Below are 57671 nucleotides of genomic sequence, written 5' to 3'. Positions count from 1 at the left end.
CGCATGGCCCCAGGGATCCAGCAACTGCGACGGCTTGACGTACGGACGCTGCCAGTTCGGCGCGTTGGCAGGCTTGGTCACCAGATCCTGCAGTTGGCGCGGCGGTGAACCGTTGTCCAGCGCATAGCTGTCGATGGCCTGGCCCAGCACCTGCAACTGCACCTTGCCCGCACCGTACTTGCCCTTGTCCACGCTGTTGCCCACCTGCCGCACCACGATGGTGCCCACGATGCCGATCAACACGATCACGGCCAGCATTTCAAGGAGGGTGAAGCCTTTGGCGCGCGAAGCGCGCCCGGGAATGGGGAATCGGGAATGGGGAATGGGGAAAGCTGGCAAGCACCGGCCTTTCGCTCTCTCCATTCCCCATTCCCGATTCCCGATTCCCTGCCCCACCGACGCCAGAAACTTCGCCATTGCCGTACTCCTCCTCATTGAATATTGCTGGTCAAACTCAACAGCGGCAGCAGGATCGCGGCCATGATGATCGCCACCAGTACCGTCATCACGATGGTCAGCGCGGGCACCAGCGCGGCCAGCAGGCGGTCGATGGCGCGGCGCGATTCGATCTCGAAAGTGTCGGCCACTTTCAGCAGCATGGTGTCGAGCTGGCCGGCCTCCTCGCCCACCTGCACCATCTGCAGCGCCAGCCTTGGAAACAGGGCCGGTTGCGCCAGCGCCAGGCTCAGGCCGGAGCCACCCTTGACCTCCTCGTGGGCGCTGGCCAGCGCCGCATCCAGTGCGCGGTTGCCGGTGACTTGGCGCGCGATGGCCAGCGCGCTCAGCAGGGGCACGCCGTTTTTCAGCAGTGTGCCCAGGGTGCGGGCGATGCGCGCGGTTTCCACTTTCAGCAGCAGCGGGCCGATCCAGCGCAGGTGCAGCAGGCGGGCATGCCACGCCAGCCGTGCCTGCGGATCGCGCAGCCGCGCGCGCCACGCCACCGCGCCAGCGATCAGCAACAGTGCGATCAGCCACCACCACGCCTGCAAGGTATTGCCCAACAGCAGCACCGCGCGGGTAATCCAGGGAATCGGCACCTGCATGTCCTGGAAGATCGGCACGAATTGCGGCACCACGTAGGCCAGCAGCAGCACCAGCGAACCGAGCACACCCACCAGCAGGAACGCCGGGTAGATCAGCGCGTTGATGACGCTGCCACGCAGTTGCTGGGCGCGCTCCAGGTAATCGGCCAGCCGGCGCAGGGTTTCCTCCAGCGAACCGCCGGCCTCGCCCGCGCGCACCAGGCTCACGTACAGGCGGGGAAACACGCCGTGCTCCTCGTCCAGCGCCGAAGACAACGTATTGCCGCCCCGCACCCGCTCGCGCACGCGCTCAATCAGTTTCCTGGCCCGCTCGCTTTCGGGCAGATCCAGCAGGATGCCCAACGCCCGGTCCAGCGGCTGGCCGGCGCCCAGCAAGGTCGCCAGCTGATGAGTGAACTGGGCCAGCTGGTCACCGCTGAACGGGCCGCGCGTGAACAGTGCCGCGACGCCAGCGCCACCGTCGGCCGCGTCGGCCGGCTGCGCTTCCAGCGGGGTGTGGCCCTGGTCCTGCAGGTGGGCGATCACCTCCTCTGCGCTGGACGCTTCCATCTGGCCGCGCAGGGATTCCCCCGCGCCAGTGATGGCGCGGTATCGAAAAAGGGTCATGGAACCCACTCCCCGCACAGCTCCGCGAGCTCACCCAGAAGCGAAACTGCACGGCACGTTTGCCCCCTCTCCCCGTGGGGGAGAGGGTTGGGGAGAGGGGCCGGGGCTTGCGGGGAAGACAGATAGGAAACCCTCCCGCAGCGTGCGTCGCTTCGTTGAGCTTTGCCGCGACGTGTTTTGCTTCGATGAGCTTCCCCGCGGCGTGTTTCGCTTCGATCAGCTTCCCCGCGGCATGTCCCCCTCTCCCTACCCTCCTCCACCCACAAGGGGACTCCCTTCGGTCGCCGCAGGGGAGAGGGGATTACGGCAGCTTCCAGCGGCGCGGCGGCGTGCTTTTTAGCCCTCCTGCGTAACACGCAGCACCTCCTCCAGCGTGGTCACGCCGGCGACGGCCTTGGCGATGCCGTCTTCGTACATGGTGCGCATGCCTTCGGCGCGGGCCTGTTTTTCGATGGCGCCGGCGTCGGCCTTTTGCATCACCAGGCGGCGCAGCGGGTCGGTCATGGGCAGGAATTCCATGATCGCCTGGCGGCCGCGGTAGCCGCTGGGGTTGGCGGTGCTGCTGCCCGGTTTCCACAGGCGGATGGGGCGCTGATCGGTGTATTTCTCCAGCTCGAACTGGGCGATGACTTCGGGCGCGGGCTCGTACGCCACGGCGGTTTCCGGGTCGAGCGTGCGTACCAGCCGCTGCGCCAGGATGCCGTTGACGGTGGAACCCAGGAGGTAATCCTCCACGCCCATGTCCAGCAACCGGGTGATGCCGCCGGCGGCCGAGTTGGTGTGCAGGGTGGACAGCACCAGGTGACCGGTGAGCGCGGACTGGATCGCGATGCGGCAGGTTTCCAGGTCGCGCATTTCGCCGATCATGATCACGTCCGGGTCCTGCCGCACGATCGAGCGCAGCGCGCCGGCGAAATCCAGCCCGATCTGCGGTTTCACCTGGATCTGGTTGATGCCTTCGATCTGGTATTCGACCGGGTCCTCGACGGTGATGATTTTCACGTCGGGCGTGTTGATCCGCGACAGCGCGGTGTACAGCGTGGTGGTCTTGCCCGAGCCGGTGGGGCCGGTGACCAGCAGGATGCCGTGCGGGCGCTGCAGCACGTCGACGAAACGCTGCTGGAAGCTGTCGGTGAAGCCCAGCGCGGCGAAATCGAACACCACCGATTCGCGATCCAGGATACGCATTACCACCGACTCGCCGAAGCTGGTCGGCATGGTGGACACGCGCAGGTCCAGCTCCTTGCCCTGCACCCGCAACTGGATGCGGCCATCCTGTGGCAGGCGGCGCTCGGCGATGTTCATGCGCGCCATGATCTTGACCCGCGAGATCACCGCGGCGGTGGACGACGCGGGCGGCGCCTCCACGTCATGCAGCACGCCGTCGATGCGATAGCGCACCTTCAGCTGGTTTTCGAACGGCTCGACATGGACGTCCGAAGCGCGCTGCTCCACCGCGCGCTGCAGGATCAGGTTGACCAGCCGAATGACGGGAGCCTCGGAGGCCAGGTCGCGCAGATGCTCGACGTCGTCTTCCTCGGCCGCGCCGCCGTCAAGGTTTTCCACGATGGTGCCCATCGCCGAACGACCGCTGCCGTAATAGCGCTCGATCAGCCCGTCGATGTCCGAGCGCAGGCCGATGCGCAACGCCACCGGTCGCCCCGCGGCCAGCTCGACCGCCTGGCGCGGATAGGGATCGGCGGGATCGGCCACCACCAAGGCCAGGCCCGACGCGTCGTGCACCGGCACCACGTGCTGCTGCTTGAGGAAGCGCAGCGACACTTCCAGCTCCGCCGGCGGCAGCTCCGGCGCATCGCGCGCGGCCAGTAGCGGCACCTGCAGCAGCTCGGCCCAGGCTTCGGCCAGGTCGCGCTCGGACACCAGCCCCAGCCGCGCCAGCAAGGACGTCAGCGTGCCCTCGGGCGACTCCTCGTGCAGCCGCCGGGCGCGGCCCAGGTCGGACTCCTTCAAGCGCCCCCGCGCCACCAGCAACGCGCACGCCTGCACGTCGTCGACGGCCGTATCGCGTGGTTGCGCAGGGCTGGACAAGGCCGACATGGGTTCCTCCGGTGGGGCAACGCTCCAACGCGCCGCGAACCCGCATTGGTAGCACAACGCGGCGGCGGCGGCGATGGCATGGGTGTTGGCGTTGCAGCCTGATGGAGGCGACCCGACCCAGCCGCTGGCTGACGGCTGGGGAATCGAAAGAAGCGGCGGGCTCGCCGGGTGCGAGCCCGCCTGGTTCAACGGTGAATCAACGCGGCGCCCGGAAGCTGCCCACCACGTTCATCCCGGTAAACGCCGTCTCACCCACCACGGTCACGTACCAGCTGCCTGCCGCGGGGCGCGGCACCACCACCGACTCGCGATTGCCCGGCCGCGCGGACTTGTAGTCATAGTCCGAGGCCCCGCCGGCGGCGCCGGCCTTGACGTACATCGACACGTTGCCGCGCCCGCCATCGGCGCGCAGGCTCAGCGTATGCACGCCGGCCGGCACCGACAGCATGTAGACGGTGCTGCTGCCGGTGCTGCCGGACTGGCCCATCAGCGGCACGCCGTTGGTCAGCACGGTGGCGTCGCCGTCGCCGACGGCGGCTCGCACCGCCGCGTCGGCATCGACGATGCCGGCACCGATGCGGCGGTTGGCCGGCGGCTTCACGCTGGGCGCGTGTGCCGTTTGCTGCAAGGTGGCCAGCACCTCGGCCGGCGTCATCAAGGCCATGCCGGCGGCCAGCCGCGCGCTCTGCATCAAGGCCACGACGCCGGCCACGTGCGGGGTGGCCTGGGAGGTACCGGCATAGCCGCCGTAGAGTGTGTCGTTGGGCACCGGCGTGGTGGCACCGCTGTTCAGCGCCTGCCAGATGAAGCCGTCGTTGACAGGGGTGCCGCTGTCGGCATCGTTTTCGTACACGCCACCGCCGGGTGCGGCGATCTCAACCGCCTTGCCGTAGTTGGAATAGAAGGCGCGCCTGCTGGTGATGCCGGTGGAGGCCACGGTGATCACGCCGGGGCAGCTGGCGGGCGAGGTTTTCGAGGCATCGATATCCTCGTTGCCCGCCGCCACCACCACCACCGCGCCCAGCGCGTTGGCCGCGGCCACCGCCTGCGCCGCCGGATCCTTGGCCTTGCATGTGCCGGGGCCGCCGAGGCTGAGGTTGATCACTTTCGCCGGGTGCGTGTTGTCCGGCACGCCGTCCACGTGGCCGCCCGCCGCCCACACGATGGCGTCGTTGATGTCGCTGTCATAGCCGCCGCAATGGCCGAGCACGCGCACCGGCAGGATCTTCGCGCCGTGGGCGATGCCGGCCATGCCCCGCGCGTTGTTGGTGAGCTCCGCACCGGCGGTGCTGGCCACGTGGGTGCCGTGCCAGGAGCTGTCTTCCGGCGGGTGGGTGGCGTCGGTGCACTCGGTGAGCCAGGGCTCCTCGGTGGTCCAGTCGCCGGTGTCCCAGCCGCCCGGCACGCGGCCGTCGGTGGCGCGGCCGGAGACGAAACTGTCCACGATGAAGTCATAGCCGGCGTCGCCCAGCGAGGTGTCCACGTCCACGTGCGTGGTGATACCGGTATCCAGCACGGCGATCACCACGCCGGTGCCGTCGGCCAGATCCCACGCGTTGTTGACGTTGGTGCCGCCCAGGTTGGCGTGGCCCTCGGTGGTGACGGTGCCGTCGGGCGCTTTCAGGTTCCACTGGTATTTGGCGTAGTAGGTGTCGTTCGGCGTCACGGTTTGCGGTTGCAGCAGCGTCGAGGCCGCCACGTCGCGCACGCGATGGCGCATCACGTCGGGCACCACGTAGGCCACCGCCGGGTCGGTCGACAACTGACGGATCAGCGCCTCAGCCTCGGTGCGGTCGAGCGACCGCGACGTGCGCAACAGGTCGCCGCCCACTGCCAGCTTGCGCTGGAAACGCATGCTGACCGAGGCCGGTGCGCCGGCGACGCTACGCCCGGCGCGCACCAGCCCGGCCCGGTTCAGCGCCGCGGTGGCGGTCTGCACGGCAGCCGCGTGGTTGGCGCGCTCGCTGCTGCCCTGGCGGTAAGTGACGATGAAGCGGTTGAATGTTGGCTGGCCCTGCAGCGAGGTGAGGTCCATCCGCGCCGGATCGCCGGTCGGCGAAACCGCGGCGGCAAAGCTGACCGTGCTGGCCATGGCGGCGGCCAGCGCAGCGGCGAGTACGCCCCTGCGAAAAACGTTGTTGTTCATGTGAACTCCCAGACGGTGGTGATCGCTGTATCAAGCGGATGGCCGCTGCGTTGCCGCATGCGGAGGGCTGCTGTTGGCGAGCGGCGGCGGCCCGCGGATGACGCCTTCTCCCGGCACCGCGCGGCTCGTCGTACCTGGCGACAAGGGATACGGGTGGGCTGCGTGCCGCGCGCCCGGTCGATACGCCGCCAACGGCAAACGACGCCACCGCGAAGGCCGCGGAACGATGCGCAACGACAGGCATGGCCGGGCCATGAGCAGGAAAGCCGACGACAACCGGGGACGACAACGCGCCGCGATGACCACGGCCGCCACCGCCCGGACTGTCAGTCAGCTCTCAGCGCAGCAGCACCATGGATCGGCGGCGAAGGGTTTGCGATGCGGCGGAAACGGAAACCTGGCTACGCATGATGTCTCTCTCCCAGACAACGGTATGCGGCTCGACACGAAAGCCGTCGGACGACGCCTCGTGCACTCTGTTGCAACCCCGAATGTCGCTTGCGATGCACGACCGCGCGAACGCTGTCGCCCCCTTCACCGCTTGCGGCACCGGGTTTTTATACGCAGCCCACCGTGATGAATCTGCATGCAGGTTTTCACGTCTTCCTGCACTTGCGCCGCCGCACCGGCACGCCACAATGGGCGTTTTGCCAGGACGCGGATCACATGGATCTTGTCGACATCGGCGCCAACCTCGGCCACGAATCGTTTCAGCACGACATGGACGCGGTGCTGCAACGCGCCGCCGCCCAGGGCGTGAATCGACTGGTCGTCACCGGCGCCTCGCGCGAAGGCAGCGAGCACGCGCTGGCATTGGCCACCACCCATCCCGGTCGCCTGTACGCCACCGCCGGCGTGCATCCGCACCACGCCATCGACTACGACGACGCCACTGACGCGCGACTGCGCGAGTTGTCACTCGGCCCGATCGTGCGCGCCATCGGCGAAACCGGGCTGGACTACAACCGCAACTATTCGCCGCGCGATGTGCAACTGCGCGTATTCGAACGCCAGCTGCAGATCGCCGTCGACCGCGGCATGCCGCTGTTCCTGCACCAGCGCGACGCCCACGCCGATTTCCTGGCCCTGCTGCGTCGCTACCGCGACCGCGTGCCGGCCGCCGTGGTGCATTGCTTCACCGACACCGCCGAGGCGCTGCGCGATTACCTGGCGTTGGATTGCCACATCGGCATCACCGGCTGGATCTGCGACGAACGCCGCGGCCTGCACCTGCGCGAGCTGGTGCGCGAAATTCCCGCCAACCGGCTGATGATCGAAACCGACGCACCGTATCTGCTCCCGCGCACCGTGCGACCGCCGCCCGCGCACCGGCGCAACGAACCGATGTACTTGCGGCATATCTGCGAGGAGATCGCCCGCGATCGCGGCGAGAGCGCCGAGGTGACGGCGGCGAACAGCACGGCCACCGCGGAAGCGTTCTTCGGGCTGGCGGGCCTGTAAGGCGGCTCCGATGTGGGAGCGACTTCAGTCGCGATGCTTCTTCTTTGGAGCTCCAGAACAAGAGCATCGCGACTGAAGTCGCTCCCACAAAAAAGTCGCGCCTACAGAAGTCGGTTCTACCGTTGCAGCACGCGGGTCTGGCCAGGCGCCAAACCCTCCAGCGCATAGCCGCCGATGCGCACGCGGATCAGCCGCAGGGTGGGAAAACCCACCGCCGCCGTCATGCGCCGCACCTGGCGGTTGCGGCCTTCGCGCAGGGTGAGGCTGAGCCAGCTGGTGGGGATGCTTTTGCGGAAGCGCACGGGCGGATCGCGCGGCCACAGCCAGTCGGGTTCGGCCACGTGCTCGGCCAGCGCCGGCAACGTGGGGCCATCTTTCAGCGTGACACCACGGCGCAAGGCCGCCAGCGCGGCGTCGTCGATCTCGCCATCGACCTGGGCCAGGTAGGTCTTGGGCTGCTTGTGGCGCGGGTCGGTGAGGCGGTGGGCCAGCTTTCCATCGTCGGTGAGCAGCAGCAATCCCTCGCTGTCGTGATCCAGCCGTCCAGCCGCATAGACGTCCGTTTGGCGAACGAAGCCGGCCAGCGTGGGCCGGCCGCGGTCGTCGGTGAACTGGCACAGCACGCCGAACGGCTTGTTGAGGGCGATCAGCATGCGGTGCGACGACTCAATGCGTGGCGGCGGCCGGCTTGACGAAACGCAGGGTCATGCGATCGGACTCGCCGATGGCCTGGTATTTCGCCCGGTCGGTATCGCCCAGCGCCAGGGTGGGCGGCAGCGTCCACACGCCCTTGGGATGGTCGTGGTTGTCGGCCGGGTTGGCGTTGATCTCGCTGCGCGCATCGAGCTTGAAACCGGCGTCGGTGGCCAGCTTGATGACCGCGGCGGTGGGCAGGTAGCCGCTGCTCTTCACCGCCGCCAGGGTGGCGCCGTCAGCGGCGCGGTGATCGACCACGCCCAGCACGCCGCCCGGCCGCAGCACCGCGTAGAACGCCTTGAACATCGCCGGCGCGGTGTCGGCCATGACCCAGTTGTGCACGTTGCGGAAGGTCAGCACCAGGTCGGTCGAGGCGGGCGCGCCGAACACCGGCTTTTTCGGATCGAAGCTGACGATGGTGGCGTTGCCGAAGTGCGCCGGATCGGCCGCGAATTTGCGCCGCAGCTTGCTGTCGTCGGTGCGTGCCTCGCTGTTGCTCGACGGCGCCTGCTCGGCGGCAATGTAGTGGCCGTTGTCGTGCAGCAGCGGCGCCAGCAGCTCGGCGTACCAGCCGCCGCCGGGGGTGATCTCGATCACCGTCTGGTCGGGCTGGATGCCGAAGAACTGCAAGGTGGCCTTGGGGTGGCGCCAGCTATCGCGGGCGCGATTGGCCTCGCTGCGCCAGCTGCCCGCCAGCACGTCGTCGAGCTGGCTGGCGGTGAAGTCGCTGGCGCTGGTGGGTGGCACCAGCGCATCGGTGGGCTGGTCGGGCTCGGCCGTGCCCGCCGCAACCACCTGCGCGCCGGCTCCCAGCCAGCTGCCCGCCAGCAACAGGGCGAGAAGCAGGCCGAACTTCTTCAAGTACGTCATCGACATAATCCTGATCCCGCAGCGGTGGCGTCATGCACCGCCGGTGGGTGATGGGTGGAGATTTCGTGCGTGCAGGCCGGGTATCAGGAGCGTGGGTGGTAGAAATCTTCCGGGCTGCGAAAGTTCCTACCACCCACACTCCAAACCCGTGGGGAAGATGAATCCGCCCCGCCAGCGATAAGGATAATCGGTTCACCATTTTCTTGTACGCGGGCGTGACGATGCCGTTTACATGCATGGCGGGCGCCTGCCGCTTACCATGACCGTATCGCGCTGCCACCACCGCAAGCGCATTGAAGGAAACCTTTCCCCCATGTCCACCCAGCGAATGTTTCGCCGCGGCCTGCTGTTGCCCACATGGGCACTGGCCACCACCGTCGCCGCCACACCACAAACCACGCCGCAGGCCGAGCTGGCACCGATCACCGTTACCGCCACGCGGACGGCGCAATCGCCGTTCGACGTGGCCGCCTCGGTCGACGTGGTGGCCGCGCCGGCCAGCGGTTCGCTGGATGTGAACGCGTCCGAGTTGCTGCAGGGCGTGCCCGGCATCCTGGCGCGCGACCGCCAGAACTATGCGCAGGACACGCAGATCTCGATCCGCGGCTTCGGCGCGCGTGCCACCTTCGGCATCCGCGGCGTGCGCCTGTACAGCGACGGCATTCCCGCCACCATGCCTGACGGCCAGGGCCAGGTGTCGCATTTCAATCTCGATGCCGCCGACCGCATCGAGGTGCTGCGCGGGCCGTTCTCGGCGCTGTACGGCAACGCGTCCGGCGGCGTGGTGCAGTTGTTCAGCGCCGAGGGCACCGACCCGCCGCAGGTGCGGCTGGGTCTGGCCGGCGGCAGCGACGGCTTGCTGCGCGCCACGCTCAACGCCCGCGGCGTGCAGGGGGCGCTGGATTACAACCTCGACTTCAGCCATTTCCGCACCGACGGTTACCGCGACCACAGCCGCGCGCAACGCGAATCGGGCAACGCGGTGCTGGGCTGGAAGCTGGATGAGCACCGCAAGCTGACCGTGGTGCTGAACACGATGAACCTGCCAGGCGCACAGGACCCGCTGGGGCTCACGCCCCGGCAATTCCAGGACAACCCGCGCCAGGCCGACGATGCCGCCACCACGTTCAACACGCGCAAAAGCGTGTCGCAGCAGCAGGCCGGCCTGATCTACGACGACCAGCTCAGCGACGCCAGCCACCTGCGCCTGATGGGCTATTACGGCCAGCGCAGCGTGCTGCAATACCTGTCGATTCCCGCCGTGGCGCAGATCAGCCCGCTGAGCGCCGGCGGCGTGGTCGACCTGGGCAACGAATACGGCGGCGGCGACGCGCGCTGGACCTGGGCCAGCACGCTGGCCGGGCGGCCGTTCGAGCTGACCGTGGGCGCCAGCTACGACAACCAGCACCAGCACCGGCGCGGTTACGAGAACTTCGTCGACGACACCGTGGGCGTGCGCGGCGCACTGCGCCGCGACGAGCAGGACCGCGTCCACGATTTCGACCAGTACGCCCAGGCCAGCTGGCGCGTGGCCGACGCGTGGACGGTGATGGCCGGCCTGCGCCACAGCGAGGTGAAGTTCGCCACCGACGACCGCTACCTCACCGCCCGCAACCCCGACGACAGCGGCCGCGTAGATTATTCGGCCACCACGCCGGTGGCCGGCGTGCTGTATCGCGTTTCGCCCACCGCGCACCTGTATGCGTCGTACGGCAAGGGTTTCGAGACGCCCACGTTTTCCGAACTGGGCTACCGCAACGACGGCGACAGCGGGCTCAATTTCGGCCTGCAACCCTCGCGCACGCGCAGCGCCGAAGTGGGCCTGAAGCTGCGGCCGCGGCCGGGCACGCAGGCCGATATCGCGCTGTTCCGCGCCGACAGCCGTGACGAAGTCGCCGTGGCCACCAGCCTGGGCGGTCGCACCACCTACCAGAACATCCCGCGCGCCCGCCGGCAGGGTGCGGAAGCGTCGCTGACCACGACACTCGCCCCGCGCTGGAAACTGCAACTCGCCTACACCTACCTGGACGCCCGCTTCCGCTCGCCGTTCCTGGCCTGCGCCGGCCGCTGCTCCGCGCCGAATACGCCCGTCGACGCGGGTGCGCGGATCGCCGGCGTGCCACGCTCCAACAGTTACGCCGCGCTGCATTTCGGCGGCGAAACCGGCTGGCAGGCGGATCTCGACAGCCGTTACATGGCCACCGTACCCACCGGCGACCTGGGCACCGTAGAAGCACCGCCCTACGCCGTGTTCGGCGCCGGCATGGGCTACGTCGTCGAAGGCGGCCACTGGCGCACGCACGCCTTCGCCCGCATCGACAACCTGGCCGACCGCCGCTACGTGGGCTCGGTGATCGTCAACGACGGCAATGGCCGTTATTTCGAGCCCGGTTCAGGCCGCACCTTCCTGCTGGGGGTGGATCTGCGCTGGCAGCCGTAACCCGCCACATTCAAGGCCGGTCAACCGGCGCCGTTAACCACAAGGAGCTTCTGCCGTCCGTCCAACCATCGTGCCGTCGCTGTCTCCTCAATCTACACGGCTCAACCTTTGGCCATGCACAACACACTGAACACGCGGGGCCATGGCCTTACGCTGGTCGAACTCATGATCGTGCTTGCCGTGGTGGCGCTGCTCACGGTCATCGCGTTGCCCACCTATTCGCGCTACATCGATCGCGTGAGGACCAGCCAGGCCGTGCAGTTCATGACAACGACGTCGCTGGGCCTCGAGGCTTATTACGCCCAGCACCTGAGCTACCCCGCCAGCTTGTCCGAGATCGGCATCAAGGACGCCGTCGATCCCTGGGGAAATCCCTACCAGTACCTGCCCATCGACATCGATCCCCCGCCGAACACGGGGAAGGTGCGCCGGGACAAGAACATGAATCCGATCAACACCGACTACGACTTGTACAGCGCCGGTCCGGATGGTCGCAGCCAGACCCAGCTGACGGCGCGTTTCGCCCGCGACGACATCGTGCGCGCCGGCAATGGCAGCTACGTCGGCAAGGCCCGGGATTTCTAGGTACGCGATGCGTACTTACCTGCGAGGAAAGGTCAGCCGGCGGCTCATCCTTCAATTCGTGCTGGCCGCGCTGATCCCCATGAGCGGCGTGGCCTGGTATGCCTACCACCAGGTCAGCACGCTGCTGTTGAACTCGGCTTACGAGCACCTGCGCGCCGACAGCAAGTCGTTCGGCATGGCCGTGATCGAAAGCCTGAACACTCATGCCAGCGCGCTGAAGCAGCTTGCGCAAGCGGGCGTCGGCAACGCGCAGGCGGTGACCCGATCCGGTTTCACCGGCACCTCCCTGCAGCCGCTGGCAGCGCTGACGGTGGAGCAACGGACCCGGCTCGGCCATGGCGGCGTGGTGCTGCGACTGGCCTCCGGAAGTCCCGTCGAACTGGTCGCTCCCTCCGCCTCACCGGGCACGGCCCTGGTCGGGGAAATCGAAACCGCCTCGTTGTGGACCAACGATTTCTCCCCCGAGCGTTACTGCGTTCTCGATGCCGATCTTGCGGTGCTCTTCTGCACCCCCGGGCTGGTGCCGCCGGACAGGCAGATGCTGTATTCGGTCTTGGGCACGGGCACGGGTGGCACCGTGCGCTGGAGCCATGCCGGGGAGGATCTGCTGGTGGGCCTGTGGCGCCCCAAGTTCCTGCCCGCGTTTGAAAGCCCGGGTTTCGTCATCATGCAGGTTGCGTCCCGCGCCGACGCCCTGCGCACGCTGAACAACTTCCGGCATTTTTTCCCGATCACCTTCCTGCTGGCGTTGATCCTGGCCGCCGCCCTCGCGATCAGGCAGGTGCAGCGCCAGATGAAGCCGCTCAACCTGCTCACCGACGCCAGCCAGCGACTGGCGGCAGGCGACCTGGGCGCCCGCATCGAGCTGGCCGGCAACGACGAGTTCACCGAACTGGGCGAGACGTTCAACGACATGGCGGGCAACCTGGAATACAGGTTCCACATGCTCGCCATGCTGAGCGAGCTCGACCGCGCCATCATCAGCGCCTCCGGCATGGAGCAGCTCGCCAGCGAGGTGCTGCGGCATGTTCGCAAGGCCATTCCCTGCGACGGCGCCGGCCTGCTGGTACCCAGCGGCGAGCAGGGCCATTACCTGCTGACCTGCGACCCCGGACACGCTGCTGGCTGCGTGCGCACGTCGACTCGAAAAATCGATCTGACCCGGCTCAGCCCCACGCAACCGGCCACCATCCTCCCACCCGACAGCCTGCCGCACGAATTCCTGGATCGGCTTTGCCCCGCCCCGCCGGCGCAGTTGATGGCCTTCCCGATCCGCCACGGTGATCGCCTCGGGCACGTGCTGCTGCTGGCCCACGCGAAGCGGCCCGCACCCACCGACGACATCGTGCAGGGCGGCCGGGCGTTGGCCGACCGGCTGGGTATCGCGCTGTCCAGCCTGGCGCAGGAGGAAAAGCTTCACCACCAGGCCCACCACGATTCACTGACCGACCTGCCGAACCGCGTGCTGCTGCGCCAGCGCTGCGAGCAGGCCATCGACCGCGCGCAACGCGAGCAGACCTCGGTCGCGCTGATCCTGATCGATCTGGACAACTTCAAGCAGGTCAACGACACCCTCGGCCACGCCGCCGGTGACGAGCTGCTGCTGCAATGCGCGACCAACCTCAGGAAGCGCCTGCACCAGGACGACACGCTCGCCCGGCTGGGCGGCGATGAATTCGTTCTCCTGCTGCAAGGCCTCGCGAACGGCGAGGAGCGCACCGTTCTCGACGAACGGTTGCGGGCATTGATGAGCGACCTGTCCGTACCGATCACCGTGCACGAGTACCGGATCAACACCCCGGCCAGCATGGGCGTGGCGCTTTATCCCGCGCATGCCGGCCATTTCAATGAGCTGCTGCAGATGGCCGACGCCGCCATGTACAAGGCCAAGCGCGAGCAGCGGGGCGGGTTCCAGTTCTACTCGAACGAACTCAACACGCAGTCGAAAGCCCGCTTCGACCTGACCCAGGAACTGCGCCGGGCGGTCCAGAACGACGAGCTCGTGCTGCATTTCCAGCCAAAGGTCGATGCCCGCACGCGGGAAATCGTGGGTGCGGAAGCGCTGGTGCGCTGGCTCTCGCCCACGCGCGGGCTGGTGTCACCCGGCGTTTTCGTGCACCTGCTCGATGAAATGGGGTTGGGCGTGTGGCTTGGCGAGTGGGTGCTCGACCGCGCCTGCGCGCAGATGCGGGAGTGGCAGGACAGCGGCCAAGTCTCGATTTCCGTCTCGGTCAACATGTCGCCCGCCCAGTTCGAACGGACGTCCATCCTGGAAGTGGTGCGGGCGAGCCTGGAGCGCTATCAACTGGACGCCAGCTGCCTGGAAATCGAGATACTGGAAGCCACCGCGGTCAATGACTCCGACAAGGCAAGGCAGACCCTGGTCGCGCTTCGGGCGGAAGGCATTCGGGTCGCGCTCGACGATTTCGGCACGGGCTACTCGTCGCTCGTCTACCTGACCCGCATACCGGCCGACGTGCTGAAGCTCGACCAGGCCTTCATCCGAAGCCTTCCCGACGACCCGCGGCAGCAGGAAATCGTCCGGCACATCATCGCCCTGGCCAAGACCTTGTCGTACACCGTGGTCGGCGAAGGCGTCGAGGACGAGGCCCAGCTGTCGGTTCTCGTCGCGATGGGTTGCGACCTTGTGCAGGGTTACCTGATCGGCCGCCCCGTCCCCGCGGATGAATTCGCCGGGCGCTGGCTGCGCTGAGCAGCCAGCCGCCCTTTCGTCAGTAGCGGATCACCGACCGGATCACCTTGCCTTCGTGCATCAGGTCGAATGCGCGGTTGATGTCGTCCAGCGGCAACACTTCGGTGATCATCTCGTCGATCTTGATGTCGCCCGCCATGTAGCGGTCGACGTAGCCGGGCAACTGCGAGCGGCCCTTCACCCCGCCGAACGCCGAGCCGCGCCACACGCGTCCGGTCACCAGCTGGAACGGCCGCGTGCTGATTTCCTGCCCCGCGCCGGCCACGCCGATGATGATCGACTCGCCCCAGCCCTTGTGGCAGCACTCCAGCGCGGAGCGCATCACGTTGACGTTGCCGATGCATTCGAACGAATAATCCACGCCGCCGTCGGTGAGCTCCACGATCACCTGCTGGATCGGCGTATCGGGGTAGTCCTTCGGGTTGATGAAGTCGGTGGCGCCCAGCAGTTTGGCCATCTCGAACTTGGCCGGGTTGGTGTCGACCACCACGATGCGGCCGGCTTTCGCCATCACCGCACCTTGCACCACCGACAGGCCGATGCCGCCCATGCCGAACACCGCCACGCTGGCGCCCGGCTCCACTTTCGCCGTGTTCAGCACTGCGCCGATGCCGGTGGTGATGCCGCAACCGAGCAGGCACACCTTGTCCAGCGGCGCGGCCTTGTTGATCCTGGCCAGCGAGATCTCCGGCAGCACGGTGTATTCGCTGAACGTGCTGGTGCCCATGTAATGCAGCAGCGGCTTGCCGTTCAACGAGAAGCGCGAGGTGCCGTCGGGCATCAGGCCCTGTCCCTGGGTGACGCGGATTTTCTGGCACAGGTTGGTCTTGCCCGAGCGGCAGAATTTGCACTCGCCGCACTCGGGCGTGTACAGCGGAATCACGTGGTCACCGACTTTCAGCGAGGTGACGCCTTCGCCCACTTCCTCGACGATGCCGCCGCCCTCATGGCCCAGGATCACCGGGAACATGCCCTCCGGATCGGCGCCGGACAGGGTGAACGCATCGGTGTGGCAGACGCCGGTGGCGACGATGCGTACCAGCACCTCGCCGGCTTTCGGACCGGCAACGTCGACCTGCTCGATCGACAGCGGCTTGCCTGCTTCCCAGGCGACGGCGGCGCGTGATTTCATGATGCGGCTCCTCGATGCGGTGCGGATGCGTTGAACGCTCCATGGTACCCGCTCGCCGCTTCAATCCTCGACCGCGCCGCAGCGGCTCGTGGCCGGCAGTTGCCGGCAGTAATCGTCCGCCTCGGCCAGCAGCCACTCGCGGAAAGCCTGCAGGCCGCGATGCTCCAGCGAACGCGGCGGATACACCAGCCAGTACGCCTCGGACACCGGCAGGTAGTTGTCGCCCAGCACCTGCAGGCGGCCCGCGTCGATCAGCGACTTCGACGTCACCATCCGCCCCAGCGCCACGCCGAGACCTTCCAGCGCCGCGTGGCGCAGCGCATCGAGGCTGTCGAATTGCGCCACGTAGCGCTTCGGCGGCGTGCCGCCGCGATGCTCGAACCAGTCGAGCCAGCGCCGGGACGAGGCCGGCTCACCCAGCAGCGGCCAGCACGACAGGTCGCCGGGATCGGCATCACCCATCTGCGCGATCAGCTCAGGCGCCGCCACCGGTGCGATCCACTCACCGAACAAGCGCTCGCTATGCAAACCGGGCCACTCGCCACGGCCATAACGCAAACCGGCATCGACCGGCTCGCGTGCGAAATTGACCAGGGTCGAACCCGACTGCAAGGTCAGCTCCAGCTCCGGATGCACGGCCACCAGGCGCGGCAACCGCGGCACCAGCCAGCTCGACATGATGCCGGGGCTGGCGCTGAGCGTGAGCGCGTCGTGGTGGCGCGTGCGATATGCCGCCAGCGCCTGTTCAATGCCATCGACATGCCCGCCTACCGCTTCCAGCAGGGCGCAACCCTCCACCGTCAACGTGACGCCGCGCGGGCCGCGCTCGAACAGACGCCGATCCAGCCGCTCCTCCAGCTGTTTCATCTGGTGGCTGAGCGCGCTCACGGTGAGGTTCGCCTGCGTCGCCGCGCGCGACAGGTTGCCCAATCGCGCCACCAGCACAAACTGTTGCAACAAGCCCAGCGGAAGCTTCGCCATATTGAATTTCCCTCAAGCCTGTCTTGCGAATATATCGCTTTTTGGCGGCCCTTACCGCGCGTACCTTGAACGCCTCCCAAGTCGTTGCGCCCCCGCGAAGGAGCTTCTCATGAGTTCGCTATGGAAGGATTTGCTGTTTCTGCATGGCCACCTGACCCACGCCCAGCTGATCTGGTCCGACGTCGAAGAGACCACGAATCAGGACGCCGCCACCACGAACAAGCCGAGGCCCGACGCACTGAAGTGCGGCGTGGCGTGCTGCGCGGTGACGACCGCATTGCCGCGCATTGCAGCGCCGCGCTGAGCGGCCACCATTCCGGGCCTGAGCGTCGGCCGCACCGCGACCAGAGTCGAAGCGCCCCGCTGAGTGTGAACACCCGCCAGAACACCGGCGATTTCGCAGCAAATGACCGCAAACGTCCAGCCCGATCATGGGCACGATTTGAAACTGGGTGCCGCAATGGCCACACTTGGGCCTCCCCACGTTTCGTTCGGACGTCTCCATGTCATTACGCCCGCTAGGCAACTCGCCGCTTTCCATCGCCCCGCTCGCCTTCGGCGGCAATGTGTTCGGCTGGAGCGCCGATGAAGCGCGTTCATTCGAATTGCTGGATGCCTTCGTCGACGCCGGCTGCAACCTGATCGATACCGCCGACGTGTACCCCGCCTGGGTGCCGGGCAACCAGGGTGGCGAGTCCGAGGCCATCATCGGCCGCTGGCTCAAGCGCAGCGGCAAGCGCGACAAGGTGGTGATCGCCACCAAGGTCGGCAAATGGGCCGAGCAGCCGGGCCTGTCGCCGGTGAACCTGCAACAGGCGGTGGACCGCTCGCTGCAGCGCCTGCAGACGGATTACATCGACCTGTACCTGGCGCACGAGGATGATGCCAGCGTGCTGCTCGCCGACACGCTGGGCGGCTTTGCGCGGCTGATCGAGCAAGGCAAGGTGCGCGCCATCGGCGCCTCCAACTACAGCGCCATCCGTTTCGCCGACGCGCTGGCGGCGGCCCGCGAACACAACCTGCCCCGCTACGAAGTGCTGCAACCGGAATACAACCTGCTCGAGCGCACCGGCTACGAAAACGAACTGGAGCCGCTAATCCGCGCAGAGAACATCGGCGTGATCAGCTACTACGCGCTGGCCAGCGGCTTCCTCAGCGGCAAGTACCGCGACGAAGCGGATCTGGCCAAGAGCAGCGCCCGCGCCAGCGCGGTAAAGCGCTACCTCAACCCGCGTGGCCTGCAGGTGCTGGCCGCACTGGACGCGGTGGCCGCGACACACCAGGCCACCGTGGCCCAGGTGGCGCTGGCCTGGCTGATCGCCCGCCCCAGCATCACCGCGCCCATCGCCAGCGCCACCACGGTGACGCAATTGAATGACCTGATCGGCGCCGTGAAGCTGCAGCTGAGCGCGGACGAAATTGCGGAGCTGGATCGCGTCAGCGCCTGACGCTTCCCGTACCTGTAGGAGCGACTTCAGTCGCGACGCTTTTGCTCTGGAAGCCCGGCGAAGAGCATCGCGACTGAAGTCGCTCCTACAAGGGCGAGGTCACTCCACCGGCTCCTCGATCGTGTAACCCTCGGCCCGCAACTTCGCCAGGTAGCCATCGGGTTTCAGCAGCTCGTCCATCGACAGCATGGCGAAGGTTTGCCGGTTGGTTTCCAGCGCCTTGCGCGCCGCGGCCAGCCAGGTGGCTTGTACTTTCTCGGGGATGTCGTCGATACCCAGCTGGCGCGCAAAACCCGCGTCCGCCAGCGCATCAATGCAGGCCTGGCGGCGGTTGCTGTCGGGCAGTTCGCGCAGCAACTGCAGGTCGCCGGTGGCCCAGGCGTTGGCGCGGGCTTTCATCGACGGCAGGTCATGCTCGATCGCATCCAGCGTGCGGCTCATGCACATCACGTCGTTGGGTGCGGCCTGCTTGAACGCCTTGATCGCCGCCCGCGGGTGCTCGATCGTCACCGGATACTCGACCGCGGTTTCGGCCACGCCATGCTGCTTGGCCAGCGCATCGACGGCAGCCTTCACGCCACCGGAATTGCTGAGGCCATTGGCCTTGATCGCCGCCTTGTACAACTCCTGCGCGGCAAAGATCGGCCGCCACCGCTCGACGCTGCGCTTGTCGCTGAGATAGGTCTGCTTCAACGCCTGCCAGCGCGCGTAGGTGGGCGCGGACAATACCTGCTGCAAGGTCTTGCCATCCTCGTTCTTGCGCGCGCTATAGGCCGACGGCAGCAGAAAGAGCTTGCCCAGCCAGCCGGTGTCCACCTTCATCTTCACCGAGGGCGGCAGCAGGATCTGCTGCGCGGAGGCGATCACCGATTCCACCTCCCGCGACTGCCACGTCATGCCGCGCGGCAGCGGCGACAGCGTGCCCAGTATCCACAGCTCGTGATCACCGCGCGACACCCGCCACATGCCCGGCCCCGGCTGCACGCCGGTGACCAGCACGGCGGGGAGATCGGCCACGTTGGTCGACGACGGTGGCGGTGGCGCGGCGCGCAAGGGCGCGCCCGCCATCAGGGCGATCAGGGCGATCAGGGAAATCGCTGGGCGCAGGCGCATGGGAGGTTCCAGCCGGGGAGTGACCATTGTGTCAGGGGAAGGCTGACTGGGGCCTTGTCGCGGCGTGCGCCCTCTCCCCTGCCCCTCTCCCGCAAGCGGGAGAGGGGTTCACACCGACCGCCTCTTCCGCTCACCCCTGACCTCCTCTCCCGCTTGCGGGAGAGGACTGAGGAGAGGGGCCTTTGCTCGTGGAATGCCGCTGAGTGCACAAACGAAAAGAGGCGCCCGAAGGCGCCTCTTTTCAACAAGCCGTAAAGACGGCCATACGCGCTACCCGATCAACCCTTCGAAAGCGTCGCCAACGCCGCATTGAACGTCGCGCTGGGACGCATCGCGCGGCCCACCTTGTCCATATCCGGGTGGTAATAACCGCCGATGTCCACCGGCTTGCCCTGCGCGCCATTGAGCTCCGCCAGGATGGCCGCCTCGTTGTCGGCAAGCGCCTTGGCCAGCGGCGCGAACGTCGCCTTCAGCGCGGCATCATCGTCCTGCGCGGCCAGCGCCTGCGCCCAGTACAGCGCCAGGTAGAAATGGCTGCCGCGATTGTCCAGCTCGCCCACCTTGCGCGCGGGCGACCTGTTGTTGTCCAGCACCTTGCCGTTGGCCTGGTCCAGTGCCCGCGCCAGCACCTTGGCCTGCGCGTTGCCGGTCTGCTCGCCCACGAACTCCAGCGAGGCCTGCAGCGCCAGGAATTCGCCCAGCGAATCCCAGCGAAGGTAGTTCTCCTCCACAAACTGCTGCACGTGCTTGGGCGCGGAACCACCGGCGCCCGTCTCGAACAGGCCGCCGCCCGCCATCAGCGGCACGATCGACAGCATCTTGGCGCTGGTGCCCAGCTCCATGATCGGGAACAGGTCGGTGAGGTAATCGCGCAGCACGTTGCCGGTGACCGAGATGGTGTCCTGGCCCTTGCGGATGCGCTCCAGCGAGAATTTCGTGGCGGCCACCGGATCCATGATGCGGATATCCAGCCCGCTGGTGTCGTGATCCTTCAGGTAGCGCTCGACCTTCTTGATCACCTGCGCATCGTGCGCGCGCTTCGGGTCCAGCCAGAACACCGCCGGCGTGGACGAGAGCCGCGCGCGACTCACCGCCAGCTTCACCCAATCCTGGATCGGTGCGTCCTTGGCCTGGCACATGCGCCAGATGTCGCCGGCCTCAACCTCGTGCTGCAGCAGCACCTTGCCGGCGTCGTCGATCACCTTGACCGTGCCGTCGCCGGCCATCTGGAAGGTCTTGTCGTGCGAGCCGTATTCCTCGGCTTTCTGCGCCATCAGGCCCACGTTGGGCACGCTGCCCATGGTGGCCGGATCGAACGCGCCGTGCGCCTTGCAGTCCTCGATGGTCGCCTGGTACACGCCGGCGTAGCTGCGGTCGGGGATCACCGCCACGATGTCCTGCAGCTTGCCTTCGGCGTTCCACATCTTGCCGGAGTCGCGGATCATCGCCGGCATCGAGGCGTCGATGATCACATCGCTGGGCACGTGCAGGTTGGTGATGCCCTTGTCGGAATTGACCATCGCCAGGGCCGGGCGCTGCGCGTATTCCGCCTGCAGGTCCGCCTTGATCTGCGCCTGCTGATCCTGCGGCAGGCTGCCGAGGCGGGCGTACAGGTCGCCGATGCCGTTGTTGGGGTTGAAGCCGATCTGCTTCAGCGCGTCAGCATGCTTCGCCAGCGCATCGCGGTAGAACTCGCTGACCGCCACGCCGAACATGATCGGGTCGGAGACCTTCATCATGGTGGCTTTCAGGTGCAGCGAAAACAGCACACCCTTCGCTTTCGCATCCGCCACCTGGGCGTCGATGAAAGCGGCCAGCGCGCGCTTGCTCATCACCGCGCCGTCGATGATCTCGCCTTCCAGCAGGGCGGTTTTCGCCTTCAGCACCGCATGGCTGCCGTCCTTGCCGAACCACTCGATGCTGACGTTGCCGGCGCGTTCGATCAGCGCCGATTTCTCGGTGCCGTAGAAATCGCCGTGATCCATGTGTGCCACGCGGGTTTTCGAATCCGCGCTCCACGCACCCATGCGATGCGGATGCTCGCGTGCGTAGTTCTTCACCGAAGGCGGCGCGCGGCGATCGGAATTGCCTTCGCGCAGCACCGGGTTCACGGCGCTGCCCTTGACCTTGTCATAGCGCGTACGGACGTCCTTCTCGTGCGCATCCTTCGGCTCGTCCGGGTAATCCGGCAGCGCGTAGCCCTGCTGCTGCAACTCCTTGATGGCGGCTTTCAGCTGCGGCATGGAGGCGCTGATGTTGGGCAGCTTGATGATGTTGGCCTCGGGCGTATTGGCCAGCTGGCCCAGCTCGCTGAGGTCGTCGGCGATGCGCTGGTTGTCCTTCAGCGCCTCGGGAAACAGCGCAATGATGCGGCCCGCCAAAGAGATGTCGCGCGTCTCCACCGCGATGCCGGCGGTTCCGGTGAAAGCGTTGATGATCGGCAGTAGCGACTGCGTGGCCAGAAAAGGAGCTTCGTCCGTCAGCGTGTAGATGATCTTTGGCGTGGAAGACATTGTCGGTTGTGACCTCTCTGCGACGACAGTTCAGGGATGGGCGCCAGCGCGATCGGCGACGCGCGGAAAAGCCCCCCATTGTCGCGTTTTCGCCCCACAGGGGAAAGCGCAGGCGACAACGCACAGGAATTCGGCCGCCCGCGGCGCTGGATCGGGCGCAGGCTGCAGGCGGCTCGTGGAGCAAAGCGCGCATCGTACGCAATCGCGCCGCGCCATTTCAGCGATGAATCGTGCGCCACGCTGGATCGCGGCAGTCACGCAAATCGCCTGCTTCACGGCCTGGGCGGGATATTCAACATCTGTCCCGGCTTGATTTCGTCCGGGTCAGTGAGCTGATCACGATTAGCCGCAAAGATGCGCTCCCACGCATTCGCATCGCCGTAAACGGCCCGCGCGATACTCGACAGGCTGTCGCCCGCGGCCACCATGTATGCGCCGGTTTCGTCCACCGTGGCACTGATCTGAGATGACACGCCACTGAAATCGGCTTTCGCCGCCGGCGGCATCTTTGCCGCCTGCTCCCGCACGACGCGGCGCGAATCGAAAAGACCGGGCTTGTTGTCTTGGTTGCCCATGACTCACTCCATCGGAAAGCACCTGTGATACCGGTGCTGCGGTCAACAGGTCGTGAGTTGGCCCGTGTGACCTTCCGCTGCGCCGACGGCTTGGCTCTCGGCACCTTCCATCACCTCACGCACAGCCTTCACCGACACAAATGCGGCGCTATCGAAAGCAGGACTGCCATGCAGGCGCAGCCACCGCAGCGGCCTCGTCTGCGCAGCGTCTGGTGGATATTCGCGAAGCGCACCGCAGGCAGCTGCGACATACAATGTCACAGTGACGATTCCGTCACCGAAAGCGTGCGACACTCCCATAATCTCGGGGAATAGCGTGGGGGCGAATATGCAGATCGCGACCGTCGGAAAATGTTTCCGCATTTTCAGCCATGTCGTTTTGCTGTTGATGGCGGCTGCCATCATCTATGCGGCGTACATCATCTTGAAATACTGGTCCCACATCGCCGTCTGAGCCGGAGCACCTCATGAACAAGCGACAGACCCGGCTGTTTGCCATTGTTGGAACCCTGCTGGTGGGGCTGCTGTTTCTCGGCATGACGTTCGACACCCTGCGCCAGATTCCCAAGCTGTCCAATGCGCAGGACATCTCGCCAGAAGTCACCCTCGGAAACAAGGTGTGGCACGAGAACAATTGCATCAATTGCCACACGCTGTTTGGCGAAGGCGCCTACTACGCACCCGATCTGACCAAGATCACGCAGCTTCGCGGTGAAGCTTATCTGCGCGCCTATATGCACGACCCGTCAAAATTTTACGACGAGCAGAAAGTGCGTCGATTGATGCCCACGCAGAACCTGAGCGACGCCGACATCACCGGCCTGATCGCGTTCCTCGATTGGGTCAGCAAGGTCGACAACCAAGGCTGGCCGCCACGGCCGTTGCTGGTCAGCGGCTCGTCACTGCCGGGCATGGCCGCGGTAGCGCCAGCTGCTGCGGACAAGGCCACCGGCGCTCCGGGCACGCAGGCCACGACGCAAGCTGACAGCCCCATCGCGCAAGGTGAAACGCTTTTCCATGGCGCGTCACCACCTTGCGGTGCCTGTCACTCAACCGCACCGGGCGTGGATATGGCCGGGCCATCGCTGGCTGGCATTTCCGCACTCGCGGAAAAGGCGATCGCTTCGGGTGCGTACAAGGGCGAGGCGAAGGACGCGGCCGGTTTCATCCGTGAATCGATCCTGCATCCCAGCAAGTATCTGGAGCCCGGCGACATGTATTCGGCCGGCGGCACCTCGTTCATGCCGGACACGTACGCGCAATCACTGACGCCCGAGCAGGTCGATCATCTGGTCGCCTACCTCTCCACCCTGAAGTAAGCCCCGTACCCTCCGCTGCCGCGCAGCGCGGCAACAGACGCCATCGCAGTGATGGTTCCGCAAACCGATTCGACGGAGAGGCACCATGCGTTACAAATCCCAGTCAGTGGCCTATTGGTACTTTGCCGTCGCCATGGCGTTGTTCGGCCTGCAACTGGTGTTCGGCCTGCTCTCGGCGGCGAAATATCTCGGCCCCGATCCGCTGCTGTACATCCTGCCCTTTGATGTCACCAAGACCATCCACACCAACCTGCTGATCGTGTGGGTGCTGACCGGCTTCATGGGCGCCACGTACTGGATGGTGCCGGACGAATCGCGCACCGAGTTGTATAGCGTCAAGCTCGCACTGTGGCAGCTGGTGCTGTGGTCGGTGATGGGTCTGGCCACGATCTTTGGTTACCTGTTCCGCTACGGCACCGGCAACAAATTGCTGGAGCAACCGCTGCCGTCGAAGATCGTCATCGTGATCGTGATGCTGATGTTCCTCTACAACATCTTCATGACGATCAAACGCTCCGGTCGCTTCACCACGACCGAAGGCGTGTTGATGGGTGGTCTGGGGCTGGCTGCCCTGCTGTATCTGCCGGCGTTGCTGCATTACCAGAACTACGTCGTATCGATCTTCTTTCGCTGGTGGACGATCCACCTGTGGGTGGAGGGCGTGTGGGAAATGATCCAGGGCGGTTTCCTCGCGTACCTGCTGATCCGTTTGTCCGGCGCCGATCGTGAGGTGATGGAAAAGTGGCTGTACGTGATCGTCGGACTGGTCTTCATCGCCGGCATCATCGGTACCGCACATCATTACTACTGGGTCGGTGTACCGCACTACTGGCTGCCGATCGGCGGTGTTTTCAGTGCGCTGGAGCCGGTCGCACTGGTCGGCATGGCCGTCTACGCGTACTACGCCATTCGCCGCTCCGGCATGCAGCACCCCAACGTGCTCGCCTTGCACTGGACCGTCGGCAGCGCCGTGTTCACGCTGTTTGGTGCCGGTCTTCTGGGGTTGGCGCACACCTTTCCCAGCGTCAACAAGTGGACGCACGGCACGATGATCACCGCCATGCACGGCCACGCCGCGTTCTACGGCGCGTACGTGATGATCGTGCTGGCGATGATCGTCTACGCATTACCGTCGTTGACGTCCGGGCGGCGCGAGGCGGGGTCGCCGATCGGCTACTGGGCGTTCTGGATGCAATTGGGGGGCATGTTCGGCATGACGCTTTCCTTCGGTACCGCCGGCATCGCGCAGGTGTATCTGGAGCGCATCCTGGGCCTGGGTTACCTCGATACGCAGCTCAAGATCCAGATCCACTTCGTGATGCTGATTGCGACGGCCTCGGTGTTTGTCCTCGGCGTGATCTTGTTCATCTACGACTTCTTCCGTTTCCCGCCAAACTTCGTCGTCAACGACGAGGCCAGGCAGCGCAAGCTCGAACCTGTCGCACCCGATGCCTGACTCCCCCGTCATGACCGATCACGGTGCCGCCGATACCAGCGCGGCACCGTTCTACCTGCCCTCCGGCAACGAAGTAGCGGTGTTCGAGCAGTGCCATGCGCACAAGCTCGCGGTGATGCTGAAAGGGCCAACCGGCTGCGGCAAGACCCGCTTCGTCGAATACATGGCATGGCGCCTCAAGCGGCCATTGATCACGATCTCCTGTCATGACGACCTCAGCGCCAGCGATCTGGTGGGCCGCTTTCTGATCCGCCATGACGGCACCGCCTGGCAGGACGGCCCACTGACCCGTGCCGTGCGCGAAGGCGCCATCTGCTATCTCGATGAAGTGGTCGAGGCACGCCAGGACACCGTCGTGGTGCTGCATCCGCTGACCGATTACCGGCGCATCCTGCCGGTCGACAAGACCGGCGAAACACTCGAAGCGGCGCCCGGTTTTCAGCTGGTGGTGTCGTACAACCCCGGTTATCAACGCATGTTGAAAGACCTGAAGCCCAGCACGCGGCAGCGCTTTGTTGCGCTGGACTTCAACTTTCCGCCACTGGCCACCGAGGTCGCCATTGTCGAACGCGAGGGTTCTGCCGATTACGCCACCGCGCATGCACTGGTGACGCTGGGGCAACGCCTGCGCGGGCTGCAGGATCGCGGCCTGGCCGAAGTGCCCAGCACGCGTTTGCTGATCGCAGCGGCGTGCTTGATTGCCAGTGGCATTCCGGTGCGCGACGCGTGTTACGCCGCCATCGTCTCGCCGTTGTCCGATGAAGCCACGCTGGTCGGCGCGATGCACGATCTGGTGGACGCCACCTTCGTCTGATGGTGCGCCCTGCTGGCGGTGGCGTTCGAGGGTTGCCGCATGGCTGAAGCTGAAGATGTCATCATGGATGCCGTACGCCACGCGACGATTTACTCGCGTGCGTTGTGGCGGCGCCACCGGCCGCCCGTGGCGCAGGCGCCACCCCTGGCGCTCGCCGACGTGGCACCCCGACTGGACTTGCTGATTTCCGCACTGTGCGACCGCAGCTTCGCCCTGCGCGTTGCGCAGACACCGTCGCCACCAAGCTTTCTGGCGTTGCTGGTGCATCGTCGGCACGGGCCACGGCACCGCATCGCACTGCCCGCCACGGACGGCCTATCGATCTGGCTGCCGACCCATCTCGGACGCCTTTCGGCGGACACCGCTTCGCTGTATTACCGCGCGCTCGCCTTGCAGCAGGCGACCCGCGCCATGCGCGGCACGGCCGCCCACGCACCTGATTTGCGCGACCCGCTTATGCGGGATCTGTACCTGCTGCATGAAGCCGCCGCCGCCGACAGCGAGCTCACGCGTACCCTGCCGGGCGTGGCGAGCACCCTGGCCGTCCTGCGTGCGGACGCGTTGCGTGCACGGCCGCCGCTTGCCGCGTTTCCCGCTCGATTGCAGCCGTTGGAACGCCTGATTCGTGGCGTGCTTGAAGCGTCATTTGCGCCAGGTGAGGAACTATCCCAACTCGGCCTGCCCTGCCCAACGCCGGCCGAATCCCTGCTGCGCGCCAGACAAATCGCGGATCACCTGCGCCGCACGGCCACGCGACAAGACTGGGGCCCGCACCCGTTGCTGAAAGATCTATGGACTGGCGAGCTGCGCGTGCCACTCAAACATGCGGCCAGCGTGGTGCCCACCAACAGCGCCGACCCGTTCGATGCAGATCGAAAGGCAGCGCGCAGCGCGCGCCTGGCACGCCGGCCGGACGTGCGCGAAGCCGATGACGAGGAAGACGACGAGCGCCCCGGTGCATGGATGGTGCAGACCGCGCAACCACATGAACAGGCGGAAGATCCCGGCGGTCTGCAGCGCCCGACCGACCGCGACGACGCCACCGCCGCCGACGAATATGCCGATGCGCTATCCGAGTTGCCCGAAGCACGCTTGCTGACGCGACCGGGCCGGCCCAAGGAAGTCTTGCTGTCCGATGATCCACCCGATGCTGCCGCGCGAGTCGAGGCACCGTCGACGTCCACCGCGCAGCACGCGCTGAACTATCCGGAGTGGGATTACCGCATTCGTGCGTATCACTCGCCCGGCGCCGCGGTGCACCCCTTGCCCGCCGCCGTCGGCCCGCAGGCGTGGGTCGACCACACCCTCGATGCCCATCGCGGCATGCTGCAGGAGATTCGTCGCCGCTTCGAAATGCTGCGCGCGCGGCGCGTCCGCGTACACAAGCAACTGGACGGCGACGAAGTCGATCTGGAGGCGTATATCGAAGGCCACGCCGACTACCGCGCCGGCCTTCCGTTGCCGCAACGCCTGTACCAGAGTCAGCGCCGGGTGCAGCGTGATATGGCCATCATGCTGCTCATCGATGTCAGCGGCTCGACCGATGGCTGGATCGTCGGCAACCGACGCATCATCGACGTCGAGCGCGAGGCACTGTTGCTGGTGTGCATCGCGCTCGAAGGCCTCGGTCAACCGTATGCCGTGCAGGCGTTTTCCGGCGAGACGGCGCAAGGCGTGATCGTGCGCGAGGTCAAACGATTCGACGAGCCGTATGGCCCGGCCGTCGCCTTGCGCATCGCGGGGCTGGAGCCGGAAAACTACACCCGCGCCGGCGCCGCCCTGCGCCATGCCAGCAACCGCCTGGTGCAGCAAACCGCCCAGCACCGCCTGCTATTGATGCTGTCCGACGGCAAGCCGAACGACATGGATCATTACGAAGGCCGCTACGGCGTCGAAGACCTGCGCCAAGCCGTGACCGAAGCGAAGCTGCAGGGCATCTCGCCGTTCTGCCTGACCATCGACCGCCAGGCCGCCAACTACCTGCCGTACGTGTTTGGCGCCAGCCAGTACGCGCTGCTGCCCAAGCCAGAGTTGCTCCCCACCGTACTTCTCGATTGGTTGCGGCGATTGGTTGGCCACTGAGAAATCGCCGCGTCACTGCGCGCGGAGTATGTTCAAACAGCGGGGGCATGTTTACCGGCTGGAAAGTACACGACGGCACGACACGACCCGTACAGGCACGGTGTTTTTTTGTCCATCAAGGGGAGAAAACATGAATATCAGCATTCAGAACATGCTGCTTATCTGCATCACGCTGTTCGCGATCGCGGCAGCCGGTGGCCTGGTCATGGCCGGTATGCGCGCATTGGCGAAACGCAACCCACCGGCATGGCTGGCGCTGTTGCATGGCCTGTTGGCCGGCGCCGGTTTGACGCTGCTGTTATTGGTCTACTTCGTCAGTGGTTTGCCCGTACTCGCCGCGTGGGCGTTGTTGCTGTTGATCATTGCCGCCGGCGGCGGGGTAGTGATGAACCTCGGTTATCAATGGCAGCAGAAGCCGCTGCCATTGCCGCTGATGTACGGTCACACGCTGATTGCGGTTGTCGGTTTCGTGCTGCTGGTCTGCGCTGCAATCGGCGCCTGATACCGCCGCCGCCACAAAAGAAAGGGTGCCAAGGACAATTCTAAACAAGCTTTGGAAAATTATCCCTGACGTCTTTTTCCGCTCGGACGAACAGCTATACGCCTAACGGGAAGGCTGCCCGAAGCGGGAGCGACCCGAAGGCGCTGATGAGCGTACCGAGAATGACCAGAGCAAGGCCCAGCTCTTGAGCGAACGAGTCGCTTGTATCTTCGACGCTTTGCCACATGGCGTCCGTGTCAAACTTGCCTCCATTGACAAGCGACTTATTGGGCTTGGCTAGCTCACGAGCTCCTTTGCGTAGCAGCTTTCGCAGACCCAAGAGTGCGCCAAAGAGAGATATCAAGCCTCCGCTACGCTCAATGTAGCTCCAGTCGCAATACAGCACGGATAGCACTACGCAGACGAGGATCGATAACGCGGAGCCAGCGATATAGCGCCACGCCTTGATGTGCTTGTAGTGCCACCAACGCGAAACTTTATCTTTGCCTGCCATGGCACCCCGTATGACGTTGGAGTTAAGCCGGCGCGCGGCTTTTAGCGCGTCCGCTTGGACGAATTGTTAGCTCTTCCTGCTCAGCCTGTGTCCGTCTATGAGTCGCTGGAGTTGCCTCACAAAGACTTGTGTATCCAAAAAGTAGTTTGGATAGGCCTTCCTGAGCGATTCGACAGGGCCAGCCGAAACGAGGACGGCTTCAATTGGCTCGCCACTTTTTGTTCTTGCCTCAATTGTGGCGTAAGCCAAGCTTGCTTCCTCTAGCCTTGCTACAGGGAATGGCTTGATAGTTACAGTTCGATTGGCTGAATCAAGCGTAATTAGGTGATAACCGCCTTGACCGCGCTCCGTTGTGATTCGATCTGCTGCGATCGCGAAACCACTAAGTTTTTCCAGGACACGCAGGCGTTGCTCTGATTCAAACAGCCGCTCATGAATTTGCTGGGATGAACAGTCCTCGAAACCCGGAACAGGAGTCGTTTTTTCAATGTCTGCAAGAGCGGCACCCGCAATTGAAAAGAACTCACGCCATTGATCTTCGCCTTGGCCAGACTTCAGCGCCTGACCAAGAAATGTGCCCATTGTTTCGACAGCAGTTGCCCAAGCATGCTGCAATCGAGTTCGGATCTGCAGCTCAAGGGATAGCCCGTCGTAGTCGGGAGCATTTGGGTTTGAGTACTTATAAATCAAATGGATGCCGCGGTACCCGTCGAATTTTGGCTCAAGGAGGTAATCTTTTGAAGAGACAAGCTCATGTTGAAACTTTGAAATTCTATAGGAAGTTTCGAGTTTTCGAACCCGAGCGACCGATGAAACGATCGCCCGCAAACCTCCGATATCTTGCATTCTTGCAAGCTTCATTCCATCGAAACGCTTGAGCTTCAGGACGATAGATGGAGTTCGTTTGAGTCGTTGTGCAACGATGGCCTTGTCATCAATGCTCTTAAGTTTGGCGCGTAATGTGGCTTGGAAGGTATTGATTGGATACCCGTGTGCTGCACGGTAGTTAGCAAGCACTTCATCAGCAAAGTTGTGTTCGTTCGGAGAAACTTGGTCTGCGATCAGAATATCTCCTGCCCGATTGATCTGTTTCTTCGAATATTTCGGCTTTACAAATGACACGGGGCCCCCGATAACGAGCTAACGCCAAGTAGATTTAAAATTTCAATGTAATCCTGCAGCCCATCGCGGCAGCCTATTCCGGCGCACCATCTGTTTGGGCGGCTGCAACAGAGAACCGTCAACTCACCCCGAGTCCCCAGTCTAGCGCCGTTGCGCACCTACAAGCCGCTTTCGCTAAACACCAACCTCCGCCCACAACGACTCCACCAGAGCGCGCGAATAGCCCTCAGGTTGTCGTTACCTTTCAATGATCCGCGCGACCGCTCAGACCCAAGCCGCGCCGTGGTTCAAACGACCACCCAGTCACTGCCGTGTGGGCAGCTCCGAAACGCCGCTATCGCCTTCCAGCAGCGCCGGCGCCGGCCCGGCCACAGCCAGCAGCGACATCGCGTAGCCATCCTCGATGCTGATGGTCGAAACCTCATCCCACGCGAAGAACGACGCCTCGCGCATCCACTCGGCGTCGGGGCTGACTTCCTGCATGGTGAAGCCGTCTTCCTCGACGGCGACGAGGCGGCCGATGTAGCAGACTTCGGCTTCGTCTTCGCTGTCGACGTGGACGCCGATGACCGGCGACTGGGCGCCGGCGGCCTGGACGACGTCGCGGATGTTGTCGAGCGGGAAGCCGCGCGGGGGGCGCGGCAGGATGTGTTTCAGCGCCAGGGCTTTCTCGAAGAAGGCGTGGTGCTTGTCGGGGGCTTCCAGCTCGGAGATGTCGCGGTGACGCATGATGTACATGCCGTCGTAGGTGATGCCGTCGCCGACCACCCACAGCAGGAAGAACTCGCGGCCAACGCCGCCCACGTAACCGCAGAAGCTGCCGTGCTCCAGCTCCTCGCGCCATAGCCGCACGAGGGTTTGCTTTTCTTGCGCTTCGCGCAGCTGGGCGCGCTGGCCGGTGCTCTTGAGTTCAATGATGTTGCTGTTCATGACGGTCATTTTAACAGAGCGGGCCCTTGGGCTTGTTTAAAGGATGTAGCGGCTGAGATCCTCGTCCTGGGCGAGACTTTCGAGGCTTTTGTCTACGTGTTCGGCGTCGATACGGTAGTTTTCACCGGACTTGTCCGCGGCCTCGTAGGAGATTTTCTCCAGCAGGCGCTCCATCACGGTGTGCAGGCGGCGGGCGCCGATGTTCTCGGTGCGCTCGTTGACCTGGAACGCCACCTCGGCCAGCCGGTCGATGCCGGAGTCGGTGAATTCCAGCCCCACGCCTTCGGTGCCCAGCAGCGCCACGTATTGCTTGGTAAGCGCGTTGTGCGGCTCGCGCAGGATGCGCTTGAAGTCGTCCACGCTGAGCGCGTTCAGTTCCACCCGGATCGGCAGGCGGCCCTGCAGCTCGGGGATCAGGTCGGACGGCTTGGCCAGCGAGAACGCGCCGGAGGCGATGAACAGCATGTGATCGGTCTTGATCGGGCCGTACTTGGTGGACACGGTGGAGCCTTCGACCAGCGGCAGCAGGTCGCGCTGCACGCCTTCGCGGCTGACGCCGGCATGGCCGTGGTCGCCGCGCTGGGCCACCTTGTCGATCTCGTCGATGAAGACGATGCCGTTCTGCTCGGCCGCCTCCATCGCCTGCGCGCGCAGCTCCTCGTCGTTGAGCAGCTTGCCGGCCTCTTCGTCGATCAGCAGCGGGCGCGCGGTCTTGATGGGCAGCTTGCGGCTCTGGGTCTTGGCGCCGCCCAGGTTCTGGAACATCTGGCGCAGTTGCGAGCCCATCTCCTCCATGCCCGGCGGCGACATGATTTCCACGCCCACGTTCATGGCGAAATCCAGCTCGATCTCGCGTTCGTCCAGCGCGCCTTCGCGCAACTGCTTGCGCAGTTTCTGGCGGGTGTCACTGTCGATGGCGGGCGCGGCGGCGGCATCGTGGCTCCAGTCGGTGGGCTGGGCCTGGCGGCGCGGCAGCAGCGCGTCGAGGATGCGGTCTTCGGCCCGGTCCTCCGCTTGCGTGCGCACGCGTTTGACCGCCTGCTCGCGGGTGAGCTTGTAGGCCACGTCGGCCAGGTCGCGGATGATCGATTCCACATCCTTGCCCACGTAGCCAACCTCGGTGAACTTGGTGGCCTCCACCTTCACGAACGGCGCGTTGGCCAGCGTGGCCAGGCGCCGCGCGATCTCGGTCTTGCCCACGCCGGTGGGGCCGATCATCAGGATGTTTTTCGGCGTGACCTCGTTGCGCATGTCCGGCTCGAGCTGCATGCGCCGCCAGCGGCTGCGCAGCGCAATCGCCACGGCGCGCTTGGCGTCCTGCTGGCCGATGATGTAGCGGTCGAGTTCGTTGACGATTTCGCGGGGGGTCAATTCGGACATGGGGCTTCGCCGGGAATGGGGAGTAGGGAATCGGGAATCGGAACGGCATGGGTTACCGGGCGCTGGTGCTCTGACCATTCCCGATTCCCCATTCCCGATTCACAGCTCTTCGATCGACACGTTGTGATTGGTATAGATGCAGATGTCGCCGGCGATCTTCAGCGCCTTTTCGACGATGGTGCGGGCGTCGAGTTCGGTGTTTTCCAGCAGGGCCATGGCGGCTGATTGGGCGAACGGGCCGCCGGAGCCGATGGCGATGAGGCCGTGTTCGGGTTCCACCACGTCGCCGTTGCCGGAGATCAGCAGGGAGGTCTCCTTGTCGGCCACCGCCAGCATCGCCTCGAGCTTGCCGAAGCGGCGATCGGTGCGCCATTCCTTGGCCATTTCCACGGCGGCGCGGGTGAGGTTGTTGTTGTGCTTTTCGAGCTTTTGCTCGAACAGTTCGAACAGGGTGAAGGCGTCGGCGGTGGCGCCGGCGAACCCAGCTACCACGTCGCCAGTCTTGCCGAGGCGGCGTACCTTGCGCGCGTTGCCTTTCATCACCGTATTGCCCAGGGTGACCTGGCCGTCGCTGCCGATGACGACGCGCCCTCCGCGGCGAACGCAGACGATGGTGGTGGCGTGGAACGATTCCATGGGGGCTCCGCAACTCATTGGCTTGGCTCGATGAGATGGGGACTTGGGGAGTGGGGTTCAATGTTGGAGGGGCGTTCTGGCCCTCTGTTTGCAGGAGCGGCTTTGTTGGAAGTTCCCCGCGGCATGCGCCCCCTCTCCCCTGCCCTCTCCCCGCAGGGGAGAGGGTATTACGGTGTCTTTGTGTCGCTGAGGTTTGGCAGGAGGCTTGTCCTGGCGTCATCGACAAACGGGAAAGCCCGAAGTCGCCGTGATCTCCTCTCCCCATTGGGGAGAGGACACAGGAGAGGGGCGGTGCTTGCGGGGGGAGTGAAAAGGAAGAGGCTTTATGGCGGCGTGGGCGGCTTCGTTGGGAACCTCCCCGCGGCGTGTCCCCCTCTCCCTGCCCTCTCCCCGCAGGGGAGAGGGGATTCCGGTTTTTTTGTGGTACTGACGCACCGCCGTTTGCGACTTCCCCTTTGCTCTTGGCGCGGCGCTGTTACGGCTTCCGCTTCGCCCTCGGATGCGCGGCGTCGTACACCTTCGCCAGATGCTGGAAATCCAGGTGCGTGTAGATCTGGGTGGTGGCGATGTCGGCGTGACCGAGCAGTTCCTGCACGGCACGGAGGTCGCCGGAGGATTCCAGCATGTGGCTGGCGAAGGTGTGGCGCAGCAGGTGGGGATGGACGTGTTTGGGCAGGTCCATCGCCAGTTTGTTCATGCGCAGCTGCACGGTGCGGGGATTGATGGGGGCGCCGCCGCGGCCGCGGAAGATGGCGCTGTCCGGCTGCATGCCTTCGGCGGCGCCCAGCGCACGCAGCGCGGTGATGGCTGGGCGGCCGACGGGCACCACGCGGGTCTTGCTGCCCTTGCCCAGTACGCGTACTTCGCCGCCGTCGAGGTCCAGGTCGATCCAGCGCAGGTTGACCAGCTCGGACAGGCGCAGGCCGCTGGAATAGAACAGCTCCAGCATGGCGCGGTCGCGCACGGCCAGCTTGCCGCCGCTGTCGGTTTCCACCAGCGCGCCGGCTTCGTCCACGTCCAGCACTTGCGGCAGTTTGCGGCGCACCTTGGGGCCGCGCACGCCGGCCAGCGGGTCATGCGCCAGCGCGCCTTCGCGGATCAGTTGGCGGAACAGGCTGCGGCAGGAGGACAGCAGCCGCTGCAGGCTTTTCGCAGCGAGGCCCGCGCGGTGCTCGGTGGCAATGAACGCGCGCATGCGGTTGGGATCAAGCGCATCGAACGTGGCCACGCCCTGTGCCTCCATGAAGCGCAACAGCTTGGCCAGGTCACGGCGGTAGGCGTCGACCGTGTGCGCGGACGCCTGGCGCTCGTTGGCCAGGCGTTGCAGCCACGCATCGACCTGGCTGGCGGGGCTCATTGCCGGCTCAGAGGTTGTGAAAAATCCGACCGCCGTAGCGAGAGCGTCGCCGGGCGCCCGTGACAAGGTGCGGGGGTGGCAAATCCGGGGAGTTTGGTGAACCAAATGACCCGGATTTGCCAGCCGCGCACCGCCGACACGGGCGTTCGGCGGCGGTCGCAGTAGGCGGGCGGCTTTTTCACAAGCTCTCAGGCAACGTCCCGTGCGCGCGCCAGGGCGGCGGTGACGGTGGCGGCGATCATCTTCAGGAACAGCGTGCCCATGCCGGGCTGGAAGCGGTCCGGGTCCTTGCTGCCGATGGCCAGCATGCCGGTGTGGTCCAGCCGCATCACGGCGGCGGAGTGCACGTGGTCGGCGTCATCGCCGAACAGCCGCTCCAGTTTCTGCGGCGACAGGCGGCCGGAAACGGGCTCGTGCTGTTGCAGGAAATCGGCGAACTCCGGCAGCTCGGCGGCGCCGCCGGGAATTTGCTGCAACCACGCCGCCCGCGGCAGTTCCGGCTGGTTGCCGAACAGCAGCAGGCGCACCTGGTCAGTGTGGAAATCGGCACTGAGCTTGGCCACCACGCTGCGCGCGGTGACTTCCACCGTGTTGGCGCGCAGCAGCGCCACGGTGAGCGCATGCACGCGCTCCATCAGCTTTTCATTGTCGGCGGCGATGGCGATAAGGTCGGCCAGTCGCCGCTCCAGCTCCGCGTTCTTGTCGCGCAGGCTCTGCAACTGATACATCGCCAGCGACGCCACCGCGCCTTTTTCGTGCGGCATGGTGAGTTGCGCGGCCAGCTCGGGGTAGTCGCTGAGGAACTGCGGGTGGCTTTTCAGGTAGGCAGCGACCACGCGGCCCTGGGTGGCGTCGTCGAGCAGCGTTTCGGTCATGCGCGGTGATCCTCGGGGCTACGGGTGACGGCAGAAACGATCCGCCAGCGAACGGCCAGTGTGCGATGGACGCCGCCGCGCTTCAATGGATGGCGTCGACGGCCAGCCATTCGCCTTCGAACACGAACGCGGCCGGGCCGGTCATCCACAGGGGCTGGCCAGGGCCGGCCCAGTCGATCTGCAGCGCGCCGCCGGGCAGTTCCACCGTCACCGACTCGTCGACCTCGCCGCGCGCACGCAGCACCGCCATGGCGGCGCAGGCGCCGGTGCCGCAGGCCAGCGTCCAGCCGGCGCCGCGCTCGTGCACGCGCAGGCGCAGATGGCCGCGATCGACCGATTGCACGAAACCGGCGTTGACGCCTTCGGCAAAGCGCGAGTGGACGGACAACGCCGGGCCGATGCGCTCCAGCGCGGGCGCGTGCAGGTCGGGCACCGGAATCACGGCGTGCGGGTTGCCCATCGACACCGCGCCGATGCGCAGCGCCTCGCCATCGGCGTCGATGACGTAATCGGCGGCGACGCCATCGGCCTGGAACGGCAGCCGCGCCGGATCGAACTGCGGCTCGCCCATGTCCACGGTGACGCGGTGCGGATCGAGCACGCGGATGGTGACCGCGCCGGAGGGGCTTTCAATGCGCACATCCTCGCCCAGCGCCAGCGCGCCGGCGCGATGCAGCCATGCCGCCACGCAGCGCACGCCGTTGCCGCACTGGCCCGAGGGCGTGCCGTCGGCGTTCCAGATGCCGTAGTAGAACGCGCACGAGGGGTCACGCGCCGGTTCCACGCTGAGCAACTGGTCGAAGCCCACGCCGGTGTGGCGGTCGGCCAGCGCGCGGATCTGCGCCACGTCCAGCGCGAACGGCTGCTGGCGGCAATCCAGCACCACGAAGTCATTGCCGATGCCGTGCATCTTGGAAAACGCCAGAGACATGACTGTGCTCAAAGCTCGGTGGCGGGAAGCGTAGCCGTGCCCGCTGGCGTAGATGGCATGGCAGCCCCAGCCGGCGCGGGCGCGGGCAGTGCACTGCTCGCCGCCGCGGGCGCCGGTGCGCTGGCCGGCTTGGCCGGCGGCATCACCAGTGGACCCTTCAAGCCGCAGCCGGCAAGCGCGGCGACGGCGAGGCAGACGGGTAGCAGCAGGAGGGATCGGCGCATGTTCGGTATCCGGAGGGCGGTGGAGGCGCCACGGCGCCAGACTCGCCGCAGTATAGCGAGCCGCCCGCGGCGCCTGCCCGCTGCCTTCATCCTGCTGCCGTTATCATGCGCGACTGCATTCGCGCATCACGCGCAACGAGGAACCACGATGGAATGGAGCACATGGCTGCGCCTGCCGACAACCGTGCTGCTGGTGCTGGCGGCGCTTTTTGCGCTGGCCACGCTGGTGCAACTGGTGATGGTGCGCCAGCGATTGCACGGTGGCCAGCCGTTCGCGGCCAGCGGGCGAGCGCTGCTGTGCCTGCTGTTCTTCGCGCTGACCGTGGTGCTCGGCGGCATGGGTTACGCGCTGCGCGGCTACCGGCTGCTGGCGCAGGAAAGCCCGGTGGTGGATATCGACGCGCGCATCCTGTCGCCGCAGCGCTGGGCGCTCACCTTGAGCTGGCCCGACGGCAGCACGCGGCAGGTGCAGTTGGCCGGGGACGACTGGCGGGTGGAGGCGGTGGTGCTGAAGTGGAAACTGCCGGCGCTGCTGAGCGGCCTGCCGCCGCTGTACCGGCTCGATCGCCTGTCCGGCCGCTACGACGACCCGGAGCAGGAAGCCACCGCACCGCGCACGGTGATCAGCTTTCGTTCGACCGACGGTTTCGATCTGCTGAACCTCAAGCGCAGCTATCCGCAATGGCTGCCCGAGGTGGATACCGTCTTTGGCAGCGGCGCGTATCTGCCACTGGTGGATGAGGGCCATTACAGCGTCAGTTTGATGCGCACCGGCGCGCTGGTGGCGCGGCCGGATGAGGCGACGGCGGCGCGTATTGCCAGCCCGTTGTGACGACGCTGTTGCTCCCCGCTGCGCGGGGGAGCTGCCCGGAGGGCTGAGGGGGCTTTTCGTTCCTGCGGGAAAGCCCGGATCAAAAGCGCCCTCTTCCGCCCTTCGGGCACCTTCTCCCGCAAGCGGGGGGAAGGAACATTTCGCGCGGCAACCAACGCTTGCTTCCCCCGCGAGCGGGGAAGGGACGGCTTCAGAACGTGCCGCGCTGGATGAAGGGGACCTGGGCGTAGAGGCGGCGTTCGGCGCCGCGGGGGTCGTCGGCCTGACGGATATCGGCGTCGAACAGCATGGTTTGCCTACGCGCCAGCGAATAGCCGTCCCAGTGCGGCAGGCCCTTGTGGTTGGGGTTGCCGTGGCGGGCCAGTGCCAGCAGGGCGTCGCTCATCGCGTCGGCCATGCGTGTGGCGTCCTCGCTGCGGCCGGTGCGTGAGCCCGGTTGCTGCGGGTTGTGGAAAACCAGCGGGATGTCGAGGGTGTGGAAGGCGCGCAGTTTGGCGGCGTCGCCATGGCGGTCGTACCAGTCCAGCTCGTACGCCCAGGTGGGTGCGCCCTGCCGCGCGCGGGCTTCCAGTTCCTCGACGGCGCCGCGCCAGGAGCGGCCGGCGGTGGTGGCGGCGAAGAACACGTCCGACGGTGTGTAGTCGGGGTACAGGCGGCGGTATTCGGCGATCACCACGGACGGCAGCAGGTCCACGTATTGCTGTTTTTCCAGCTTGGCCGGCAGGTCGTCCCAAGTCAGATTGAAGTTGGCCGGGTCGTGGCCCAGGAAGGCGCGAGTTTCGTCGTGGGTGTTGCCGATGACCATGGGGATGCAAGCCGATTGCGCCGGTGCCTGCGGCCAGAACGGGTGCGACGGCAGCGCATGCGAATCCAGTACCGGGCCGAGGTACAGGTTGGTGCTTTCCATGCGCGAGGGGTCGTGGATCTTCATCGCCTGCAGCAGTTTTTCCAGCGGCATGCGGCGCAAGGCGTCGGCGTCGACGTGGAAGTGATCCAGCACCAGTTGCGCGCGCTGGCTGGCGGCCCGCGGCCCGGCGGCGGTGACCTGCTGGCCGCTCATGGTCCAGGCGCGATGGAACAGGCCCTTCGCTTCCGGCATCGCCATCAAGGTGGCGATCTTGGCGCCGCCGCCGGATTGGCCGAATACGGTGACATTGCCCGCATCGCCACCGAATTCGGCGGCGTGCTGCTGCACCCACTGCAAGGCCTGGATCAGGTCGAGCTGGCCCACGTTGCCGGAGTCGGCGAACGCCTCACCGCCGAGCTGGGCCAGGTACAGATAGCCGAACAGGTTGAGCCGGTGGTTCAGCGTGATCACCACCACGTCGCCGCGCTGGCTGAGGTGGGTGCCGTCGTAGAGCGGGCTGCTGCCAGAGCCGTTGCTGAAGGCGCCGCCGTGGATATAGACCAGCACCGGCCGCTTGCCGCCGTCGCGCAGTGCGGGCGTCCACACGTTGAGATAGAGGCAATCCTCGCTGCCCGGACCTTCGCCGCTGGTTTGCGGCGCGGCAGGGCCGTAATCGAACGCATCGCGCACGCCGCGCCACGGCAACTCCTGCACGGCGCGCTGGAACCGGCGCGGCGCCGTGTCGGCACCGTAGGGAATGCCGCGAAATACGTGGATGCCCTGCTCCAGCTGCCCTGCGACGCGGCCACTGCGCAGGCGGGCGATCGGGCTGGATTTGTTGCTGACCGAACCGGCCATGGCCACGGCGGGCAAGGCGACGGCCAGCGAGCCGAAGGCGCCGGCGCGCAGGAAGTGGCGGCGTTGCGGGTCCATCTCTTCAGCGCTCATGGCGAAGCCTTCCCGGGTTGCGTGGCGATCCAGTCCAGTGCCAGCCGCGGCCAGGCGGCGGTGGTCAGGCCGTGCGTGCCGCGCACACCGAAACCGTGGCCGCCGTGGGGAAACAGGTGCATCTCGGCGGGCACTCCCGCAGTCAAAAGGGCACGGTAGAACTGCAGCGCGTTGCCTACCGGCACGGCTGGATCGTCCTGCGCGTGGACCAGGAAGGTGGGCGGCGTGTCGGGTCGCACCTGGTATTGCATCGAATACTGGCGCAACAGCTGCGCATCAGGGTGGGGACCCAGCAGCCGATCCCGCGAACCGCCATGCGTGTCCGGCCCGGCCATGTCGATCACCGGATAGATCAGCAGTTCGAAATCCGGTCGCGCACTGACCTTGTCGATGGCATCGGTGGCCGGGTAGACCGCCTTGTCGAAACCGGTGCCCAGCCGCGCGGCCAGATGGCCGCCGGCGGAAAAGCCCATCACACCGATGCGATGCGGGTCGAGCTGCCACTGCGCGGCGCGGCTGCGGATCAGGCGCAGCGCGCGCTGCGCATCGGCCAGCGCCGCCTCGCGGTCGGCGCGGCCTTCGCCGGGCAGGCGGTAGCGCAGCACGAACAAGGTCACGCCGCCCTGCTCGACGAAGGCCGGCACCATCGCCGAACCCTCCTTGTCCAGCACCACCCGCTTGTAGCCACCGCCCGGCGTGACCAGCAAGCCGACACCGTTGGGCCGGGCCGGACGATAGACGACCAGATACGGCTCGCTGACGTGGGTGACGTAGCGATCCGGCAGGGCCGGATCGGCGCTGCGCTCGACGAGCTGCAGTGGTTGGTCGAGCGCTTTGTCTCCCGGTGCCAATCCGGCCGGCCACAGGCTGATCCGGTCGGCCGAGCCGGGCGCCGGCTCACCGTCGGCGGTGGCCGCCGCCAGCGGGGCGAAAAAAAAGAGAAACAGCGTCAATGCCATGACAAACAGTCGCTTGCGCCGATGCGATGGGGACATGTGCGGCTCCGTGGTGAGCGGGATGGGCGAATTTTGTGCACTGCCTATTGCCAGATGACACCGGTTGACCATATATAGCAATCACCGTATTGTCGATGGGCAGTGCAGCAACTATCAGGAGAGTCACTTGAGCAACGAGCAAGGTCACCGGAACGCGACCGTTTCCGCATGGGAAGACATTGCCCACCGATTCGTGGAAGCGCGGCGCGCCGGTCGATCACTGCCGGATTTCCCCGGCGAGATTCCGCCGGATCTGGTCAGCGCCTATCAGGTGCAGGACCTGGCCATCGCGCAGTGGGACGACGCGGTGGTGGGCTGGAAAATAGGTTACATCGCCGCCGATCGACGCGATGTTTCCGGCGACGAACGCCTGCTGGGCCCCATATTTCGCCGCAATCTCTGGAATGCTACCGGTGCCATCGTGGATATCCCGGTGTTTTCCGGCGCGGGTGGTTTTGCCGCGGTGGAAGCGGAGTACGTGCTGCAGCTGGAAGCGGATGCGCCGGCCGACAAGCTGGACTGGACGCCCGAGGAAGCAGGACTGTTGCCCACCCGGCTGCATGTCGGCGTGGAAGTGGCCAGCAGCCCGCTGGCCACGATCAACAAACTGGGCCCGCGCGTGGTGGTATCCGATTTCGGCAACAACAACGGCCTGGTGCTGGGGCCGGAAATCGACCACTGGACGACGTGCGACGAATCAAAGCTCACCGCGCGCACCGAAATCGACGGTGTGGTGGTGGGCACCGGCGGCGCGGCCAACCTGCCGGGTGGATTGCGCGGTGCATTCGCCTTCGCCCTGCGTCGCTCCGCCCTGCGCGGCCGGCCGCTGAAAAAGGGTGACCTGATCGCCACCGGCAACGCCACCGGCATTCATGACATCGACGTGGGCCAGCTGGCGCTGATCGATTTCGGCAGTGCCAAGATCGTCTGTCGGGCCACGCCCAGCCCCGCGGGCTGAGGAAACTTGATCATGCAGGGGAGGGGCAAATGATTACACGTCGCGGTTTTCTCGGTGCCGGCCTGGGCACGCTGGCCGCCTCCGCCCTGGCCGCCTGTTCCAACGGCGTCTCGACCGGCATGGGTGGCAAGGACAGTGCCGGCGGCCACCTGCTGACCGCGTCGGATGTGCATGTCGCCAACTACCCCACCGTGACCGCGGTCGACTGGATCGGCAAGGAACTGGAGCGGCAGACCGACGGCCGCCTGCGCTTGCGCATGTACCACTCCGGCCAGCTCGGCCGTGAGTCCGAGGCGATCGACATGGCGCGCTTCGGCGCCATCGACATCACCCGCGTGTATTCGGGCGCCTTGAACAACGCCTTTCCGCTGACCCAGGCGCTGTGCCTGCCCTACGTTTTCGATTCGGTGGCGCACATGCGCCACGCGCTGGACGGCGGTGTCGCCGCGGCCGTGCTGCGCGGTTTCGAAAGCCGCGACCTGATCGGCCTGGCCATCTACGACTCGGGCACGCGCAACTTCTACAACACCAAGCACCCGATCGTGGAACCGCACGACCTGCACGGCCTGAAGCTGCGCGTGGCCCGCTCGGACATTTTCCTGGAGCTGATCCGCATGTTCGGCGCCAACCCCACGCCGATGTCGCTGGGCGACACGTTCTCCGGGCTGGAGACGCACATGATCGACGGCGCCGAGAACAACATGCTGAGCTTCCAGTCCAGCCGCCACTACGAGTCGGCGCGCTACTGGTCCGAAACCGAGCACTCCTACGCGCCGGACATCCTGCTGATGTCGCGCCGCAATTTCGAGAAGCTGACGCCGTCCGATCGCGAGTTACTGCTGGATCTGGGTCGCCGCTCGGTCACCGTGATGCGCCAGCAGTGGGATGCCACCGAGGGCAAGGCGCGGCAGACGGTGCTGGCGCACGGGGTGAAGGCGAACGCGGTGGACATGGTCGCGTTCCGCACGGCGGCCGCCCCGCTGCTGCAGAAATACCTGCAACAGCCGGATGTCGCCGAGATCTATCGCCGTATCCGTGAATTCACCTGAGGGGATGGCATCGATGTCCGAGACCGACGACCGCACGATCGTGACTGGCCCCCAGCGATGGCTGGAAGTGCTTGCGCGCATCGCCATCCACATCGCCGCGTTCGCCATGCTGGGCCTGGTGGCCGTGCAGGGCTGGCAGGTGTTTGCCCGCTACGTCATCAACGATTCGCCGGGCTGGACCGAGCCATTGACGATCCTGCTGCTGAGCACGGCGATGAGCTTGGGCGCCGCTGCGGCGGTGCACAGCAACCGGCATTTCGGCTTTTTTCTGCTGGCCGGTCAGCTCGGCCCACGGCTGAAGTGCGCGCTGGAAGTGGTGGTGGAGATCGTGGTCGCCACCATCGGCGCCGTGCTGGCCTGGTGGGGCTGGATGCTGTGGATGGATGGCGTGCACATCAAGACGGCCGGCGCGGATTTCCCGCAGAGCATCAACTACCTGCCGCTGAGCATCGGCGGCGCGCTGATGCTGGTGTTCGCGATCAATCGCCTGGTGCTGGCCTTGCGCCCCACGACCATTGAAGGGGGCCACTGAGCCATGGGCATCGCGATTCTTTTCATCGTCTTCGGTGTGCTGCTGGTGCTGGGCGTGCCGGTGGCTTTCTCGCTGGCCGCGGCGGCGCTGGCCACGCTGTGGTACCTGGATCTGCCGGCGGTGGTGCTGGTGCAGCAGATCGGCGCCGGTATCGGTACCGCATCGCTGGTGGCCATTCCGCTGTTCATTTTCGCGGGCGAGATCATGATGCGCGGCGGCATCTCGGAGCGCCTGATCGCGTTCGCCGCGTCGCTGGTGGGGCGCCTGCGCGGGGGCCTGGGCCAGGTGTCGATCCTGTCCTCGCTGTTTTTCGGCGGCGTCTCCGGCTCGGCCATCGCCGATGTGTCGGCGGTGGGCGGCACCATGATTCCCCAGATGGTCAAGCGCGGTTACGACCGGGATTTCGCGGTCAACGTCAGCATCACGGCGGCGCTGGTGGCGCTGGTGGTGCCGCCCTCGCACAACCTGATCCTGTTCTCGGCCGCCGCCGGCGGCAGCATCTCCATCACCGACCTGTTCGCCGCCGGCATCCTGCCCGCGCTGCTGATGACCGTGGTGCTGATGGTGACCGGCTATTGCGTGGCGCGTCGGCGCGGCTACGGCGTGGAAGCGTTCCCCGGATTTCGCAAGGTGGCAAAACTGCTGATCGCGGCGCTGCCCGGGCTGGGGCTGGTGGCCCTGATCTTCATCGGTATCCGCGCCGGCATTTTCACGGCGGTGGAGTCGGCGGCGATCGCGGTGGTCTACGCGTTGTTCGTCACCGGCGTGCTGTACCGCAATTTCAGTTTGCGCGGCTTCCTCGACACCGTAATCCATGCGGCGCAGGGCACCGGCGTGATCCTGTTCGTGATCGCAACGGCGGCGGTGTTCGGCTGGTTGCTGGCCTATCTTGAAGTGCCGGTGGCGATGGTGAACTTCCTGGGCATGATCGCCCACGACCAGACCACGGTGCTGCTGATGATCGTGGTGCTGCTGCTGATCCTGGGCACGTTCATGGATCTGGCGCCGATGATCCTGATCTGCACGCCGATCTTCCTGCCCGTGGTGAAGGCGTACGGCATCGACCCGGTGCACTTCGCGATGGTGCTGGTGATCAGCGGCGGCATCGGCCTGGTGACGCCGCCGGTGGGCTCGGTGCTGTTCATCGGCACCGCCATCGGCAAGATCAGCATCGCCGAATCGATGAAGACGATCTGGCCGTTCTGGCTGGCGGCCGTGGCCGGCCTGCTGGTGGTGACCTTCTTCCCGCAGCTGTCGCTGTGGCTGCCGGCGCTGATGCGGCACTGACAAGCGAGTACCCCATGACTCCACGATCGATCACCCGGTTACTCCCCAGCCACGGACGGCTTTTTGATACGACGTGCAGGCGGTTGCTGATGCTGGCCGCCTGCATGGTGATGGCCGGCCCGGCGCTGGCCGCCGACGCCGCGCAGCCCTGGAAGCGCGGCATCGAGCACCAGCGCATGGCCGACCTGGGCGATGGCCGCTTCCTCAACCCGGTGCTGTCCGGCGACCACCCCGATCCGTCCGTGCTCAAGGACGGCAAGGATTACTACCTCACGCTGTCCTCGTTCGACGCCTACCCGGGCCTGCCGATCTGGCATTCGCGCGACCTGGTGAACTGGCAGCCGCTGGCGCATGCGATCCGCACCGACGTGGGCGCGATCTGGGCGCCGGACCTGGTCAAGTACAAGGGCCGCTACTACATCTACTTCGCGGCGCGCACCGCGGAAAAGCGCGGCAATTACGTGGTCTGGGCCGACGCCATCAGCGGGCCCTGGAGCGAGCCGGTGAGCCTGGGCCTGCCCCGCCACATCGACCCCGGCCACGCCGTGGGCGAGGACGGCAAGCGCTACCTGTTCCTGTCCGGCGGTGACTACGTGCAACTGGCCGACGACGGCCTCAGCGTGGTCGGCACACCCAAACACGTCTACGACGGCTGGCATTACCCGGAAAGCTGGGACGTGGAGAGCTATTCGCAGGAAGGCCCCAAGATCAGCAAGCACGACGGCTGGTTCTACATGACCACCGCGGTGGGCGGCACCGCCGGCCCGCCGACCGGGCACATGGTGATCAGCGCGCGCTCGCGCTCCATCCACGGGCCGTGGCAGAACTCGCCGTACAACCCCATCGTGCGCACCGCCAGCCGCGACGAGCCGTGGTGGTCGCGCGGTCACGCCACCATCGTGGAAGGCATCGACGGGCGCGACTGGATGGTCTACCACGGCTACGAAAACGGCTATTACACGCTGGGCCGGCAGATGCTGTTGGACCCGATCGCGTGGACGGCCGACGGCTGGTTCGTGGCCAAGGGCGGCGACCTGGGCCAGCCGCTGGCCAAACCGGCCGGCGCGGCGCTGCCGCATGGCATGGCGCTGTCGGATGGTTTCAGCGGCGACAAGCTCGGCCCGCAGTGGGCATTCTTCAAGCCCGGCCCGGACGAATACAGGCGCCTGTCGTTCAAGGACGGCGACCTCACCGTGCAGGGCAAGGGCCATTCCCCCCGCGACAGCTCGCCGCTGACGGTCATCGCCGGCGACCGCGCCTACGAGTTCGAGGTAGAGATGGATATCGCCCCCGGCGCCATCGGCGGCGCGCTGCTGTTCTACAGCGACCGCCTGTATGCCGGCGTGGGCAGCAACGGCGAGCAGTTCATCCTGCACCGCTACGGCGAGGACCGTCCCGCGTCACTGCCGCCCAGCCGCACGGGTGGAAAACTGTGGTTGCGGGTCACCAACAACCGCAACATCCTGACCGTGCACACTTCGCAGGATGGCAAGCACTGGCAGAAGTATCCCGTGCAAATGGACGTCTCGGGTTACCATCACAATGTGGCCGGTGGCTTCCTGGCCCTGAAACCGGCGATCTATGCGGCCGGAACCGGGGCTGTGACATTCCACCATTTCCGTTACCGCGCGCTGGACTGAAACCCGATGGTCGAAGGCCCGCGCAGAAGGATTCCAAAGGATTCCCTTGAGCAAGAAGGCCGATTCCAAAACCGTGACGATCAACGACATCGCACGGCTGTCGGGCGTTTCCAAGAAAACCGTCTCGCGCATCATCAACAACTCGCCGCTGGTGCGCAAAGACACCCGCGACAAGGTCGAGGCGTTGATGCGCGAAGTCGGTTACGCGCCCGACCCGCTGGCGCGCGGGCTGGCGTTTCGGCGCTCGTTCCTGATCGGCATGGTGTACGACAACCCCACCGCCCAATACGTGGTGGACATGCAGTACGGCGCGCTCGACGCGCTGCGCGGGTCCAGCTTCGAGCTGGTGGTGCACCCCTGCGATTCCCGCAGCGCTGATTACATCGAAGGCGTGCGCCGGTTTGCGCAGCAGCACAAGCTGCACGGCGTGATCCTGGTGCCGCGCGCCTCGGAAGACCAGGCGCTGGTCGAGATGCTCAAGGACATCGGCTGCCGTTACGTGCGCATCGCCGCCGTGCCGATGGACGAAACCTCGCAGATGGTGATCACCCACGACCGCGACGGCGCGGCGGAAGCGGCGGACTACCTGCTGTCACTGGGCCACCGCGACGTGGCCCTGATCACCGGCCCCGTGGCCTACCGCTCCACACTGGAGCGCTCCGCCGGCTTCCTCGACGCCTTGCGCAAGCGCGGCATCACGCTGCCGGACGACCGCATTGTCGAAGCCGGTTACACGTTCGAATCGGGCCTGGCGGCGGCCGAAAAGCTGCTGCTGGGCGACCGCCGCCCCACCGCCATCTTCACCGGCAACGACGAAATGGCCGCGGGTGTGTACAAGGTGGCCCTGCGCGCCGGTATCGACATTCCGCGCGAACTGTCGGTGATCGGCTACGACGACAGCTCGCTGGCCTCGCGCCTGTCACCGTCACTGACCTCGGTTCGCCGCAACACGCGTGACACCGGGCGTACAGCGGCCGCCATGCTGCTCCAGCCCGAAGGCCAGGGGCCGCTGGCTTCCGCCAGCGTGCGGCCGCATGTGGTGGTTCGCGACTCCTGCCAGCCACCGCAGCGTTAGGGCTCCGCGCTTCCTTCCCCCGCCCGCGGGGACAAGATGGCAGGACTGCCATCTTGAGCAGCGAAGCTGCCCGAAGGGCGGAAGGGGGCCAGCACACCGAACGCGTGACATATAGAACGCGCTCTTCGATTGGCGTGGAAAAGCCAACAGCAGCGCGGCTTTGCCGCGCGCACCCATCCGCCTTCGGCACCTTCCCCCGCGAGCGGAGGAAGGAAGCAGCCTGCGCTTTCATCCTTGGTCTGGACGGTTCATACGCACCGGCTTTCCGGACTCTGAGCACCCGAATGACCGGCCCTTTCCGGAAAAATGACACCGGTTACCAAAATAGGCATAATGAGACTCAGCCGCCTCATGACGGAAGCCCAAACCGTCGCGTGCGCACACGGCCGCGTCGACCACCAAAACCGTCGTCCACGGCCGTCTTCCCAACCCACGTACACCGTTCGGAGAGAAGAACACCATGACGAATCCATTCAGTCTCGAAGGCAAGGTCGCTTTGGTAACCGGTGCCAATACCGGGCTGGGCCAGGGCATTGCGGTGGCGCTGGCCGCCGCCGGCGCCGATATTGCCGGCGCCGGCATCGTGCCGGCCGACGAGACCGGCGAGAAGGTGCGGGCGCTGGGGCGCCGGTTCGTCAACATCGACGCCAACCTGATCAGCGTGGAGCCGGTCGCCCGCGTGGTGGCTGAAGCCATCGAGGGCCTGGGTCGGCTGGATATCCTGGTCAACAACGCCGGCCTGATCCGTCGCGCGGACGCGGTGGATTTCAGCGAGAAGGATTGGGACGACGTGATGAACGTCAACATCAAGTCCGCCTTCTTCATGAGCCAGGCCGCGGGCAAGCATTTCATCGCCCAGGGCGGCGGCAAGATCATCAACATCGCCTCGATGCTGTCGTTCCAGGGCGGCGTGCGGGTGCCTTCCTACACCGCCTCCAAGAGCGGCATCGCCGGCATCACCCGCCTGCTGGCCAACGAGTGGGCCGACAAGGGCGTCAATATCAACGCCATCGCGCCGGGCTACATGGCCACCGACAACACCGCCCAGTTGCGCGCCGACGAGGATCGCAGCAAGGCCATCCTCGACCGCATCCCGGCCGGGCGCTGGGGCAAGCCGGAGGACCTGGGCGGCACCGCCGTGTTCCTTGCCTCCCGCGCCGCCGATTACGTCAACGGCGCGGTGATTCCGGTCGATGGCGGTTGGCTGGCGCGCTGAGAAAACCCGTACGCCGTCATCCCGGCGAAAGCTGGGGGCGCTTTACAACAGCCGAAGACGGGTCATCCAGCGCTTTGGCAGCGACTGCAGTCACTGGATTCCAGCGTGCGCTGGAATGACGAGCAAGAGCCATAGCGAAAAACTGCTTCCCTTACCCCTGCACCACTTTTGAACCAAAGGAGTCACCCATGAAAATCGCCTTGATGATGGAGTTCAGCCAGGCTCCCAAGAACCCGATCGTGCTCGAGCAGCTGCAGGGCGTGGCCGCGGCCCAGGGCCACGAGGTGTTCAACGTGGGCATGGATGGCGAGAACGACCATCGCCTCACCTACATCCACCTGGGCATCTGCGGCGCACTGATGCTGAACTCCGGCGCGGCCGACTTCGTGGTCAGCGGTTGCGGCACCGGTCAGGGCGCGATGATGTCGCTCAATGCCTGGCCGGGCGTGTATTGCGGCTACTGCATCGAGCCCACCGACGCGTTCCTGTTTGCCCAGGTCAACAACGGCAACGCGCTGGCCCTGCCCTACGCCAAGGGTTTTGGCTGGGGCGGCGAGATCAACGTGCGCTACATCTTCGAGAAGGCGTTCGACGGCGAGCGTGGCCAGGGCTACCCGGCCTCGGGGCGCCAGTCGCAGCAGACCAATGCCGGCATCCTGGCGGCGGTGAAGCGTGGCGCGGCGAAGGATCTGGTCGAAGGCCTGAAGTCGATCGACCCGGAGCTGGTGAAGCACGCGGTCAGCGGCGAGCGTTTCCAGAAGGCGTTCTTCGACAACGCGAAGGACGAGAAGCTGCGCGCCTACGTCAGCAGCGTGCTGGGCAAGTAAAGCTCGCCTGGAAGCCCACTGCCCACGTCCGGCCTCGGCCGGGCGTGGGCAGTGGGTTTTCTGCCAATCTGCATGGGTATTTCATCGGAGGTGGCGTTGCATGAAATCGATCTGCGCTTCCATCGTGTTGGGGCTGCTGCTGGCCGCGCCGGCCTTCGCGGCCCAGCCGGACAAGACCGCGCCGTTGAGCACGTTCCATTTGCCCGACGGCTACAGCCAGCTGGTCAACGCGCCGGCGCCGGTCAGGCTTGACCCGGACGTGCGGGTAGCGGGCCTCAGCAGCGGCGAGTTTCACGGCTTCCCCGCGTGGCTGGTGGACACGCCCTACGCCACCGCCGCCATCAGCGTGTTCGGTGGCCAGTTGCTTTCGTTCGTGCCGAAGGGTGGCCCCGACGTGTTGTGGCTGTCGCCGCTGACCCAACATCAGCCGGAACCGATCCGTGGCGGCACGCCGGTGTGCTGGCCGTATTTCGCCAAGATGGGCCAGGCCGGCGACATGCCGTCGCACGGGCTGGTGCGCACCACGGCATGGAGCGTGCGCGAGGCCCAACGCGAGGCCGATGGCACGGTTGTGCTGAAGCTGGCGCCGCCCACGCTCGCCGGCTTGCCCTTGCGTCTGACGATGACGCTGCGCATCGGCCGCACGCTGTCGCAAACGCTGGCAACCGAGAATGTCGGCGACAAGCCAGTGGTGTTCACCCAGGCCCTGCACAACTATTTCCAAGTCGGCGACGTGCGCAAGGTGACCGTCGCCGGCCTGGACGGGCTGACCTATCTGGACAAGAAGGACGCCGGCCGCGCCCACGTGCAGCACGGCGACTGGCAGTTGCTGCCAGCGGGATACAGCGACCGCATCTACACCGGAGCCAGCGGCCCTTACGTGCTGCACGACCCGAGCCTGGGCCGCGACATTCGCATCAGCACCCGCGGCAGTCATTCGGCGGTGGTGTGGAATGCGGGCGAACAGGCCGTTCGCCGGATCGACGATATCGGCGCGGGTTGGCGCCATTACCTCAGCGTGGAAGTCACCAATGTGGCGCCTGATGCCATTGAGCTGCAGCCGGGGGAGCGGCATGAGCTTGAGCAGGTGATTGAGGTCGTCGAGCGCTGAATGTGGGAGCGGCTTTAGCCGCGATGCTGTTGCTTCGAGACCGGAGCAAGAGCATCGCGACTAAAGTCGCTCCCACAAGGGGAGGTCTGCGATCAATCCAGCGGTAACTGGTTGTTGAGCCGGGTGACTTCCGCGGCATCGCCTTGCTGCGATACCTGCACGCTGGCGCCGGCACGCTTGAAACCCTGCGGCAGTTTCAGTTCAAGCTTGACGATCTTGGGCACAAGATCCAGCGGCGCCTGCAGTGCCGGGATTGCCACTCGCGCAACCTCGCGCCCGCTTGCATCCTTGACTACCGCCTGACCCGGCAAGGTCGCGACATGGCCCAGGCTGTGCACGGTCAGCTTCAGCGTTTGGCCATCCCTATGCAGATCACCACGACCGATGCCCAGGTCAGCGCGGGTGGCTACCGGTGTGCCGGCCTCGACGCGTTCGAACTCGAATACCTGGGTCTGCCTAGGCGGGAAACGCAACGTGGTGCTGGCGCTGGTTTCCAGAGGCACGTCGTGCTGTGTGGCTTTGCCGTCGATCTTGCCGTCGCCGTCACGATCGGTTCCGCTGCGGATGCGCCATGTGCCCGGGTCGATGTTCCAGCCGGTCATGTGCGCGTCCAGTGGCTTGTCACCGAGGTTGTAGGCGGTCACCGTGAAGCGGTCGCGCGAGGGTGCGTTGACCAGCAGCGCCACCTGCTCGGCGGCGCCGGGCTGGTCGAAGCGCCAGCTCACCGTGTTGCCGGGGTAGCTCTGGTTGCGCTTCAGCGCGATGCCGCCCAGGCGCACGCGCTGCAGCAGTTCGCTGGGCGCCTCGACACGGTCGCTCCACCAGTGGCCCTCGGTCATCATGTATTCGTGCTGGGCCTTGTCCTGGATGCCCTGGCCGAACAGTTGCTCCAGGTAGCGCTTGTCGCCGGTGAGCTGCCACGCCACCACGCTGGGGAAGCCGATCTTGCCGGCTTGGGCTTCGTCGACGAGACGCTTGCCCCAGTCACTCTGGCGACCCAGCACGTCGATGAAGTTTTCGCCCAGGTTGGCGATGGCGTCCGGGCCGCCGCGCGCCACGCGATAGTCCAGCGCCTTGAGGTAGTTGGCGTCGCCACTCCAGCGCCACGCCGCCCAGAACAGGTGCATCAGGTCGCCGGCCCCGGAGCCCTGGTTGAGTTCGCCGCCGCGGGTCTTGTCGGTGGACCACTGGATCTCGTTGGGCAGGGCCCAGCGGCCCTTGGCGTCGGTGTACGCGTGGGCCAGATAGCCGTCCGCCAGTCCGGTGACCAGTTCGCGGCCGGTGGGGTCGGCGTTGTACACGCCGAGCAGGAAGGCCGGGTGCAGGATCGGGAACGAGTACGGTTTCTGCCACTGCCAGTTCGGGTCGCGGTAGATCTTGTTGCCGCCGAACCAGTCGGTGGAGAAATGCAGGTGACCTTGCGGGTTGCGCCGGATGATGCGCTCATCGAGCGCCTTCACCGTGGCCATCAGGCGTTCGACGGTGAGCGGATCGCCCCAGTTGAGGTAGAGCATTTCCGAGTCGGCGTTGATGCCTTCCTCGTAGGAATGCAGCTCGTCGGTCTCGATGGTACTGAGGCCGTTGGAGAACATGCCGTTCTTGTAGACCGCGTCGGACAGCGCGGTGAGCGAGGCGTTGAGGCGATCAGGCTGCACGCCCATCAGGGCGAGCCCGGGCCACTGCTGGGTGAGGTCGGTGTCGTCGGAGATGCCGCCGCCGAAGTCGCCGTAGGCAATCTGGCGGTTGTCGATCCACCAGTCGACGAAGCGGCGCACGTACTTCAGATCCTCCACCTGGCGGAACGCCCACAGCGGCACGCCGGCCGGCGGCTGCGGCTGCACGAACGGCGGCAGGCCCTGGCTGTTGTAGCTGATGTCGTTCCAGTACATGCGGCCCTGCTCATGCTCGGGGTCCACCCGCAGCAGGTCGCTGATGTCGGCGTAGAGGCGGTCGTACAGGCGCTGGCGACGGGAGGTGGTGTGCTCCTCCACCATGAAGCCCCAGTTGTCGCGCACCTGGTTGAAGCGGTCAGCCACGTGCTCCTTGATCGCCTGCTGGCGATCCTTGAACACCAACCGGATCTCGGCGCCATTGAGCGACTTCGCATTGAAGCCGGGCGCGGCCGAGGCGATGGAAATCCACAGGCTGTCGGCAGTGAGGATGTGGTCGCGCAGGTCCAGCCACAGCGTGCGCTTCTGGCCCGGCTTCACGGAGACGGACACGTCGATCATGTCGCGCCCCGGCCAGATCGGGTCCTTGATGCGGATGTCGAGCGGAATCACCTTGCCGTCGGGACCGGTGTGCGTGGCCGGCAGGTCGAGCGCGGGGAGGTCGATGGCGACGCCGTCCAGCCCGTCGTGCATGTTTTCCCAGCTGTAGGCCCAGCTGCGGATCAGCGGCTGCGCCGCCGGCGCGCTGCCGATGCCCGACGGGATCAGCACCTGCACGATCGGCAGCGGATGCGCGGGCAGGCTGTCGGGCCCGCGCGTGCGCGAACCCGCGCCTTTGGGCAGCGCCATCACCGTGGAACGTTCGTCCGGCGCGAAACGGCCGTCGATGTAGTCGCGCAGACGGTCGAGGTTGGTGTAATCCGGCAGCGCATTGCTGTCGATGATGTAGCGCTGCTTGACCGTGCCCGCGGGCTCGGCGGCGTTGCTGACGTCATAGCCCCAGATCTCCTGGATCGGGGTTTCCTGGGCGACGTTGGTGAAGCGCAGTTTGCCGCCGGTTTGCGCGGCGAAGCTGTTGACGCTGCGCACCACGCCTTCGGGCCGGGTGAACAAGGTACCGGCGTCGCCCGACAGCGTGCCGTAGGCCGCGCCGCGAATCTCGATACGGTTGATCGCTTCGCCGGCGGGCAGGGTCAGGTCCAGCGTCTTGCCGCCGTCGACGTAGGTATTCCAGTCGGGCAGGGTGAAGTAGTCGTGGCGACCGGCCAGGCGCGAGCGGTTGTAGACGCCGGGCCAGGTGGTTTCGGCGATGCCGTCGGTGCCTTTCCACATCCACTGCTTGTGGTCGCGCACGTCGGCGAACTCGACCTTGCGGATGCTGGTGACGGGCGCGGTCAACGCGGGCGGCGGCGTGCGATCCCAGCCGTAGCGATGCCACCAGGCGCGCTGCGAAGTGGTGGCGTCGGATGCGGTTTTCGGCTCGCCATGATGGGCCAATGCGCTCACGGCCTTGGCGTCGAACATGCGGTCGTACACGCGGATGTCGTCGACGTCGCTGCCGCGCAGGAAGTTGTAGCGGCTCTGCACCTGGTAGGGCGCCATCACGCGGCCGGCCAGGCCCAACTGGTCCAGCGCCGCGTCGTAATCGCCGGTGGTTTCGGCGCGCGCCACCTGTTTGCCGTCGACGAACAGGGTGACGCCCTTGTCCTCATCCCAGCCGAAGGCCAGGTGCATCCATTGTTTCGGGTCGGGGTTCTTGTCCAGCTTGAACGAGACGCGGGTGCGGGCCAGGTTGGCGTCGGTGACGAAGGCGTCGAAGCCGTGGCCGTTCCAGTCGATGCGCAGCCAGACCATGTCCCAACTGCTGTGGTCGGCATAGCCGACGCGGAAGATCACGAACGGCGCCTCACCCACGGGGTAGCGTGAGCGCCAGAAGAACGAAAGTGTGCCGCGCTCGGCGCGGATATTGCCCGGCGCATTCCATGCCAGCACGCCGTTGTCCTGCCACTGGATGGCCTGCCCCATGGCGCCATCGGCAACCAGGCTGACCTTGTCCTTGAAGTTGGGAACGGCGTCGCCTTCGGCATGATCGGCGGTGAAGCCGTGGTCGGCCGAAACGTGGAACAGCAGCTCAGGCGAGGTGCCCTGCGCGGCGGCAGGCAGGGCGGCGGCGAAGGCGCCGACCAGTGTGAGGAGGTAACGCGAACAGCGGTTGAAACGTGGTGACATCGTGCATCCCCCGGCAACATGCGCGGAATGCCGTCTCGCACACGGTGGAAAGTGAGCGACACCCGCGGCGGGCGCAGGTGTCGCTCCTTGCGACAACGTCCCGGCCTTGCGACCGGGACGTCAGACGGCGTCAGAGCTTGTAACGGAAGCCCACAAGATACACGCGACCCGTTTCGCTGTAGTCCAGCGGCAGCTGCGAGCCGGCGCCGACCCAGGTCTGCGACGGTTCGTTGGTCAGGTTGGTGCCTTCCAGGCTCAGTTCCATCTTGTCGTTGAGCTTGTAGCGCAGCGAGGCGTCCACGAAGGTGTTGCCGCTCTGGCCATGCACATCGTCGGTGAAGCCCTGCTCGGTGCCCGGCACCTGGATCAGGTAATCGTCGCGGTTGGTGGCCGAGACGCGGCCGGAGAAGCGGTCGCCCTGGTAGAACAGGGTGGCGCTCCAGGAGTGCCGCGAGAGGCCGGTCAGATCCGTCTTCAGCGAGTTGTCGCCCTTGCTGGTCATGTACTGGATCTTCGAATCGACGAACGTGTAGTTCAGCTGCGCACCGAAGTTGCTGAACTTGCCGGGCAGGAAGGTGAACGTCTGCACGTAGTTCGCCTCCGCACCCTTGAGCGCGCCTCCGGGGGTGTTGATCGGCACCGAGAACGAGAAATCGTCGTCGGGGCTGGCGCCCAGGTCGATGGCCACATTGTCAGGCAGGCCGCTGGTGTTGAACGCGCGCCGCTCGTTGGTGTTCTGCGCGAAGCTGTCGATGTCCTTATAGAACAGGCCAACGCTGAGCAGCGACGCTTCGTTGAAATACCACTCGGCGGCGAAGTCGTAGGTCTTGGCGCGGATCGGGTCCAGGTTCGGGTTGCCACCCTTGACCGTGCGCGCACCGCCGCTGACGCTGACCGTGACGCCGGGGGTGAGGCTGCCCAGGCCCGGGCGCGCCATCACCTTGGCGGCGCCGAAGCGCAGCAGGAAGTCCGGCGTCAGCTCGGCCACCAGGTTCAACGACGGCAGCGTGTCGTTGTAGTCGCGCTTGGCCTCGACCGGGGTGTTTTCGCCATTGATGACGGCGATGCCGTGCGAGCTCTGGCTGGTCTTGACGTAACGCACGCCGAGGTTGCCCGACACCGGGATCGCGCCGACGTTGAAGCTGAATTCACCCATCAGCCAACCGCCGCGATCCTTCTCGGTAACGCTGCGCTCGCTGGCCGCGTACGGGCTCAGCGCGAAGGTGCCCTGGCCGTTGAAGATGTTGAAATGGTCGGCGATGCCGCCGAAGTCCGGCACCACCCAGGTGCCCGGCGAGCCGGATACGCCTTTCAGGCTGACCTGGTCGACCAGGTTGGTGGGAACCACCGTGGTGCCATCGGCAAAGTCGGGCACGATGGCCTCGTTGGCGGTGCGGCGTGCCTCCGTCGACGCGAACTTGTAGTTCTTTGCCAGCACGCCACCACGCAGCGAGAAACCGTCCGACAGGCGCCAGTTGAAGTTGAGCTCGCCGGTGTGGAAGTCGTTGTCCACGGTGGACTGGCGCATGCGGATGGTGGAGAGATTCCAGCCGGTCGGGTCGGTCGGGCTGATGCCGTAGTCGATCACCGGCGCCCACTTGTTGCCGCGGTAGTCGTAGCTGTAGTTGTCGACGTTGCGCTTGTCCATCATCACGGTGGTCTGCACCGGGTTGTCGTGATTGGACGACGACGTGCCGACCTTGCCGTCGATCATGAAATCATCGGAGAAGCTGTGCTTGCCGGTCAGGGAGAGCTGCTTGAAGACCGTGGACCATTCGTCGTGGCGGTTTTCCGAACGCACGTCCACGTTGTCGAAGCTGCCGTACAACAGGCCGCCGGAGGCGGGGTCGACGTAGCCGTCCTTGACGATGGTCTCGGGCTTGCCGGTGAAGGAGGTGCCGTCCGGCAGCTTGGTCACGTTGCGGCTGAACGAGATGGCTTCGATGTAATGCTCGTCGCGCTGGGCGTCGATCTTGGAATACATCGCATCCAGGGTGAACAAGGTGTCGGCGCTGGGCTTCCACTGCAATGAGCCGGTGACGCCCAGGCGCTTCTGGTCATGCAGCATCTGCGTGTAGCGCGGGAAGCGCGGCGTGTAGACGTCCTCGCCCAATGCCTCGGTGAACGGCGAGCTCTCATCGAACCCGCCATTGCTGGGGCCATTCGCCCAGCGACCGCTGCCGGTACCTTCTTCCAGCGTGTGCTTCTCGGAGTAAGCCACCGAGAGCAAGGCGCCAAAGGTGCCGTCGGCCCAGGTGTTGGCGATCAGGCCGGACACGCGGGGGTCGGTCTTGTTGGACATGCTGCCGTAGCTGGCCTCGGTATTGGCCGCCAGCGTGAAACCGTCATAGTCGAACGGGTGCGCGGTGTTCAGATCCACCGTGGCGCCCAGCGAGCCCTCTTCCACATCGGCCGACGCGGTCTTGTGCACGATCATGCTCGAGAACAGGTCGGCGGCGAAGACATTGAAATCGAAACCGCGGCTGCGGTTGGTGCCGCCGCTCTGGTCGCTGCTGCCGACGGTGGTCAGCGCCTCCATGCCGTTGATGCGTACACGGGTGAAATCCGGACCCAGGCCGCGCACCGTGATGTTGCGGCCCTCGCCGGCGTCGCGGGTGATGACCACGCCAGGGATGCGCTGCAGCGACTCGGCCAGGTTCAGATCCGGAAACTTGCCCACGTCCTCGGCCATGATCGCGTCGACCATGCCCAGCTCACCGCGCTTCACATCCAGCGCCTTCTGGACGCTGGCGCGATAGCCGGTGACGGTCACCGAGGTGAGCGAGGTCACGTCCTTGTCGGCAGCGGCGGCGCTCGGCGCCACGCTGCTGTCCTGGCTGGACGTGTTGGTGTCCTGGGCCATGACGGCGCCCGTTTGCAAGGCCAGACCGATCGCCAGCGCAAGCGCGGTAACCGGTGTCTTTTTCTGGCTGTTGAGTAGATGCATGTTGTTCCCCTCCCGAAGGTTTGCCCGTTATCTGGTCACGCGACCTGGTCACGCGACATGTGAACAGCAAATGACACCGCTAGTCATACGGAAACGTAACAGCTACCTCCGGGCATCGCATCTTGCACTGCAGCAGAGTGATGAAATCCATAATAAACCCATCAAAAATAGCATGTTATGTGTCAAAGCAATGGTAGCGGTAACACCGCAACCACACACATGACACCGGTACCCATCCATCTGTGCCAACATTCTCCATCGTCGTTCGAACGGGAAACCTCCATGAGCTCAAGTGTGCTTTGTTTTGGCGAACTGTTGCTGCGTCTTGGCGCACCCGGCCAACAGCAGTTGCTGCAGACGCCCTCCCTCGACGTGCATGTCGGCGGCGCGGAGGCCAACGTGAGCGTGGCACTGGCGTGCCTCGGTCACGACGTGGCGATGGCCGGCGTGGTGGCCGACAACGCGCTGGGCAGCGCCGCGCTGGGCGAGCTGCGCCGGCACGGCGTGGACACTCGCCTCGTACGACGCAGCGCCGGGCGCATGGGCCTCTACTTCATGACCGCCGGCGCCGGCCTGCGCCCGGGCGAAGTGGTGTACGACCGCGCCGAGTCGGCTTTTGCCACGGCGCCGGCCGACGGCTACGACTGGCCGACGTTGTTGCGGGGTGCGCAATGGCTGCATCTTTCCGGTATCAGCCCGGCACTGGGCCCGCAGGCGGCGCAGGCGACTCTTGCCGCCGCACGGGCCGCCGGCGACATGGGTATCAAGGTGTCGTTCGACGGCAATTTCCGCCCCCGCCTGTGGGAGCGCTGGGGTGGCGACGCGCAGGCGATCCTGCGCGACCTGTTCGCCTGCGCACACATCGTGTTTGCCGACCATCGCGACATAGGCGTGGTGCTGGGCGGCGAGTTCAGCCAGGGCGACGCGCAGGCTCGCGTGGACGCGGCGGCGGCCATGGCGTTCGCGGCCTTCCCGCAACTGCAGTACATGGCCTGCACCCAGCGCAC

Annotated in this window: 46 protein-coding genes (2 of these 46 only partly in view); 22 read left to right on the top strand and 24 right to left on the bottom strand. The window is 65.9% G+C overall.

All coding sequences use genetic code 11. The features are described 5' to 3' along the window. The 4 genes from gspG to ACFPK0_RS01615 form a co-directional block, all read right to left on the bottom strand. A protein-coding gene (gene gspG / locus ACFPK0_RS01630) for a type II secretion system major pseudopilin GspG (RefSeq protein WP_056606552.1) crosses the window boundary here: on the bottom strand, positions 1 to 258 show its 5' portion. The gene continues 111 nt to the left of window position 1, outside the view; 258 of the gene's 369 nt are visible here — the first part of the coding sequence; its start codon is at positions 256 to 258; the stop codon falls past the left edge of the window. A gap of 173 nt (positions 259 to 431) precedes the next feature. After that, a complete protein-coding gene (gspF, locus tag ACFPK0_RS01625; protein ID WP_377337917.1) occupies positions 432 to 1649 on the bottom strand; it encodes a type II secretion system inner membrane protein GspF in 1218 nt (405 codons plus the stop codon). Positions 1650 to 1985: 336 nt separating this feature from the next. Then, positions 1986 to 3707, bottom strand: a complete 1722-nt coding sequence (gene gspE / locus ACFPK0_RS01620; RefSeq protein ID WP_377337915.1) for a type II secretion system ATPase GspE — start codon at positions 3705 to 3707, stop codon at positions 1986 to 1988. A 196-nt stretch (positions 3708 to 3903) separates the two neighbouring features. Next, positions 3904 to 5853 carry a S8 family serine peptidase gene (locus tag ACFPK0_RS01615; RefSeq protein ID WP_377337913.1) on the bottom strand — a complete coding sequence of 650 codons (1950 nt, stop codon included), beginning with the start codon at positions 5851 to 5853 and terminating at the stop codon, positions 3904 to 3906. A gap of 666 nt (positions 5854 to 6519) precedes the next feature. On the opposite strand from ACFPK0_RS01615, the gene ACFPK0_RS01610 reads away from it, so the two are divergent. Then, a complete protein-coding gene (locus tag ACFPK0_RS01610) occupies positions 6520 to 7314 on the top strand; it encodes a TatD family hydrolase (RefSeq protein WP_377337911.1) in 795 nt (264 codons plus the stop codon). 116 nt (positions 7315 to 7430) lie between these two features. On the opposite strand, the gene ACFPK0_RS01605 is transcribed toward ACFPK0_RS01610, so the two are convergent. Then, the gene (locus ACFPK0_RS01605) at positions 7431 to 7967 is read right to left on the bottom strand and encodes a pseudouridine synthase (protein WP_377337909.1); all 537 of its coding nucleotides are present in this window, start codon (positions 7965 to 7967) and stop codon (positions 7431 to 7433) included. A 13-nt stretch (positions 7968 to 7980) separates the two neighbouring features. Further along, entirely contained in the window at positions 7981 to 8880 is a 900-nt protein-coding gene (locus ACFPK0_RS01600) for a class I SAM-dependent methyltransferase (protein WP_377340207.1), read from the bottom strand. Between the two features lie 328 nt (positions 8881 to 9208). On the opposite strand from ACFPK0_RS01600, the gene ACFPK0_RS01595 reads away from it, so the two are divergent. The 3 genes from ACFPK0_RS01595 (at position 9209) to ACFPK0_RS01585 (ending at position 14618) form a co-directional block, all read left to right on the top strand. Next, positions 9209 to 11320 carry a TonB-dependent receptor family protein gene (locus ACFPK0_RS01595; protein WP_377340204.1) on the top strand — a complete coding sequence of 704 codons (2112 nt, stop codon included), beginning with the start codon at positions 9209 to 9211 and terminating at the stop codon, positions 11318 to 11320. Positions 11321 to 11434: 114 nt separating this feature from the next. Beyond that, positions 11435 to 11905, top strand: a complete 471-nt coding sequence (locus tag ACFPK0_RS01590) for a prepilin-type N-terminal cleavage/methylation domain-containing protein (protein WP_056606566.1) — start codon at positions 11435 to 11437, stop codon at positions 11903 to 11905. Between the two features lie 7 nt (positions 11906 to 11912). After that, a complete protein-coding gene (locus ACFPK0_RS01585) occupies positions 11913 to 14618 on the top strand; it encodes a putative bifunctional diguanylate cyclase/phosphodiesterase (RefSeq protein ID WP_377337907.1) in 2706 nt (901 codons plus the stop codon). A gap of 19 nt (positions 14619 to 14637) precedes the next feature. On the opposite strand, the gene ACFPK0_RS01580 is transcribed toward ACFPK0_RS01585, so the two are convergent. Both ACFPK0_RS01580 and ACFPK0_RS01575 read right to left on the bottom strand, forming a co-directional pair. Then, a complete protein-coding gene (locus ACFPK0_RS01580; RefSeq protein WP_056082813.1) occupies positions 14638 to 15750 on the bottom strand; it encodes an S-(hydroxymethyl)glutathione dehydrogenase/class III alcohol dehydrogenase in 1113 nt (370 codons plus the stop codon). A gap of 60 nt (positions 15751 to 15810) precedes the next feature. Continuing rightward, entirely contained in the window at positions 15811 to 16731 is a 921-nt protein-coding gene (locus tag ACFPK0_RS01575) for a LysR substrate-binding domain-containing protein (protein WP_377337904.1), read from the bottom strand. A 109-nt stretch (positions 16732 to 16840) separates the two neighbouring features. On the opposite strand from ACFPK0_RS01575, the gene ACFPK0_RS01570 reads away from it, so the two are divergent. Next, entirely contained in the window at positions 16841 to 17035 is a 195-nt protein-coding gene (locus ACFPK0_RS01570; RefSeq protein ID WP_056082818.1) for a hypothetical protein, read from the top strand. Between the two features lie 199 nt (positions 17036 to 17234). Next, on the top strand, positions 17235 to 18179 hold the full coding sequence (locus tag ACFPK0_RS01565) for an aldo/keto reductase (protein ID WP_056082821.1): 945 nt from the start codon (positions 17235 to 17237) through the stop codon (positions 18177 to 18179). Between the two features lie 99 nt (positions 18180 to 18278). Here the strand turns inward: ACFPK0_RS01565 and ACFPK0_RS01560 are convergent, their stop codons facing one another. The 4 genes from ACFPK0_RS01560 to ACFPK0_RS01545 all read right to left on the bottom strand — a co-directional run bounded on the left by ACFPK0_RS01560 (position 18279) and on the right by ACFPK0_RS01545 (position 22782). Beyond that, the gene (locus tag ACFPK0_RS01560) at positions 18279 to 19292 is read right to left on the bottom strand and encodes a TraB/GumN family protein (RefSeq protein WP_377337901.1); all 1014 of its coding nucleotides are present in this window, start codon (positions 19290 to 19292) and stop codon (positions 18279 to 18281) included. 278 nt (positions 19293 to 19570) lie between these two features. Beyond that, positions 19571 to 21805 carry an NADP-dependent isocitrate dehydrogenase gene (locus ACFPK0_RS01555; protein WP_377337899.1) on the bottom strand — a complete coding sequence of 745 codons (2235 nt, stop codon included), beginning with the start codon at positions 21803 to 21805 and terminating at the stop codon, positions 19571 to 19573. A 272-nt stretch (positions 21806 to 22077) separates the two neighbouring features. Next, positions 22078 to 22380, bottom strand: a complete 303-nt coding sequence (locus tag ACFPK0_RS01550; protein WP_377337897.1) for a LysM peptidoglycan-binding domain-containing protein — start codon at positions 22378 to 22380, stop codon at positions 22078 to 22080. 42 nt (positions 22381 to 22422) lie between these two features. After that, positions 22423 to 22782 carry a hypothetical protein gene (locus tag ACFPK0_RS01545; RefSeq protein ID WP_377337895.1) on the bottom strand — a complete coding sequence of 120 codons (360 nt, stop codon included), beginning with the start codon at positions 22780 to 22782 and terminating at the stop codon, positions 22423 to 22425. 65 nt (positions 22783 to 22847) lie between these two features. Here ACFPK0_RS01545 and ACFPK0_RS01540 point away from each other — a divergent pair, with 65 nt between their 5' ends. From ACFPK0_RS01540 to ACFPK0_RS01520, 5 genes are all read left to right on the top strand, one after another. Next, complete coding sequence (locus ACFPK0_RS01540; protein WP_056606588.1) at positions 22848 to 23699, top strand: c-type cytochrome; 852 nt, start codon at positions 22848 to 22850, stop codon at positions 23697 to 23699. 85 nt (positions 23700 to 23784) lie between these two features. Further along, complete coding sequence (locus ACFPK0_RS01535) at positions 23785 to 25155, top strand: cbb3-type cytochrome c oxidase subunit I (protein WP_056606591.1); 1371 nt, start codon at positions 23785 to 23787, stop codon at positions 25153 to 25155. A gap of 10 nt (positions 25156 to 25165) precedes the next feature. Then, positions 25166 to 25969 (top strand): CbbQ/NirQ/NorQ/GpvN family protein, encoded by an 804-nt coding sequence (locus ACFPK0_RS01530; protein ID WP_377337893.1) that lies wholly within the window; start codon positions 25166 to 25168, stop codon positions 25967 to 25969. 39 nt (positions 25970 to 26008) lie between these two features. Then, entirely contained in the window at positions 26009 to 28051 is a 2043-nt protein-coding gene (locus ACFPK0_RS01525) for a nitric oxide reductase activation protein NorD (RefSeq protein WP_377337891.1), read from the top strand. A 130-nt stretch (positions 28052 to 28181) separates the two neighbouring features. Continuing rightward, positions 28182 to 28553: a hypothetical protein gene (locus ACFPK0_RS01520; RefSeq protein ID WP_377337889.1), complete on the top strand. Its 372-nt coding sequence runs from the start codon at positions 28182 to 28184 to the stop codon at positions 28551 to 28553. Positions 28554 to 29112: 559 nt separating this feature from the next. On the opposite strand, the gene ACFPK0_RS01515 is transcribed toward ACFPK0_RS01520, so the two are convergent. The 8 genes from ACFPK0_RS01515 to lptM all read right to left on the bottom strand — a co-directional run bounded on the left by ACFPK0_RS01515 (position 29113) and on the right by lptM (position 36501). Next, positions 29113 to 30168 (bottom strand): hypothetical protein, encoded by a 1056-nt coding sequence (locus tag ACFPK0_RS01515; protein WP_377337887.1) that lies wholly within the window; start codon positions 30166 to 30168, stop codon positions 29113 to 29115. Between the two features lie 303 nt (positions 30169 to 30471). Then, the gene (locus ACFPK0_RS01510) at positions 30472 to 31098 is read right to left on the bottom strand and encodes a hypothetical protein (protein ID WP_156458382.1); all 627 of its coding nucleotides are present in this window, start codon (positions 31096 to 31098) and stop codon (positions 30472 to 30474) included. A gap of 36 nt (positions 31099 to 31134) precedes the next feature. Continuing rightward, entirely contained in the window at positions 31135 to 32478 is a 1344-nt protein-coding gene (gene hslU / locus ACFPK0_RS01505; RefSeq protein ID WP_056082840.1) for an ATP-dependent protease ATPase subunit HslU, read from the bottom strand. Between the two features lie 99 nt (positions 32479 to 32577). Beyond that, on the bottom strand, positions 32578 to 33132 hold the full coding sequence (gene hslV, locus ACFPK0_RS01500) for an ATP-dependent protease subunit HslV (RefSeq protein WP_377337884.1): 555 nt from the start codon (positions 33130 to 33132) through the stop codon (positions 32578 to 32580). A gap of 457 nt (positions 33133 to 33589) precedes the next feature. Continuing rightward, entirely contained in the window at positions 33590 to 34471 is an 882-nt protein-coding gene (gene xerC / locus ACFPK0_RS01495; RefSeq protein WP_377337882.1) for a tyrosine recombinase XerC, read from the bottom strand. A 188-nt stretch (positions 34472 to 34659) separates the two neighbouring features. Continuing rightward, positions 34660 to 35346 carry a DUF484 family protein gene (locus ACFPK0_RS01490; RefSeq protein WP_056606621.1) on the bottom strand — a complete coding sequence of 229 codons (687 nt, stop codon included), beginning with the start codon at positions 35344 to 35346 and terminating at the stop codon, positions 34660 to 34662. 82 nt (positions 35347 to 35428) lie between these two features. Beyond that, positions 35429 to 36277, bottom strand: a complete 849-nt coding sequence (gene dapF / locus ACFPK0_RS01485; protein ID WP_377337880.1) for a diaminopimelate epimerase — start codon at positions 36275 to 36277, stop codon at positions 35429 to 35431. 8 nt (positions 36278 to 36285) lie between these two features. After that, positions 36286 to 36501 carry an LPS translocon maturation chaperone LptM gene (gene lptM, locus ACFPK0_RS01480; RefSeq protein WP_377337878.1) on the bottom strand — a complete coding sequence of 72 codons (216 nt, stop codon included), beginning with the start codon at positions 36499 to 36501 and terminating at the stop codon, positions 36286 to 36288. Positions 36502 to 36649: 148 nt separating this feature from the next. On the opposite strand from lptM, the gene ACFPK0_RS01475 reads away from it, so the two are divergent. Continuing rightward, positions 36650 to 37333, top strand: coding sequence for a hypothetical protein (locus tag ACFPK0_RS01475; RefSeq protein WP_056082856.1), 684 nt, complete (start codon positions 36650 to 36652; stop codon positions 37331 to 37333). Between the two features lie 190 nt (positions 37334 to 37523). On the opposite strand, the gene ACFPK0_RS01470 is transcribed toward ACFPK0_RS01475, so the two are convergent. After that, positions 37524 to 39128 carry a carboxylesterase/lipase family protein gene (locus ACFPK0_RS01470; RefSeq protein ID WP_377337876.1) on the bottom strand — a complete coding sequence of 535 codons (1605 nt, stop codon included), beginning with the start codon at positions 39126 to 39128 and terminating at the stop codon, positions 37524 to 37526. Further along, on the bottom strand, positions 39125 to 40087 hold the full coding sequence (locus ACFPK0_RS01465; RefSeq protein ID WP_377340202.1) for an alpha/beta hydrolase: 963 nt from the start codon (positions 40085 to 40087) through the stop codon (positions 39125 to 39127). The genes ACFPK0_RS01470 and ACFPK0_RS01465 overlap by 4 nt, the downstream gene beginning before the upstream one ends. A 163-nt stretch (positions 40088 to 40250) precedes the next feature. On the opposite strand from ACFPK0_RS01465, the gene ACFPK0_RS01460 reads away from it, so the two are divergent. The 9 genes from ACFPK0_RS01460 (at position 40251) to ACFPK0_RS01420 (ending at position 49818) form a co-directional block, all read left to right on the top strand. After that, on the top strand, positions 40251 to 41081 hold the full coding sequence (locus ACFPK0_RS01460; RefSeq protein WP_377337874.1) for a 2-keto-4-pentenoate hydratase: 831 nt from the start codon (positions 40251 to 40253) through the stop codon (positions 41079 to 41081). A gap of 29 nt (positions 41082 to 41110) precedes the next feature. After that, entirely contained in the window at positions 41111 to 42130 is a 1020-nt protein-coding gene (locus tag ACFPK0_RS01455; protein WP_377337872.1) for a TRAP transporter substrate-binding protein, read from the top strand. A gap of 13 nt (positions 42131 to 42143) precedes the next feature. Beyond that, on the top strand, positions 42144 to 42662 hold the full coding sequence (locus ACFPK0_RS01450) for a TRAP transporter small permease (protein WP_056607522.1): 519 nt from the start codon (positions 42144 to 42146) through the stop codon (positions 42660 to 42662). Positions 42663 to 42665: 3 nt separating this feature from the next. Next, positions 42666 to 43949, top strand: coding sequence for a TRAP transporter large permease (locus ACFPK0_RS01445; protein ID WP_056082869.1), 1284 nt, complete (start codon positions 42666 to 42668; stop codon positions 43947 to 43949). A gap of 89 nt (positions 43950 to 44038) precedes the next feature. Further along, complete coding sequence (locus ACFPK0_RS01440; RefSeq protein ID WP_377337869.1) at positions 44039 to 45589, top strand: family 43 glycosylhydrolase; 1551 nt, start codon at positions 44039 to 44041, stop codon at positions 45587 to 45589. A 46-nt stretch (positions 45590 to 45635) separates the two neighbouring features. After that, positions 45636 to 46664, top strand: coding sequence for a LacI family DNA-binding transcriptional regulator (locus ACFPK0_RS01435; protein ID WP_377337867.1), 1029 nt, complete (start codon positions 45636 to 45638; stop codon positions 46662 to 46664). A 460-nt stretch (positions 46665 to 47124) separates the two neighbouring features. Next, positions 47125 to 47880, top strand: coding sequence for a 2-dehydro-3-deoxy-D-gluconate 5-dehydrogenase KduD (gene kduD / locus ACFPK0_RS01430; protein ID WP_056082878.1), 756 nt, complete (start codon positions 47125 to 47127; stop codon positions 47878 to 47880). Positions 47881 to 48068: 188 nt separating this feature from the next. Then, entirely contained in the window at positions 48069 to 48707 is a 639-nt protein-coding gene (locus tag ACFPK0_RS01425) for an RpiB/LacA/LacB family sugar-phosphate isomerase (protein ID WP_007082391.1), read from the top strand. Between the two features lie 100 nt (positions 48708 to 48807). Further along, positions 48808 to 49818, top strand: a complete 1011-nt coding sequence (locus tag ACFPK0_RS01420; RefSeq protein ID WP_377337864.1) for a D-hexose-6-phosphate mutarotase — start codon at positions 48808 to 48810, stop codon at positions 49816 to 49818. A gap of 92 nt (positions 49819 to 49910) precedes the next feature. Here ACFPK0_RS01420 and ACFPK0_RS01415 read toward each other — a convergent pair whose 3' ends face one another. Both ACFPK0_RS01415 and ACFPK0_RS01410 read right to left on the bottom strand, forming a co-directional pair. Next, the gene (locus ACFPK0_RS01415) at positions 49911 to 53717 is read right to left on the bottom strand and encodes a LamG-like jellyroll fold domain-containing protein (RefSeq protein WP_377337862.1); all 3807 of its coding nucleotides are present in this window, start codon (positions 53715 to 53717) and stop codon (positions 49911 to 49913) included. Between the two features lie 130 nt (positions 53718 to 53847). Then, entirely contained in the window at positions 53848 to 56664 is a 2817-nt protein-coding gene (locus ACFPK0_RS01410; protein WP_377337860.1) for a TonB-dependent receptor, read from the bottom strand. Between the two features lie 282 nt (positions 56665 to 56946). On the opposite strand from ACFPK0_RS01410, the gene ACFPK0_RS01405 reads away from it, so the two are divergent. Next, positions 56947 to 57671: the 5' portion of a sugar kinase gene (locus tag ACFPK0_RS01405; RefSeq protein ID WP_377337858.1), read on the top strand. It continues 295 nt past the right edge of the window; the window shows 725 of its 1020 coding nt (coding positions 1-725); its start codon is at positions 56947 to 56949; the stop codon falls past the right edge of the window.

The organism is Rhodanobacter ginsenosidimutans (genome assembly GCF_042655685.1).
Taxonomy (GTDB): domain Bacteria; phylum Pseudomonadota; class Gammaproteobacteria; order Xanthomonadales; family Rhodanobacteraceae; genus Rhodanobacter; species Rhodanobacter ginsenosidimutans.
Note: the sequence above shows the minus strand (reverse complement) of the source record. Positions and strands in the feature narration are given on the sequence as shown.

Coding starts and splice junctions, on each gene's coding strand:
- ACFPK0_RS01520 (WP_377337889.1), top strand. CDS start 28,182: ATGAATATCAGCATTCAGAACATGCTGCTTATCTGCATCACGCTGTTC.
- ACFPK0_RS01540 (WP_056606588.1), top strand. CDS start 22,848: ATGAACAAGCGACAGACCCGGCTGTTTGCCATTGTTGGAACCCTGCTG.
- xerC (WP_377337882.1), bottom strand. CDS start 34,471: ATGAGCCCCGCCAGCCAGGTCGATGCGTGGCTGCAACGCCTGGCCAAC.
- ACFPK0_RS01600 (WP_377340207.1), bottom strand. CDS start 8,880: ATGACGTACTTGAAGAAGTTCGGCCTGCTTCTCGCCCTGTTGCTGGCG.
- ACFPK0_RS01420 (WP_377337864.1), top strand. CDS start 48,808: ATGAAATCGATCTGCGCTTCCATCGTGTTGGGGCTGCTGCTGGCCGCG.
- ACFPK0_RS01570 (WP_056082818.1), top strand. CDS start 16,841: ATGAGTTCGCTATGGAAGGATTTGCTGTTTCTGCATGGCCACCTGACC.
- ACFPK0_RS01415 (WP_377337862.1), bottom strand. CDS start 53,717: ATGTCACCACGTTTCAACCGCTGTTCGCGTTACCTCCTCACACTGGTC.
- ACFPK0_RS01615 (WP_377337913.1), bottom strand. CDS start 5,853: ATGAACAACAACGTTTTTCGCAGGGGCGTACTCGCCGCTGCGCTGGCC.
- ACFPK0_RS01575 (WP_377337904.1), bottom strand. CDS start 16,731: ATGGCGAAGCTTCCGCTGGGCTTGTTGCAACAGTTTGTGCTGGTGGCG.
- gspE (WP_377337915.1), bottom strand. CDS start 3,707: ATGTCGGCCTTGTCCAGCCCTGCGCAACCACGCGATACGGCCGTCGAC.
- hslU (WP_056082840.1), bottom strand. CDS start 32,478: ATGTCCGAATTGACCCCCCGCGAAATCGTCAACGAACTCGACCGCTAC.
- ACFPK0_RS01535 (WP_056606591.1), top strand. CDS start 23,785: ATGCGTTACAAATCCCAGTCAGTGGCCTATTGGTACTTTGCCGTCGCC.
- lptM (WP_377337878.1), bottom strand. CDS start 36,501: ATGCGCCGATCCCTCCTGCTGCTACCCGTCTGCCTCGCCGTCGCCGCG.
- kduD (WP_056082878.1), top strand. CDS start 47,125: ATGACGAATCCATTCAGTCTCGAAGGCAAGGTCGCTTTGGTAACCGGT.
- ACFPK0_RS01605 (WP_377337909.1), bottom strand. CDS start 7,967: ATGCTGATCGCCCTCAACAAGCCGTTCGGCGTGCTGTGCCAGTTCACC.
- ACFPK0_RS01455 (WP_377337872.1), top strand. CDS start 41,111: ATGATTACACGTCGCGGTTTTCTCGGTGCCGGCCTGGGCACGCTGGCC.
- ACFPK0_RS01525 (WP_377337891.1), top strand. CDS start 26,009: ATGGCTGAAGCTGAAGATGTCATCATGGATGCCGTACGCCACGCGACG.
- ACFPK0_RS01465 (WP_377340202.1), bottom strand. CDS start 40,087: ATGGCATTGACGCTGTTTCTCTTTTTTTTCGCCCCGCTGGCGGCGGCC.
- hslV (WP_377337884.1), bottom strand. CDS start 33,132: ATGAGTTGCGGAGCCCCCATGGAATCGTTCCACGCCACCACCATCGTC.
- ACFPK0_RS01440 (WP_377337869.1), top strand. CDS start 44,039: ATGCTGGCCGCCTGCATGGTGATGGCCGGCCCGGCGCTGGCCGCCGAC.
- ACFPK0_RS01555 (WP_377337899.1), bottom strand. CDS start 21,805: ATGTCTTCCACGCCAAAGATCATCTACACGCTGACGGACGAAGCTCCT.
- ACFPK0_RS01560 (WP_377337901.1), bottom strand. CDS start 19,292: ATGCGCCTGCGCCCAGCGATTTCCCTGATCGCCCTGATCGCCCTGATG.
- gspF (WP_377337917.1), bottom strand. CDS start 1,649: ATGACCCTTTTTCGATACCGCGCCATCACTGGCGCGGGGGAATCCCTG.
- ACFPK0_RS01590 (WP_056606566.1), top strand. CDS start 11,435: ATGCACAACACACTGAACACGCGGGGCCATGGCCTTACGCTGGTCGAA.
- ACFPK0_RS01545 (WP_377337895.1), bottom strand. CDS start 22,782: ATGGCAGCCGCCATCAACAGCAAAACGACATGGCTGAAAATGCGGAAA.
- ACFPK0_RS01585 (WP_377337907.1), top strand. CDS start 11,913: ATGCGTACTTACCTGCGAGGAAAGGTCAGCCGGCGGCTCATCCTTCAA.
- dapF (WP_377337880.1), bottom strand. CDS start 36,277: ATGTCTCTGGCGTTTTCCAAGATGCACGGCATCGGCAATGACTTCGTG.
- ACFPK0_RS01475 (WP_056082856.1), top strand. CDS start 36,650: ATGGAATGGAGCACATGGCTGCGCCTGCCGACAACCGTGCTGCTGGTG.
- ACFPK0_RS01530 (WP_377337893.1), top strand. CDS start 25,166: ATGACCGATCACGGTGCCGCCGATACCAGCGCGGCACCGTTCTACCTG.
- ACFPK0_RS01445 (WP_056082869.1), top strand. CDS start 42,666: ATGGGCATCGCGATTCTTTTCATCGTCTTCGGTGTGCTGCTGGTGCTG.
- ACFPK0_RS01490 (WP_056606621.1), bottom strand. CDS start 35,346: ATGACCGAAACGCTGCTCGACGACGCCACCCAGGGCCGCGTGGTCGCT.
- ACFPK0_RS01510 (WP_156458382.1), bottom strand. CDS start 31,098: ATGAACAGCAACATCATTGAACTCAAGAGCACCGGCCAGCGCGCCCAG.
- ACFPK0_RS01425 (WP_007082391.1), top strand. CDS start 48,069: ATGAAAATCGCCTTGATGATGGAGTTCAGCCAGGCTCCCAAGAACCCG.
- ACFPK0_RS01595 (WP_377340204.1), top strand. CDS start 9,209: ATGTTTCGCCGCGGCCTGCTGTTGCCCACATGGGCACTGGCCACCACC.
- ACFPK0_RS01550 (WP_377337897.1), bottom strand. CDS start 22,380: ATGGGCAACCAAGACAACAAGCCCGGTCTTTTCGATTCGCGCCGCGTC.
- ACFPK0_RS01610 (WP_377337911.1), top strand. CDS start 6,520: ATGGATCTTGTCGACATCGGCGCCAACCTCGGCCACGAATCGTTTCAG.
- ACFPK0_RS01565 (WP_056082821.1), top strand. CDS start 17,235: ATGTCATTACGCCCGCTAGGCAACTCGCCGCTTTCCATCGCCCCGCTC.
- ACFPK0_RS01450 (WP_056607522.1), top strand. CDS start 42,144: ATGTCCGAGACCGACGACCGCACGATCGTGACTGGCCCCCAGCGATGG.
- ACFPK0_RS01470 (WP_377337876.1), bottom strand. CDS start 39,128: ATGAGCGCTGAAGAGATGGACCCGCAACGCCGCCACTTCCTGCGCGCC.
- ACFPK0_RS01410 (WP_377337860.1), bottom strand. CDS start 56,664: ATGCATCTACTCAACAGCCAGAAAAAGACACCGGTTACCGCGCTTGCG.
- ACFPK0_RS01580 (WP_056082813.1), bottom strand. CDS start 15,750: ATGAAATCACGCGCCGCCGTCGCCTGGGAAGCAGGCAAGCCGCTGTCG.